Below are 57,671 nucleotides of genomic sequence, written 5' to 3' on the forward strand. Positions count from 1 at the left end.
TCGACGACGACCTCCAGCCGGCTGCTGGCGCTGCTGTCCATGCTTCAGGCCCGCCGCGACTGGCCGGGCGGCGTGCTCGCCGAGCGGCTGGGCGTGTTCGAGGACGCGTCAGCCCGAGGCGAAGCCGGGCGTCGGGGCCGCGCGGGTAACCACGGACTTCTCAACGATCAACAGGTCCTTCACCACCAGGTCGATCACGTCGTTCCAGTGGTCGCTGTCGTAGACGGCGGCGTACAACTCGACGCGCTGCACCTCGTTGTCGAACCGCCGGATCCAGATGTAGCCGTCCGGGTCCTCCTCGTCGGTGAAGGACGCGGTGACGGTCATCCCCTTCGAGGTCTGGAACGGGATCACGACCTGTTCCATGTAGCGGACCCATTCGTCCCGGCGTCCGGGTCGGGTCCGGTAGCGGCGGAGCTCGTAGAACACGGTGGGGTCTCCTCCCTGATTGCCGACCAGCGTCGGCAGGCGTCACCGGGACGTGGCTGCGCCCCGGTGGTTGCCGGACGTTCGGAGCCGGGCGGCGTGGCCCGGTCGAGGCCGGCCGGTCGTGCGCCCGGCGAGGGGTGGTGGTGCGGATGCCAGCAAGGGCTGCGTCAGGAGGCGACGCGCAGGACGAGCTTGCCGCGGGTGCGGTCGGTCTCGCCGCGCGCGTGGGCCCGCGCGACCTGCTCCAGCCCGAAGACCTCCTCGATCTCGACGGTCACCTCTCCGGTATCGATGAGCTCGGCGATACGGGTCAGGGCCGGGCCGTCGGGTTCGACCAGGAAGGCGCTCGCGCGCATACCGCGCGAGCGCGCGGCCTCGGCCAGCTCGGCCGAGACCCCGGCGGGGATCGCCACAAGCAGGCCACCGGGGCGCAGCACGTCGAGGGATCGGGTGCTGGTGCGGTCGTGATCGTCACCGACCAGGTCGATCACCACATCGACGTCGCGGGTGGCGTCCTCGAAGCGGACGGCGGTGTAGTCGACGAGTTCGTCCGCGCCGAGTTTGGTCAGCCAGTCGTGGCGGCCACTGCTCGCGGTGCCGATGACGTGTGTGCCCAAGTGCTTGGCGAACTGGACCGCGAAGTGCCCCACCCCACCCGCCGCCGCGTGGATCAGCACGCGTTGGCCGGCGCGGAGCCCCGCGGTGTCCACCAGCGCCTGCCAAGCGGTAAGGGCGGCCAGGGGAACGGCGGCGGCCTGTTCGTGAGTGAGGCCGGCGGGCTTGCGGGCGAATTGGCGCGCCGGTGCGGTGACGTACTCGGCGTAACCGCCGACCGCCCGAGGGAACCACGGCATCCCGTAGACCTCGTCGCCGGGCGCGAAGGTGGTCACACCGAAGCCGGTCTCCTCCACCACCCCGGACACGTCCCAGCCCAAAATGAACGGCGGCTCGCCCAGTACCCCGGCCATACCCGTGCCGGAACGCGTCTTCCAGTCCACCGGGTTGATCCCGGCGGCGTGCACCCGCACCAGGATCTCGGTCGGCAGGGGCACGGGCCTGGGCACCTGCGCCACCCGCAGCACCTGCGGACCGCCGAATTCGTTCTGGACCACGGCGCGCATCAAGGTTGCGGACATGCGTCAACTCCAAGCGGATGGAACGGTGGGAGGTCGATCGTGCGGCTCCCTGTTGATGTCGGCGACCGTATCCACGCGCATATAGTTACCTGCAAGGTTTACTACTTCCCGATGGGAAGCGAACAGGTGAGGAGTGGTTCATGGCCATGGAGTGTGCAACGGGCCAGCACGGCGACCACGACGTCTACGCTGCGCAGTGCCCCTGCCGCGCGATGCTGGACCTGCTCGCCAACAAGTGGTCGGCGCTGGCCATCGGCGCCCTCGAACAGGGCCCGCAGCGCTTCGGGCAGCTTCAGCGGCGTCTCCAGGGCGTCAGCCCCAAAGTCCTCACCCAGACCCTGCGCCGCCTGGAGGACTCCGCCCTGCTCACCCGCACGATCTACCCGGCCGTACCCCTGCACGTGGAGTACGCCCTCACCGATTTGGGCCACAGCGCCGCCGTCCCCCTCGGCCTGCTGCGCACCTGGGTCGAAGAGAACCTCGACAACACCCCCGCAAGCCCGTGCCGGCCCCGAAACACCTGACCAGACGCCCCACCACGGGCTCGTACGCGCCACACCGGTGTGATTCCCGGGGGAGGTGATGTGGGCTGAGGCCATGCAGGCCGACTGCGAACGTTGCATGGCCGTTCGGGTGAGGGATGTGATGATCCGCCCTGCGCCGCGTCGCGGTCTGCCCGGGACGGGAAGGGACGTCGATGGCCTCCACACTCGCGGCAATTGCGAGGGGCCGCCTCGATCGACGGTCCCGCAGCCAGCGGCCATGCGCCATGCGGCGCACCGGCCGTGCGCGGCCGGGTCCGCGACGGTCGGCATCATTACGGATCTGCACGGCGCGGGGGATTCGGGAAGATGACGTTGGCGCGGGTGGTGTGCGCGGACCGGACGATGCGGCGCCGGTTCCGCGGTCGAGACCTCCGCCCGGGGCACCGCGGGGCTGCGCCGCCCACAACTTGGAGTGCTGCTGCGGCTGTTGGCCGCCCGCACCCCGTGCCTGCCTGTGGGGCGTGAACGTCGGCCAGTGTTCGCAGCAGAGGTTCTGCCGTGGGGCGCCTACGGTCGTCAGGATCGTGAGGGCCCGGTCGGCGGGCAGTTTCCCGGCCGTGGTTGTGCCGGGACTTCGCCATCGGCGGCGCCGCGCCCTGTTCACGGAGGCGGGTCAGGGCGGTGTGGCGGTCGCCGTGGGGTCGGGTTGCCTCGCCGCGAAGGATTGCTCGGCCCAGATGGTTTTGCCCTCCCGGTCGTGGCGGCGAGCTGCGCGACGAGAAACAGGCCACGCCCGCCCTCGTCGCTCCAGCGTGCTCGGCGCAGGCGCGGCTGGGTGTTGCTGGGGTCGGTGACCTCGCAGACGAGCGAGGTCTCGCGGATCAGTCTCAGTCCGATCGGGCCCCCCGCGTACCGCACGGCGTTGGTGACCAGTTCGCTGACGATCAGTTCCGTGGTGAAAGCCAGGCCCTCAAGGCCCCAGGCGGCGAGTTGTCCGACGACACCGCGAGCGCCGGCCACGGCGGCCGGGTCCGCCGGGAACTCCCAACTCGCGGTGTGCTCCTTCGGTACGGCCCGCACGCGGGCCGGGAGCAGCGCGACGTCATCGCGCGGCGGCTCACTGTCGAGGTTGGGTCGGTGACCAACTCGCGCCCCGTGTCCTCCAGAGGACGGTCGGGGTCGCACGAGGCCGACAAACCCTCCACCAGCCGGCGCGGGCCGTCGTCGGGGTCGGTGTCACGGCGTTCGATCAGGCCGTCGGCGTACAGGGTCAGGACGCTGCCGGGCCCGATGTCGACGACGGCCGTCTCGAACGGGAGTCCGTCCACGCCCAAGGGTGGTCCGGGAGCGACGGCGACCGCGTCGGCGTCCAGGTGGGTGAAAAGTTCGGTGGGGTCGAGTTCCAGGTCGGCGAGCATGCGGACGGCCGTGCGCAGCCGGCCCATGGTGGCGTACAGGCCGTGTCCTGCCACGTCGCCGATGACGAGGGCGACGCGGAAGGAGGGCCGGGGGATGACGTCGTACCAGTCGGCGCCGATTCCGGCTGCGCTGCTCGTGGGAAGGACAGGCCCGTGGTCTCGGCTGCGGGCGTGTCGGTCGCGGGCTCCGGGAGCAGGCGCTGCTGGAGCGCGAGTATCGATCGGTGCTCGCGGGTGTAGCGGCGGGCGTTGTCGAATGCCCAGGGCTGCTCGGGAGGCGATCTCGGCCAGGAGGTCGACGTCCGCGTCGAACGGATCCGGCTGGTCCGTGCGCCAGACGATGACGGTGCCCAGGACCAGTCCGTGTGCGAACAGCGGGGCCCACATCGCCGAGTGGAGGGACTCGGGAAGACGCCTCGGCTCCTGGAAGACGGTGGTCACCTTCGCCACGTCGAAAACGGCCGCCCGGCCGTGCCGGATGTCCTGCAGTTCGCATGTGGAGAGCATGGGCGGCATGGTCTGGCCCGGCTGTACGAGATGGGCCGCGGCCAGATTCCGGTGGCCGAGGCCACCGCAGCCCGGCGCAGGTGCGGATCCCCTCCGCCGTGGATCTTCGGCGGCTCGTCCCCTTCGAGCACGCCGTCGGCGAGTTCGACGGCGGCGAGGTCTCCCAGGGCCGGGACGAGGATGTCCGCCAAGTTCTGCTCGGTGCGCACCGCGTCGAGCGAGCCGCCGATACGAACGGGCGGCCTCGTGCAACAGGTCCCGGTCGCGGCGGGCCCGTGGAGCGAGCCTGCCTCGGGCTCCACCCATCGTGCGATCGGTGGGCACGAGGAGTACGAGGTGCTCGCCGGAGGGCTCCAGCCGCAGCACCCGTAGAGTCACGTCGACGGGGGCCGGCCCGGCGCGCGAAGAGTGCTCGCCCCTTGGCCGGGACGCCAGCGACGTCGTTCGTCTCCCGATCGTCGTCGGCGAGCAGGGAGGCGAATGGGCGGCCGCGGGCCTGTTCGGTGGTCCGGTCCAGCAGTTCGGCAGCGGCCCCCGACCAGCGCAGCACATTACCGTGTTCGTCCACTACGACGGCTGCGAAGGCGAACGTCTCTTCCGCGTCGTTGGCGGTGGACCGGGGCATGTGGCTCCTTGGTTTCGTTGCCCGCTACCCCAACGGTACGTCCGGCGGACCGGTCCGCGCGTCTTGGGAAGAGGCTGTCCACCACCGTCGAAGACCCACCCATGGCCACCATGACCGCCGCCGCCCCGTCCGACGTCGCGACCGATCCGCGGCTCGATGTTCAAGGCGCGATTTCGGGCAGGGAACAGCCTGTCGGTGGCGAGGGACTGGAGAACGCTTGCCCGTGTCGGTACGGCGATGTGCTCCGGCGGATGGGGTGCGCCGGCGCGATCGGCAGTCCCGGTCGCGCCGCCGGTTCCGCACCGGCCCGGCCGGGCGCCTCGGTTGGCCGGCTGAGGTGAGGGCTGGGGCGGTGTCGATCGACGAGCCCGTCAACAAGCGAGTTCGATGCCTGCACCGCGCAACAGTCGAGCGAACGTCGCCACGTGCTCCCGGGCGAGGGGGAGGGCCGGGAGTCTCGGAGGGCCGCTGGGGACTCCGACGAGGTCGAGGCCGGTTTTGATCGCGCTTGCGTAGTTGTGCGTCTCGAGGAACTCGCAGATCGGGAAGATCTTCGTCCACTGCTCCCGGGCCCCGGCGACGTCGCCTCGCACTGCGAGGGTCCCGTAGAAGTCCGCGCACAGCCGAGGGATGACGCTCGCCGCTCCCCAGACACCCGCCTGCGCGCCGGCTGCGAGGCCGGAGAACGTGAGGGTGTCGTAGCCGTTGAGCGGCTGTATGGCGTCCGCGTAGTGGTGCACAACCGTCGCGAATTTCACCGCGTCACCGCCGGTGTCCTTGAACGATGTGACACGGGTGTTCCGAGCGAGCTCGGCCAATTGCTCGGCCGACAGGTCCAGTCCGGTGGCGTCGGGCAGGTTGTAAAACATGATGTCGATGTCCACGGCATCGGAGACGGCCCCGTAGTGCGCCACGACCTCCTCCCAGCGAAGGGCGCCGTAGTAGGGGGGCACGATCATGACCGCGGTTGCGCCGGCGTCGGCCGCGTGCCGGGTGAGGTCGATCGTCTCGCCGGTGGTCAACGCTCCGGTGCCCACGACGACGGGCACCCGACCGTCCACGGCCTTCAGGTAGAGGTCGGCGACCTCCTTCCGCTCGGTGTTGCTAAGCGTCGTGAATTCGCCGGTGCTGCCCAACGGCACCAGGCCCTGCACGCCCGCGCCGACGATGTGCTCGACCTGGCGACCGACTCCTTCGGCGTCGACGGTCGAACCGTCTTCGGCGAAGGGGGTCACCACGGCTGCGAGAATTCCGTGGAACGACGTTGTCATTGTTCTCCTTCGGTGGTCGTGCTCGGGATTCGCGGAGACGGGGGACTACTTGCTTCCGCGTCGTAGTGCGCGCCCGCCGAGGTCGTCGGTCGGCTCTCCGTCGCGGAAGGCGACCACTCCGTTGACGACCACGTGCCGCATCCCTTCCGCGTACTGGTGCGGGTCGGAGTAGGTGGCAAGATCCCGGACCTTGTCGGGCTCGAAGATCGCGAGATCCGCGAAGGCGCCCTCGCGGATCACGCCGCGGTCGGCAAGATGCAGCGTCCGCGCGGGAAGACTCGTCATCCGCCGGACCGCATCCTCGAGGTGCAGGACGCCCTCCCGGACATAGGGGCCGAGCACCCGGGCGAAGGACCCGTAAGCCCGCGGATGTGTCGGGCTGTCGCTGTACGGCGGAGCAGCCGTCCATGCCTCGGAGTCGGAGCAGACGGAGACCCACGGGCTCTGCAGCGCGAGACGGACGTTGTCCTCTGTCATCTCGAACAGGGCGATGATCATCCGCGAGTCCGCCACGACGATGTCCACAAGCGTGTCGAGCGGATCCGCGTCACCGTGCCGCGTCGCGACCTGCGCGAGTGTCATGCCGTTCCACTCGGATGTGTCGCCGCCCAGGAGCAGGATTCCGTCCGCGCCGCCCGCGCTCAGGTAGCAGTTGTCCCAGTCGGTTCCCGGGGCTCGGATGGCGTCCTTGACCGCGGTTCGGAAGTCCTCGTGCATGAGTTTGCCGCGCAGGGCGTCGGGACCGCCGTCGTGGAACCGTGGGGGGATGCAGGCGTCCAAGCCGGTGGCGCCCGCCTCGTACGGATAGATGTCGGCGGTGATGGCGAGGCCGCGGGCCCTTGCCTCCTCGATGCGCGCGATCGCGGAGGCCATCGAGGGCCAGTTGTCCCGGCCTGCCGCCTTCAGGTGGTAGACCTCGGCCCGGGCACCCGACCTCTCGGCGATCGTGATGAGCTCGTCCAGGCTCTCGAGCAACGAGTCGGACTCGTTGCGGATGTGCGAGATATAGAGCGCGTCGTGCCTGGCGAGTACCTCGGCGAAGGCGGTCAGCTCCTCGGTCGAGGCGTACATGCCCGGGGCGTAGATGAGGGCGGAACCCAGCCCCAGTGCTCCGTTCGCCAGTTCTTCGTCGAGGAGCCCGCAGGCGGCGGTCAGTTCGCCGGCCGTCAGCGGCCGGTCCTCCTGACCGGCGAAGGCCATGCGAAGGTTGTCCGCCCCCACGAAGCTGGCGAGGTTCGGTCCGACGCCCGAAGTCGCCATGTGGTTCAGGTAGTCGTTGATCCGCGGCCACTCGTGCCGGACGTGCGTCTGCTCGGCGTAGTCCTTCGCGATGGCACGCATCCGGCCCTCCACGGGGCCGAGCGAGTAGCCTTCGCCGAATACCTCGGTGGTGACACCCTGGTACAGGTCGGAGAGACCTCGGGGGTCGCGTTGGAGCGACTCGTAGGCCTGGCTGAGCACGTTGACGAAGCCGGGCGCGACCACCGCGCCCTCGGCATCCAACTCGGCGACGTCGGAATCGGGTACCTCCCCGACGGAAACGATGCGGTCGCCCCGGACGAGTACGTCCGCGCGCCTGAGCGGTGCGCCGGTGCCGTCCGCGAGGAGGCCGCCGCGCACCACGAAATCACTACTCATCCCAACTCCCTGTCTTGAACACGTGCATCGGATCACGCCTACCGCTGTGCCAGGACGACATCGTCGAGCACCCGGAGGATGTTCCCGCCCATCAGCATGGCGAGCTCCGACGCGCTCCACCCGCGGTCGGCCAGGCAGTCGATCAGGGGAGCGAAGCCGGAGACGTCCCCCATCGACACCGGGAAGTCCTCGAACCCGTCGTAGTCGGACCCGAGTCCGATGTGCGCGATGCCCGCACTCTCGCGTGCGTGCTCGACGTGATCCGCGACATCGGCGACCGTGACGACGGGCTTGGCTCCGACCTTGCCGCTGTCGAACCAGTCGCGGTAGTCGCTCGAGAGGAACATCGGCACGAAGGCGACCATGAGAACCCCGCCGTTGGCCGCGAGCGACGCGAGTACGTCGTCGGGGACGTTGCGGGGGTGCGGACACAACGTCGCACACGACGAGTGGCTGAAGACGACGGGGTCGTCGGAGATCGCGATGGCGTCGCGCATGGTCCCGGTCGACACGTGGGCGAGGTCCACCAGCACGCCCAGCCGGTTCATCTCACGGACGACGTCACGACCGAACTCCGACAAGCCGCCGTGGTTGACGACGTCCGTGGCGGAGTCCGCCCAGTCGACGTTCACATTGTGGGTCAGGGTCAGGTAACGCAGTCCCAGCGATGCCAGGACTCGGAGGACACCGAGAGAGCCGCCGATGCTGTTGCCGCCCTCGGCTCCGAGCAGGCAAGCGATCCGCCCCGTCGACCACGCGGCTCTGACGTCGTGCCCCGTTCGCGCCGGCACGAGGTCCTGCGGATAGCGCGCGACGAACCTGTGCACGAAGTCGATTTGCTCCAGGGTGTACTGCACGGCCTCCGCCGGCGCCAGATCACTCGGGGCGTAGACCGACCAGAACTGGCCCCCTACCCCGCCCGCACGCAGCTTGGGGAGATCGGTGTGCAGCCCGTGCCCTTCCCGGTCGAGACCGTCGACCGAGTGGCTTCTCGAGAGTCGGGAGGCCCAGGCGTGGTCGTTGTGCCCGTCAACGACCCGGGAAAGGCCGAATGCTTCGAGTGAAGTCGGGTTCGCGTACGACGGAACAGCCGTCATCGTGGGTACCCCCCCGTCTTCTTGCGAGCGAATCGCTGTGCCGAGAACGGCCCGGTACGGCCGTCGTCCCCCGTGGCGATCGCCTCCGCGAGGTGCACACCCGCGGCTGGGGAGATCGTCATGCCGAGCATCTGGTACCCGGTGGCCACGAACACGTTCGAGTCCGGTGCGAGTCTGCCGATCATGGGCAGGCCGTCGGGAGCCACCGGACGAAGCCCCGACCACGGGGCCGACTGGTCGGTCCACGGTCCGAGGAGGGCCCGAGCGGAGCGCCGCATCGCCTCGACGCGCCGCTTGGGGACGCGGGTCGGGGAGTTGGTGAAGTCCATCGCCCCCGCGACGCGCAGAGTTCCGCCCATCGGAGAGATCGCCAGGTGTGTATCGAGGGTCTGGATCGCCTGCTTCGGCATCCGCCCCGGCCGGACGTCGAAGCTGTAGCCCTTGCCTCCGATCACCGGGAGGTGATGACCGATCGAGCGTGCCAGCGCGGTGGTGTTCACTCCCGCCGCGAGCACCACGTGGTCGCCCTCGTGCACATCGCGGGTCGTACGCACCGCCCGCACCAGCCCGTCCTGCACGTGGAGGTGCTCCACGGGCTCGTGTTCACGGATCTCGACACCGGCGGCGACCACCTTCTCGATCAGCGCCGCCATGTACTTGTGGGGAACGACCTGCCAGTGGTTGCCGATCAACGCTGCCGCCTGGCCCCTTGGCACCACGGGGTCGAGGTCCTGGACCGCGCTGCCGGTCAAGACCTCTGTCGTGGCCCCCTGTCCGAACTTGGCCAGCGGCTCGATCTTCTCGATGAAGTGCTCCACGTCCGCGGGGTTCTTCGAGATGGCCAGGAGACCGGTCTTGTCGAAGTGCTCGTCCAGGCCGAGTCGTTCGATGAGCTTGAAGGAGGGGTACCCGAGTGTGGACAACGCCGCCAGGCCGTCGAAGTACGACCGGTCGTTGCAGTAGCGCGCGAACGTCGCGATCCACGGGCCCAGGCGCAGGAGAGCCGCAGGCGAGAAGTGGAGCGCGGAGTCTCGCCGGACGAGGTCCTTCAGCCCGTGCATGATGATGCCGGCCTCGGGCACCGGCCCGGCCTGAGCGGGGCATATCCAGCCGGCGTTGCCCCAGGACGCGCCGGCGGCCGCGGCGCCGGCGTCGAGCACCGTCACGCGCATACCGACCTCGCTCAGCGCCCAAGCCGTCCACAGGCCGGCGGCACCGGCACCGACCACGACGCAATGCTTGCCATTCGTCACGTCCAACAGCCCTTCCACTCGAACTCGTCTCAAGGAGGGACTGTGCCAAGGGTCCCGGACGCGTTGTTCGTTCATTCGGACCAGAAGCCGGGAGCATCATGGTGACCCGCACAGGCGGGCTGCTCGACCGGGGAGACGGGCGGGGCTCGATGAGCGTTGTGGCACATCGGCCCCGCGGAAGTCGTTGCCGCGGCGGCGGAGGAGTGGTTCGCCGTACCGCCGAAGTAAGCCCCACCACGTCCGTCCGGCGGTGGGTCGCGCGGGGACGTGCCGGGCGGCCGCGTACGGCCGACCCCGGATGATCGGGGCCTGCGGCGCAGGAGTTCGGTCTCAGCGACCGGCCAGGTCGAGTGCAGCATCGACGATCGTCGCTGTGTCGATTCCGTGAATCCTGTAGGCGTCCTGCAGGGCGGACGACTGGCCGAACTCGGTAACGCCCAGGTTCCTTGTACGGTCGCCACGCAGCCCCGCCAGGAAGGCGAGTGTGTGCGGGTGGCCGTCCATGATCGTGACCAGGGGGGCTGGACTGTCCGCGGGAAACAGGACCGAGGCGATAGCGCTCCCACGCCCTTGCGCCGATCGGAAGACGAGGTCCGGGCTGGTCAGGCACACGACGCCGGCAGTCACACCGAGTCCGGAGAGGAACCGGGCTGCGGCCACGACCTCGGGCATGATCGCTCCCACGCCGACCAGGGTGACCTGGTCGTCCGCGAGGGGGTGACCGGTCAGACGGTAACCGCCGGCGACGGCATGGCGTCGGCGACGCTCCAGCAGGAGAGGGTCCTCGGGCAGACGGGAGAGTGCCTGGTCCACCGGTCGGGTCGAGAGTCGGAAGTACGCGGACGTTCCCCCGGGGATACCCACGTGGTTGATCGCGTCCAGGACGCACCACTCGAGGTCCTGGGCGAACGCCGGCTCCCACGCGACGCAGCCCGGCTGCTCCAGCCCGATCGACGGAGTCGTGATCGACTGGTGTGCTCCCCCCTCGGGAGCGAGGGTGACGCCCGACGGCGTGCCGACGATGATCGACTGGCCACCGGCGTAGATGCCGTAGGACCAGGGCTCCAGGGCCCGTGGAATGAACGGGTCGTAGATCGTGGCGATCGGGACCAACCGTTCGCCCCAACGCGACCAGGTCGAGCCGAGCTCGCCGAGCAGGCTCACCAGGTTGACCTCGGCGATCCCCAGCTCGATGTGCCGACCTTCGGTGGCCTCGGACCATTTGAGAACCCGTTCGGGGTCGTCGGCGAACCAGTCCGGCCGGTCCGTCACCGACCAGACCCCCGTCTTGTTGATCCAGCCGCCGAGGTTGGTCGAGGACGCGACGTCCGGGCTGCAGGTGACCACGCGGCGCGCGACTTCCGGTGCCTCGCGGGTCAGGTCGGCGAGGAAACGGCCCAGGACCGCCTGGGTCGAGATCGGGGCGCGGTGCTCCCGGGACAGGGCGACGGGCACGACGTCGGGCCGGGGGTTCGTGACAGCGGTACGCCGCAGGGCATGTCCGCGCTCCCTGCACAGCGTCGCCGCGGAGGACCCGCCCTGGAACCGTTGCCAGGGGTCGGCCGGGTTCGCGCCGACCGACTCGGCGAGCGCCGCCATCTGGATGTCGGTGAGCAGGGCGGAGTGGTTGTTCGGATGCCCCTCCGTGGGCAGCCCGCGCCCCTTCACCGTGTAGGCGAAGATCACCGTCGGTCGGTTCCGATCCACGTGTGCGAAGGTGTCGAGCAGCAGGCCGATGTCGTGACCGCCCAAGTCCCGCAGGGCCATGGCGAGTTCGTCGGAAGGGATCGAGTTCAGCAGCCTGCGGAGCTCTTCGGATCCGTGGTCGCCGACGATCCGGTCGGCAACCTGCTCGACGTCGACACGCAGGATGCGCTGGTACTCCTCGTTCGACATCTCCTCGAGCCGAGCGCGCAGATCGTCGCCTCCAGAGCGGTCGAAGAGAGCGCTGATCGTCCGCCCCCACTTGAGCGTGATCACCTGCCAGCCCGCCGCCTCGAACATGCCCATGAGGCGGTGGATCTGGACATCGGGCACGATGCGGTCGAGCGACTGGCGGTTCAGGTCGACGATCCACATCAACTCGCCCATCTTCGCGACGGACGGGTCTGCGACGGCCTCCCAGATCGCGCCCTCGTCGAGCTCGGCGTCGCCGAGGAGGCTGATGAAGCGGCCCGCCTCGGGCGTGGAGTCGAAGTGCGAGGCCAGGTAACGGTGGGACATGGCGGCCCAGAGGGAGGCGGTCGCCCCGATGCCGACCGAGCCGGTGGAGAAGTCCACGGTGTCCGGATCCTTGAGCCGGCTGGGGTAGGACTGCAGCCCGCCCAGGGCACGAAGCGTCGTGAGGTACCGGGCGTCAAGGTCGCCGATGAGGTAGTTGATCGCGTGGAGCACGGGGGAAGCATGCGGCTTGACCGACACCCGGTCGTGTCGGGTCAGCTCGGCGAACCAGAGCGAGACCATGATGTCGACCATCGAGGCGCTGGATGCTTGATGGCCTCCGACCTTGACACCACTGGTATTGGGGCGACCGTGGTTCGCCGAGTCGACGATGGACGTAGCGATCCAGAGCACCTTGCGAGCGATCTCCCGCAACACCTCCTCAGCCGGTGGCGTCGTTGTCACGGATGGGGAACTCACGGTCATCGGGTGGCCTCGCAAACATTCGGCGTAGTTGCGGAGATCGGTGTGGACGAGAACGATGAAGGCGATTCGCCGACGGCGCCGACCCACTGTCGACCGCGCACGGGCCGGCCGTTCCCGGAGCCGAGGTGGTCGTTGCCGGCTGTACCGACATATCTCCCGTGGCTCACCTGGTTGCCGGGACGTCGCCCGTGATCGACGCCACGAACTGTCCGGCCGCCGCGGTCGTGGCGCACGTACTGCCGGCGGTCACCGCGTGAAGGCTTCCGATCGGGGAGCGACTCGCATCTGTGATGCGAGGTGGGTCGCGGGCCCGTCCGCTCCGTCCTCCCAGAGGAAGGTGGCCGCGACCGGGTCGGTGACGGGCGGCATCGTCATGAGGAACGTCGTTCCGCCGGCGTAGGTCATCGTCGTCGAGAAGTCCCCGTGGAAGTCCGCCCAACGGCCGCTCGTCGTGAAGGACGCGACGAGACCGGAGGCTTCGGCGCGTACGTCGATCGTCGCCTCGTCGCTCATCCGGAACCGCCCGACGTACGGCGTGACATCGACGTCCGCCTCGACCGGGTCCGGCGTGGCCGGCAGGCCGACTCCCACCAACTGCTCCAAGAGTTCGGACACCAGCTTGTCGCCCATGCCCTGGACGTCACCGCTCGCCATGACGCAAATGGCGACGCCGTGGTCGGGCGCCAGGACCAGGCGGGACTGCTGACCGCACGTGCTCCCGATGTGGCCGACGACGCGCGGTTCGAGATGCTCGATCGACCATCCCCAGCCCCAGGCGGGACCGCGGCTCGGATCCGGCTGGACGATGTGGGGCTCGCGCATGCTCCGCGTGGTCTCCGCACTCATCAGTCGCGCGCCCGACGGCGCCAGGCCGTTTTCCAGGTGATGCCGGGCGAACGCCAAGAGGTCGGCCGGCGTTGCCGCGAGCGTCCCCCCGCACGGCCCCGACGTCCTGGGGTCGAGCCAGGTCGAGACCGGCGCGAGATCGTGCGACCCCGGTGCCGCCGGCACGTGACCGACCACCAGGGGTCTCGTCATCGTTTCCTCGGGAAGTGTCGAGGTGCTGCCGAGCCCCAACGGTTCGATCAGGCGCGTCCGCAAGGCGTCGTCCCAGGTGGATCCGGTCACGCACTCGACGAGCCTGCCCAGCACGTTGTACCCGGAGTTGGAGTAGGAGAACAACGCTCCCGGCCGGTGCAGTTGAACGAGGTCGCGGTAGCTGTCGACGATCTTCTCGACCGCGTCGTCGCTCCGGATGTTCGGCTCGGCGGCATCTCCGAAGAACCCGCCGGAGTGCGAGAGCAGTTGTCCGACGGTGACGGTGCGCGCCACCTCTTCGCTTGCCAACCGCAGCGACGGCTTCAGGTAGTGGTTCACCGGCAGGGACAGGTCGACCAGCCCCTCGTCCACGAGTTGGAGAACGAGCGTCGCGGTCCACACCTTGGTGAGGGAGGCGAGCAGGAACACCGAGTCCGTCGTCACCGGAACGCTCGTCCCCAGTTTCGCGATCCCGGTGGCGACGACCTCGACCCTCCCGCCGACCAGCACGCCGGCCGCGGCACCCGGAACGCGGTACTGGTGCGCGAGGTCGTCCAGGCGCTGTTGGAGATCCCGGCGGTCAACCATTGGTGTCAACATGTCGGACAGTGTGCCGGGCCGTTCCCCTCGGCCGGTTGTGCGGACAACCCAAGTTGCAGCTTTTCTTCGGATCGATTCACCAATCAGGGCGCCGATCGGAAGAGGAGGATCCTGCCATGCCGAACACCCCCTACCTGCACGTCGACCTGGAGCGGCTCGACCGGAACATCCTCCGAGCCGCAGAGTGGGCCTCGACGAACGACCTCACGCTCCGCCCTCATGCCAAGACCCACAAGTCGCCCCGGATCGCCCGGCGCCAGATCTCGGCCGGCGCCGTCGGGTTGACGGTGGCGACGATCGGGGAGGCGGAAGTCTTCGCGGAGAGCGGTATGACCGACCTCTTCGTCGCCTACCCGCTGCACGTCGACGACCAGGCGGCCGGCCGGCTCGGCGCCCTGGCCTACAAGGCCCGCGTCGCGATCGGCGTGGACTCGGTCGAAGGCGCGACCCTGGCGGGTCGCATGGTGGGTCGCTACGGCGTGGAGGTGGTCATCGAGGTGGACAGCGGCCACCACCGCAGTGGTTGCCGACCTTCGGAAGCCGGACTGATCGCGACCGCCGCGACGAGTTCGGGGTCGACGGTGAGGGGAGTCTTCACCTTTCCGGGACACAGCTATGCAAGGGACGGCGGGGTGACGGCCGCAGTCGACGAGGCGCGAGCGCTCTCGACCGCGCGCGCGGCCGTGGAGGACACCGGAATCGAGGTCGCGGTGGTCAGCGGGGGATCGACGCCGAGTCTGGACCACACCCGGACCGAGACGATCACCGAGGCGCGCCCCGGGGTCTACGTCTTCGGGGACGCCCAGCAGTGGGAGTTGGGGGTGATGGATTCCCAGGAGATCGCGCTCACCTGTCGTGCGACGGTCGTCAGCCATGCCGGCGGCCGCGCGGTTCTGGACTCCGGTGGCAAAGTGCTCGCCGCCGACAGGGCCGCCTTCAACACCGGAGGAGGACGCCTGCTCGACCACCCGGACGCCCGGATCACTCTCGTCTCCGAGCACCACGCCGTCGTGGACATGGGCGAAGCCCCGTTGCCTCCCTTGGGAAGCCAGGTCGCGGTGGTTCCCAACCACTGCTGTGCCGCCGTCAACCTGGCCGAGTACCTCTGGGTCGACGAGAAAGGAGGCATGCGTCCCTGGGCCGTCGCCGCGCGAGGACGCAACAGCTAGGCCGTGTCTCGGCCCCGGCCCGCTCGTGCCCGGTCCGGCCCGGGACGGACTCGAGGTTCGGCCTCGTTCACGAGGCGAGGCATCCGGATGAATGACGATTCGATCGCGTGAGGCCCCTTGACGGCCTCGTCGGCGATCTCCGTATCCGCAGAGGAGAATGACCCGTGTCCTTGGAGGACTTCCCCCGCCACCCGCTCACCTTCGGCCCCAGCCCGGTGCACCCGCTCCCACGTCTGAGCGCCCACCTCGGCGGCGCCTCGATCTGGATGAAGCGGGAGGACTGCAACTCCGGCCTGGCCTACGGCGGTAACAAGACCCGCAAACTGGAGTACCTCATCCCCGACGTGCTGGCCCAGGGGGCCGATACGCTGGTGTCGATCGGTGGCCACCAGTCCAATCACACCCGGCAGGTCGCCGCGGTCGCCGCCCACCTCGGGCTGGGATGCGTCCTCGTGCAAGAGAACTGGGTGCCCTCCTGGACCGACCCGTTGAGCACCGAAGTCGGCAACATCCTGCTCAGCCGGGTCATGGGTGCAGAGGTGCGACTCGACCCCGCCGGGTTCGACATCGGCTTCCGTGACTCGTGGCGGCAGGCGCTCGACGACGTGGAGAGGCGCGGCGGCAAGCCCTACGGAATCCCCGCCGGCGCATCCGACCACCGGCTCGGCGGTCTCGGCTTCGCCAACTGGGCGTACGAAGTGGCCCGCCAGGAGCGGGAACTCGACACCTTCTTCGACACCATCGTGGTCTGCACCGTCACCGGTTCGACACACGCCGGGATGATCGCGGGCTTCGCGGCACTCCAGAACGCGGGTGGCCGTCCCCGACGGGTCATCGGCATCGACGCGTCGGCCACGCTCGAGAAGACGATCGACCAGGTCGATCGCATCGCCCGCAGGACCGCGGAGCTCATCGGGCTCAAGCGCGACCTGCGCCAGGACGAGATCACCGTGCTCCCCGGCTGGGCCGGCGACGAGTACGGCATCCCCGTCCCCTCGACCCTCGACGCGATCCGCCTCACCGGCAGGACGGAAGGGATCATCATCGACCCCGTCTACGAAGGCAAGTCGATGGCGGGCCTGATCGACCTCATCCGCAACGGCGACATCCCCAAGGACTCGAACGTGCTGTACGCGCACCTCGGCGGCCAACAGGCACTGAACGCGTACGCCAAGGCCTTCTGATGCCCGCACCGAAGGGAAGCACCACAGAGATCCGAGCCCTGTGGAACTGTCGCATCCCCATGCGCGACGGCATCGAACTGGCCGCCGACATCACGGTCCCGGCCGGTGACGGTCCATTTCCGGCAGTGGTGACACGGACCCCCTACAACCGCAAGCCAGGAATCTGGATGCAGCGGCTCGTCGCCGCCGGCTACGCCTACGTCATGATCGACATGCGAGGACGCGGCGACTCCGACGGCGACTTCCAGCCCTTCGTGCACGACGGCGACGACGGCTACGACACCATCGAATGGGTCGCCGAGCAGACCTGGTGCACGGGCCGGGTCGGCATGGTCGGGCTCAGCTACGAAGGTCTCACCCAGTGGTGGACCGCGCGGGCCCGGCCGCCACACCTGCGCTGCATCGCACCGATGGCCATCGGAGTCGCCGACCTCGGCCCGCGACCGAGCTTTGACACAGGTGTCCCGCACCTCTACTGGAGCTGGTGGTTCCACCAGGTGACCGGACGGACCCAACAGCACTACGGCGCCCCCTCGTGGGGGCCGAACATCCGACACCTGCCGCTGCGCACCCTCCACGAACAGGTCGGCACCGGCGGACGGTGGTGGCCCATGTACGTCGACGGGGAAATCGACTACCTCGGCAAGGACTTCGTGTTCGGCGACGACGACTGGGCGAACCTCGACCTGCCCGTCCTGGTCACGGTCGGCTGGTGGGACGACCAGAGCACGATGGCCACATGGGTCCGACTGGCGCAGTCGCCCGCGGGTGCCCGGTCGCAGCTCCTGATCGGAGCCTGGGACCACGGAGGAAACCGTTCGCCGAGCCCGGTACTGGGAGGACTGGACGTCTCCCGGTCGGTCATGGACACCGTCGGACACGTCGAGCGCTTCCTGGCCCGGCACCTCAAGGACGAGGACGAGCATGCCGACGTCCATCCGTGCCGGGTCTTCCGGACCGGGACGATGCGGTGGGAAGACCTGGACGAGTGGCCGTCCACCGCGGTCGAGTCGACACACTGGTACCTGACGAGCGGCGGCGATGCCCGCACGCTGAACGGGAACGGCGAACTCACGCCGACTCCCGGGGAAACGGCCTTCGACACGTACGTGTTCGACCCGGAGGAGCCGGCCCGGGATTTCACCAACCTCGACCTGTTCGCCTGGAGCGACCCACCCCACGACCAGCGCTACCTGCTGCGCCGCCCCGATGTCCTCGTCTACCGAGGCCCGACGCTTAAGGAGCCCGTCGACGCGAGTGGTCGGGCCGAGCTCGAGGTCTTCGTCTCGCTGGACGCCCCCGACGCGGACGTGAGCGTCATGCTTCTCGACGTACATCCCGACGGCCGGATGATGCTCGTCGGGAGCGAACTCGGGTCGTGCGGGCTCCAGCGCGTCTCGATGCGCTCCGGGCCCGGCTCGGCACCCGTCGACCCCGGGGAGATCGTCGGACTGCGTATCCCGCTGGTCTGGCTCCACCACACGTTCCTGCCCGGCCACCGCATCGCGCTCGCGGTCACGGCAGGCGCGTTCCCGGCCTTCGCACGCAACCTCGGCACCGGCGATCCCTGGGCCGACGCGGTGGACTCGCGCGTCGTGAGCGTGACCGTCCACCACGGTCCGAAGCACCCCTCGCGGCTCGTCCTGCCCATCGAGAACACCAAAGGAGCGGAATGAGATTCACCGACGTCTCCCGCGTGCGCTCCCGCTTCGACGTACGCGTCGAGGCACGGGACGGGGTCGAACTGTCGGTCGACGTCTACATGCCAGCCGACCCGGGTGACTACCCGGTCCTCGTCACCCGGACGCCGTATGACAACAACCGTGCGGACCAGAAGCCTCCCGCGAGCACGGCGCCGCAGGTCCCCTCGGACCGCTTCAAGCTGCTCGCCGCACGCGGATACATCGTGGTCGCGGGTGACGTGCGCGGCCGCGGTGACTCGGACGGCGAGTTCGAGCCGTTCCGCCACGAGGCCACCGACGGCGCCGACACCGTGACCTGGGCCCGCGACCTTCCCGAGTGCAACGGCCGCCTGGGCTCCTTCGGCGCCGGCTACGCGGGGTTCGCGGCGCTGGCCGCCGCGTCGGCCGCTCCGGTCGACGCGCTCGCTGTGTGGTCTCCGTTCGCCGCCGCCGAGGGCCTGCCGACACGGGGCGGTGCCGTCCGACTCGACTGGTTGTTCTGGATGCACCTCGTCGGCGGCCGGGTGCGAGGACCCGTCGACGCACCCCCCTGGAGGTCGATCTTCCGCAGCCGGCCGCTGTCCGGCATGCACGAGGCACTGGGCAGGCCGGACGCGCCGTGGCCCGACTGGCTCGCCCACCTCGAACCCCGGGACCCGCACTGGAGCAGCCTGACTTCAGGAGGCGGGGCGGAGACGAACGCGGCGCCGACCCTCCTGGTATCCGGCTGGTGGGACGGCGGACTGAGCGCCACGATGAAGCACTGGGAGAGCGTCTCCTCCTCCGGCGGGCGGCACTCGCTGGTCATCGGGCCGTGGGACTCGGCCCGAACCCGCAGACCCGTGAGCATCGTGGGTGGAGTCGAGTGGGGGCCCGGCTCCGTCGTCGACCCGGACGAACTGCTCGTCGAGTGGTTCGACCACCACCTGCGAGACGACCCGTCGCCCCGGGCTCCCGCCCCGGTACGTGTCTTCGTCACGGGCCGCAACGCCTGGGAGGACCTCGACCGGTGGTCGGCGGCCGACGAGGTCGAGACCCTGTGGCTGACCTCCGCCGGGCGGGCGAACACCCGCATCGGAGACGGGAAGCTGACACCCCACGCACCGACCCGCGAGGCGGTCGATCACTTCGTCCACGATCCCGACAACCCCGTGCCCTGGCAGCCGGGTCATGGGTCCTTCTCACGGACCGGCTCGGCGGCATTCACCCTCGAGACGTCGTTCGCGACCGGCCGCGACGACACGCTCACGTACACGTCCGCGACCGTCGACGTCCCCACACTCGTCCGCGGCACACCGGTGGTCCACCTGTTCGCCGAGACCGATCGCGACGACGCCGACTGGGTGGTCTCCCTCGAGGACGTGTTCCCCGGCGAGACGAGGACCGTTCACCTGGCACACGGGGTCGTGCGCGCGGGATCGGTGCCCGCGTTTCGGTCGGGTGTCCCGGTCGGCTACCGGATCCCGATGACGCAGGTGGCGCACGAGTTCCAGCCGGGGCACGCTCTGCGCCTGGTCGTGACCTCCAGCCTCTTCCCGCTCTACGCCGTCAACCTCGGATCCGCCGACTACCTCGGCGCCACGGAGGCCGAACGCGGCTCCCACTCCGTGTCCCACGGACCCCGATTGCCCAGCAGGATCGAACTTCCCCTGCACCGAGAGGAAACCCATGACCAGGCTTCGTGACCTCGGCATCGAGACAGGAATCCTTTCCCCGGGACCACGCAACGCTATCAGCGATGTCGCCGGCGTCACCGTCGGGCACACCACCGTCATTCGCGACGACGACGTCATCGCCCGCACCGGGGTGACCGTGGTGCGCCCACGGCCGGGACACGTACGGACCCGGCCGTTGTTCGCGGGCTCCGCCACGCTCAATGGCAACGGCGAGATGACGGGTCTGGAGTGGGTTCGCGAAAGTGGTCTGCTCACCACGGACCTGGCCATCACGGGTACCCACAGCGTCGGCGTCGTCAGGGACACCCTGGTCGCGATCGACACCGCTCACGACACCTTCCGCAACGCCTTCTCCCTGCCGGTGGTGGGCGAGACCGCGGACCTGTCGTTCAACAGCGGCAACGCCCAGTTCGTCACCGGCGAGCACGTCCGAGCGGCCTACGCGTCGGCGTCCGCCGACTTCGACGAGGGCAGTGTCGGTGGGGGAACCGGCATGGTGTGCCACGGATTCAAGGGCGGGATCGGCACCGCGTCGCGTCGCCTCGACGAGCGCGCCGGCGGCTGGACCGTCGGCGTACTCGTCCAGGCCAACCACGGGACCCGCCCCGACTTCAGGGTCGACGGCCGACCCGTGGGCCGCCACCGACGCTTGGCACAGGTCCCCCTGCCGGGGCGGATCGAGCCGGGGGGAGAGCCGTCCATGCCGCCCGGTTCCGGATCGATCATCGTGATCGTGGCGACGGACGCCCCGCTGTTGCCCGACCAGTGCCGCCGGCTGGCCACCAGAACCGGCATCGGCGTCGGCCGGGTTGGCGGCGGCATCCAGGACTCGAGCGGCGACATCATGCTCGCCTTCTCCACGGCGACCGAAAACGTGCCCACCGAGGGCTATGCGGGCGGATACCCGCCGCTGACGCGCCATTTCGCGGTCCCGCATCAAGCGCTGGACGACCTGTTCCGCGCCGTGGTCGAGGCCACCGAGGAGTCGATCGTCAACGCCATGCTCGCCGCCCCCACGATGACCGGCGCGCGCGGCTTCACCGCGTATGGGCTCGACCCGGAGGACCTCCGTGCGGCCTTCCATGACGTGCGCTGACCGACGTCCGCCTCTCAGGCATCCATGCATCCAGGTATCGAGGAGGAGGGTCTGATGACCGGTGCGATCTACATCAGCGTGGACATGGAGGGCGTCGCGGGTGTCTCGCGCCTGCACAACGTTGTCCCCGGACACCGCACCTACGCGCGCAGCCAGGAACTGATGACCGCGGAGGCCAACGCCGCCGTCGCCGGGGCGTTCGACGCGGGAGCGACCCGGGTGGTGGTGGCGGACAGCCACGGCCCGATGGACAACATCGTGCCCGCGCAGCTGGACCCACGTGCACGGCTGATCAACGGCAGCCCCCGCACCTGCGGCATGGTGCACGGCCTCGACGGCGACTTCGACGCGGCACTGTTCATCGGCTACCACGCCGCCGCGGGCGCCTCCGGGGTGCTCTCGCACACGTTCACGGGGTTCTGGACGGAGCTTCGGCTGAACGGCCGGGCCGTTTCCGAAGCGGACGTCAACGCCCTGTACGCCGGCCGGTTCGGAGTTCCGGTGAAGCTCATCACGGGAGACGATCGGACCTGCTCGGCCGGGATCGCGGGCGTCGAGGGCGTGCATCGCGTCGAGGTCAAGCGCCACCTTTCGTACACCTCCGCCGAGGCGTTGTCCCCGACCACCGCCGGCGCGCGCATCCGGGAAGGCGCGGCGCGAGCCGTCGCGGATTCGTCGGTCCGGCCCGCGATCGTCCCGCCCGCGCTGGAGGTGGAGATCGACCTGAAGTTGTCGGCGAGTGCCGACCTCGTCGCCATGGTCGCGACGGCCGAACGCACGTCGGAGTACACCGTGCGAATCCGGTGCACCGACGTGGAGGAGATCTACGCCTTCATCGGCGTCGCCGGAGCGCTGGCCGCGCACGTGGTCGCCACGCAGGCGAGCGCCGCGCCGTGACGCGGCGACTCATTCGACCGCGGGGTTCATCAGACGCAGCTGAAGCATCAACGCGAACCTCTCGTCGGGGCTCTCCAGATCGATCTCCCCGACCTCGCCGAGCCGCTTGAGCCGGTAGCGGAACGTGTTGTGGTGCACCCCGGCCAGGGCCGCCGCCGCGTGGATGTCGCCGAAGGCGTTCAGCCAGCACTCGAGTGTCTCGCGCAGGCTTCCGTTGCGCCGCTCGTCGTACTCGAGGATCCGGCTCAACGGGCCGGCCACCGGGGCACGATGCGCCAGGGTCAGGTCCTGAAGCTCCAGCACCAGCGCGTCGTAGTGCACCTCCGACATCGTGGCCGCCGTGCCCGGCGTTCCCCGTGCGCGCAGGACGCGCAGCGCGCGGTCGGCTCGCGCCCGCGACTCGTCCAGGCGGATCGGGTCGCCGGTCGCGATGCCGACGCCGATGACGGCCGGCACCCGCGTCCCCGTGCGTTTGAGGAAGTCGACCGCGAGTCGCTTGGTGCGCTGCTCGCTCTGCTCGACGCTCCCGGTCAGGGGGATCAGCCCGTACGAAACGTTGCCGAGCAGGGCCGTCGCGGAGCGTGCAGCGACCGAGCTGAAGTGCATCGCGAACGCGTCCGCCAAACGCTGACGATCACTCGCATGCCGCGACGGATCGGTCTCGTGCACGCCGTCGTCGATGATGTCCATCGCGACGACATTGACGGTCCTCCCGAGCAACCCGAGGCGTCGGAGCGCGTAGGCGGCCTTGGGCCCTCCCTCGAGAGCGGTGGCCACCAGATCCGCGCGCAGGCGGTGGTCGACGTCCGCTCCCGCTCGTCGACGCAGCAGGTGCAGCGCGACGAGCTTGCCGGCGTCGATCAGGGCCTGTGACCGTTCCGGGGACGGCGGTCCGGCGACGGCCGCCCAGATCGACCCCAGGATCTCGTCGCCGGCGCGCACCGCGATGGCCAGGCGCGGGATCTCGTTCTCGCTGACCCTGGAGGCCTCGACGTACAGCGGCCCCTCGGTGCGGTACAGGGCCTTGAACACGCCCCGACCCTCGTCCTCGCGGAGATAGACCTCGGGGACCTGGCGGTCGAGGATGGTCCGGATGCGCGCCGCGTCGGCTTCGTCCTGTCGCCCCGAGAACGCCAGCACCCGATAGCGACGGTCCTCGATGGTGACGGGCGCGTCGATCAGCGCCGCCACGGCGTTGGCGAGCGAGAACAGGTCACCCGCCGAGACACCGCCCAGGGTGCTCGTCACGTCGTCCCCGACATCGTCCTGCGCCACGACGGTACGGAGCATGTCGGCGAGCTGAAGCCAGTCCGCGCCCTCCGTCAGGGTGAGCAGGGCGACGCCCGAGTCGTGGGCGGCATCCAGGACTTCCGGCGCGCGGTCCAGCGGCGCCCGCACGATCAACGCCGCGGCGTTCCGCGTCCCGAGCAGGCGCAGCAGCTCCGTGACGTCGGAGGCGCCGTACACGCCGATTCCGAGGACCAGAGCCTCGGGCGGAAGCGCCCTGCCGTCTCCGGGGTCGTGCATGACGACGGCGCCGACCTGTTCGTGCGCCTTCACGTCACCGACGACCACCTCGAGGAACGTGCCACCCAGGTCATTGATGATCCTCGACAGGCTCGCACGCTGTGGTTCGGACATCTCGCTCATACCTTCCGTACCTTACGAGAAGCCCGACCGCACGTCTTGGGAAAAGTGAACGAACTTGCGACTCCTGTTCATCTTTGGTTACCAAAAATGACGTTCGCGCGACCCACGGCCACAACCTCCGGCGGACCCGGGCGAAGGTGAAGGGAAGGTTGCGCAAGTTCGTTCGGCCGAACGATTCCGGCGGGAAAACTTGGAAGATCGTCACCAGAACCGTTCCGATCCACGGACTTACTCTCGTCCGAATCCGTGAGCCTGATCACGTTCGAGCAGGCGGCACACAATCGGCCGGGGTCGGATCCCCGGCACGAGGAGGACGGTCATGACGCGTAAGAGGTCCAAGAGACTCGTGGCGGTCGGCGCCACCGGCGTATGTGTGGCAGCGCTGCTGACCGGCTGCAACGGCGCCGAGAAGCCGGGAGCCATCGGCGGGAAAGCAGACCACCTCCGGTGGGGAATCGTCGCGGACAGCCTCGACAGCGTCGACCCGCTCACGCTGACCTCGGGCAACGCCCTGCTCGCCACGGTCTACGACGCCCTGCTCACCGCCGACGCCGAGGGCCAACTGGCCCCGGGTCTCGCGGAGTCGTGGGACACCCCCGACGCCCTCACGTACGTTTTCCACCTGCGCAAGGGCGTCAAGTTCTGGGACGGCACCGAGATGACGTCGGCCGACGTGGTCGCTTCGCTCGACTACGACCGCCTGTCGCCGTCACCGTACGAGTCGCTGTTCATGAACGTGGCGAACGTGACCGCGAAGGACCCGTACACCGTCGTCCTCACGATGAAACAGGCCGAGGCCAGTGTGCTGTCACTGCTCGCCAGCGTGGGAGCGAGCATCTTCCAGAAGAAGTTCCACGACGAGCACAAGACCGACTTCGGCAAGCCGGGCACCCTGACCATGGCGACCGGGCCGTACAGGGTCGACACCCTGAACCCGACCGAAGGCGCGGAGTTCTCCGCCAACCCGGACTGGTGGGGCGGCAAACCCACGATCCGCAAGGTGTCGGTCAAACCCTTCAAGACCGTGACCAGCGCCGCGCTCGCCTACCGGTCCGGCGGACTCGACGCCGTGTACCCGCTCGCGGACCCCCGGGCGTTCGCCGCGAGCTCCAAGGCGAAGCCGGTGAGCGTCCCCGGCTGCAAGCAGACGTTCATGTCGCTGAACACCCAGGTCGACCCCTGGAACGACGTGCACGTCCGGCGCGCCTTCGCCTACGCGCTGAACCGCAAGGACCTCGCGATCGCCGAAGGCGACGACGCGGTTCCCTACGACAGCCTGCTCCCGGCCCAGGTCCTGGCAAAGGTGGCCGACAAGACGGACATCGACGCCATGATCGGCTCGCTCCCGACGTACGGGTTCGACCTGACCAAGGCGAAGGAGGAGATCGCGCGGTCCGGCCACCCGGACGGCGTCAAGGGAACATTCGAGGTTCCCGAGGACGGAGTCCGTCCCAAGATCGCCCAGGCCATCGCAGGCATGGTCGCGAAGGCCGGGATCGAACTCGACGTGAAGGTCCTCTCCGAGGCCCAGTACACCCAGCGCGTCGGTGAAGGAGCAGCCAAGGACAAGGTCCAGCTCACGATCCAGCGCCTGGACTGCTCGGAGGAGCCGAACACCACGGCCGGCTTCCTCCTCGACGGTTCACAGGCCGACGTCGCCTACGCGAACTACGCCGCCTACCGCAACCCGGAGGCCGACAAGCTGGTCAAGGCGGGAATCTCCACGACCGACCGGGCCGGCCGATTCCAGGCGTACTCCGCCCTGGACAGGCTCGCCGCCGAGGATGTTCCCTACATCCCCCTCTACCTCGGCAAGAACGCTCTGGCGCTGTCCGGCAGGTTCGCGTGGCCCGAGCTGAACCCCTTCTCCTCCGCGTACGGTCCGGCCGCGTGGGTGGCGCAACTCAAGCCCGCGTCGTGATCGCACGACGCGGCCGGGAGAGCCGCGGCCACACCGAGCGAAAGCCCCGACGAGACAAGGCAACGATGCGAACACGAGCGACTGCTTCCCTGGTGGTGAGCCGGATCCTGGTCTACGCCGGGATGCTGGTGCTGATCTCGTTCGTCATCTTCTCCTTGCTGTACATCACCCCCGGCGACGCCGTGGGCAACCTGCTCGGCACCCGCAGGCGCACCCCCGAGACCGAGGAACTGCTGCGACGGCAGTACCACCTGAACGAACCGTTCCTCACCCAGTACTGGATCTGGCTGAAGGACGCCGTACGGTTCGACTTCGGGAACTCCTCGGTCTCGACACTCCCGGTCACCGACGAGATCAACGCACGACTGCCCAACTCCCTCATCCTCGCGGGCGTTGCCTACGTGCTGACCATGCTCATCGGAATACCGTTGGGCCTGGCCGCGGCGGCGAAGAAATCGACGGCCGTCGACCGCGGCATCGTGGCGTCGGTGATCGTCGGGTTCAGCACGCCGGTCTTCGTGGGCGCGGTGGCCCTGCTCTATGTCTTCGGCGTGCTTCTGGGCTGGTTCCCGGTCTTCGGCGCCGGCACCGGCTTCGTCGACAAGCTCTGGCACCTGACCCTCCCTGCGATCTCGCTCGCGATCGCCGGCGCCGGGCTCATCGTCAAGCACACGCGGGCCGTGATGATCAAGGTGCTTGACCAGGACTACGTGACCTTCGCCCGAGCACGCGGACTGACGTCTCGCCGGGTGTACCTGCTCTACGCGTTGCGCAACGGCCTGATCCCCGTGATCACCGTCAGCGTGCCCCTGCTCGCCTCCCTGGTCACCGGAGCGGTCCTCGTCGAGGTCACCTTCTCGATCCCCGGGATCGGCGACCTGCTCGTGCGCTCCGCCGCGAGCCAGGACCTCCCGACCCTGCAGGCCATCGCGCTGCTGGTGGCCGCGCTGATCATGGTCGCGAACCTGGCGGCGGACCTGCTCTACATGGCCGCGGATCCCCGGATCCGGCACGGAAGGTCGACCACATGAGTGCCATCGTCCCGCAGCTCGGGGACCTCGGGAAGCCCACGCGCCGCCGCTCGAAGCGCCTGCCCTGGCCCGTACTGGTCTGCCTGGTGATCGTTGCCGGCGTCGTCCTCATGACCGTCTTCGGAGCCGCGTTGGCCCCGCAGGACCCGGCCGCGCAACACCTCACGGAGGTCCTGGCCCCGCCCGGTTCCGGCCACTGGCTCGGCACCGACGAACTGGGTCGAGACGTCTTCTCCAGGCTGATCGTCGGAGCACGCACCGCGTTCGTCGGCCCGCTGGTCGTCACGATCGGCTCCATGCTGATCGGGAACCTGCTGGGCCTGTGGAGCGGATACAAGGGCGGTGCCGTCGACGCGGTCCTCATGCGCTGGGTCGACTTCATGTGGGCGCTGCCCGGACTGCTCATCATCGTGGTCGTCGCCGGTGCCTTCGGCGGGGGCTACTGGATGGCGGTCGCCCTCCTCCTCGTACTCACCATCCCCTTCGACACACGCATCATCCGAGGCGCGACGCTGGAGCAGGCGACCCTGCCCTACGTCGAAGCCGCACGCGCGCTGGGCCTGTCGAATCGACGGATCATGATCCTCCACATCTGGCCGAATCTGTCCGCAACCGCCGTCGCCAACGCGTTCCTCACCTTCGCCGGCGCCATCGTCGCGCTCTCCGGACTCTCGTTCCTCGGCTTCGGGGTCGACCCGGGTTCGCCGGACTGGGGCCGCATGCTCAGCGACGGAACCAACCTGCTCTTCGAGAACCCCGCGGCGGCACTCGCGTCCGGCGCCATGATCGTGGCGACGGCGGTCTCGATGAACATCATCGGCGACTGGTTGTACGAGTCGCTCTCGAGTCGTGGAGGAAGCAAGTGATCGCCCCCGGGACGTCGCACCACCCCACCGCGCACGAGACGACCTCGAACACCGTCCTGAAGGTGCGCAACCTCGGCGTCGACACGGTCGGTCCGGACGGTACCGACCCCATCGTGTCCTCTTTCGACCTCGACCTGGCCCCGGGCGAAACGGTCGGGATCGTCGGCGAGTCCGGGAGCGGAAAATCCCTGACCGCCCGCGCCATCATGGGTCTCCTGCCGGGATCACTCGTCGCCCGCGGCGAGGTCGAGTACGGCGGCCGCAACCTCCTTGAGCTGTCCGAACGCGAGTGGAGCCACGTCAGAGGACGCGAGATCGGGTTCGTACTCCAGGACCCGTTCACGATGCTCAACCCCGTGTTCCGCTGCGGGCGCATCATCGAGGAGTCGTTGATGTGGGACGGCCGCCGACGCCCGCCGCGATCCGAGCGCAGGGCGGAGGTCCTCCGCCGACTCGCCGAGGTCGGACTCACCGACCCCTCCGTGGCGGACCGGTACTCCTTCCAGCTCTCCGGGGGAATGCGCCAGCGCGTCGCGGTGGCCGCGGCGCTCGCCCGCGATCCGAAGATCCTGATCGCCGACGAACCGACGACGGCTCTGGACGTCACGACCCAGAAGGAGATGCTCACCCTGCTGCGCGGCGTCCAGAAGGCGCGGGGAATGAGCCTCGTACTCATCACCCACGACCTGCGTGTCGCCTTCGCGATGTGCGACCGCATCCACGTGATGTACGGCGGCTCGCTCATCGAGGTCGCGCCCGCCACCGACCTGGAATCCAGGCCGCTGCACCCCTACGCCCAGGGCCTCCTGCTGTCCGAGCCCTCGCTCGACCGCCGGGTCGTCGAGCTTCCCTCCATCCCCGGGTCGGTCCCCAAGGCCCGCGAGGTCGTGGACTGTTGTGCCTTCGCCACCCGGTGCGAGTGGGTCGCGGACACGTGCCGCCAGGGACGGCCGCCGCTGCTCGAAGTCGGCAGGCTGCGCCGGTCGGCGTGTGTGCGTCTGCCGGAGATCGGTGCCGCCATGGAGGCGAAGCGCGCCCGGATCGACGTCGCGGAGCCCCCGATGAGCGAGGCGCGATCGGAGCGACCGCTGATCGAAATCCGGGACCTGCGCAAGGAGTTCCGCATCGGGAAGCGCACCGTCACCGCGCTCGACGGGGTGTCGCTGCTGGTGAACCAAGGCGAGAGCGTCGCCATCGTCGGGGAGTCGGGCTCGGGCAAGACCACCCTCGCCCGTACTCTCCTCGGGCTCGAGCGGTGTACCAGCGGAGACATCGGCATCGACGGCGTTCCCGCGCACGACTGGTCCCGACTGAGCGCCGCGGACCGACGTCGCCTTCGTGGGACCGTGCAAATGGTCTTCCAGGATCCCTACGCGAGCCTCAACCCGATGCGAAGCATCGGATCGACCCTGTCCGAGGCGATCAGGTCGCACGATCGCGGCGTCAAGGACACCGCGGGAGGGGTGGCCGACCTGCTGAAGACGGTCGGCCTCCCTCCCGCGTATGCACAACGCAAACCGTCCGCCCTCTCCGGCGGAGAGCGTCAACGTGTCGCGATCGCCCGGGCACTCGCGGTCGACCCGCGGCTCCTGGTCTGCGACGAACCCGTCTCCGCTCTGGACGTCTCGGTACGAGCCCAGATCATCAACCTGTTCGCAACGCTCCGGCGCGAACGGGGAGTCGGCTTCATCTTCATCACGCACGACCTTTCGATGCTGCGGCAGATCACCGAGCGCGTCTGCATCATGCATCGCGGACGTCTCGTCGAATCCGGTCCGGTGGACCGAATCCTCGACCATCCGACCGACCCGTACACCGTCAAACTGTTGCAGTCGATCCCCCGGTCGGGTGCTGCCTGGATCGACGCACCCGTCACGACGGAAGCCCGACGCACACCCGCAGGCGGCAGGCGGCGAACCGGTGGACGCGATCGGGACCTTACAGGAGAAGCGTGCGACGGCGGAGATACTCATGGGGCGGCGTGATCACCCCGGTTCCCGAACTCCTGCGAACAGGACCGGCTCGTCCAGGCGAGGATCGCTTCCTGGACCGGAGAGCGGTTGCCTGCATTCACCTCACAGTGCCTGGCGCAGACGTCGAGCCGGTTTGCATGCGGGCGGGTCGGCGCCGGGGAGGTGACGTCCACCTGCGGAACCTGCCGCTGGACGGGTGACGCAAATCCAAACCCGCGCCGCGCCGGCTCGCCGCCCAAGCGATGGCGCCGTGTTCCCGGCCCTCGCCGAGGCGCCGCACTGCGCGCCCACCACGGCTTCAGCCCCTACCTGCCCGACCACCTGCCGGCGATCGGCCCGAACCCGCGCCACCCGGCGCTGCACCACAAGAGCCGACCCCGCCGGCCTTCACCATCACCGCCGACGACCATCCGACACGCCGGCACCTGCACGGCGAGCCTGCCGACGACCCGACCGGAGCGGCGGGTCCACGGTGACATTGCCCAGTGACCGTAGACACGACCACGCCATCGGAGGAACCACCGGATGATCGCAGACGCCGAGGTGTCGACCGGACCCACCACCCCCGTGGCGGAAACCGGAGACCAGCCGCTCAACCTGCCGCGCGTGCAGGGGCACAGGAGCCTCCGCGACCAGGTGACGCAGGCCCTGCGCGCCGCACTCGTCGCCGGCGAGCTACGCCCCGATGTGGTCTACTCGGCGCGCATCCTGGCCGCCCAGTTCCGCGTCTCGGTCACCCCGGTCCGCGAGGCCGTGCTCGACCTCGTCAAGGAGGGCCTGGTCGAGGTGGTCCGCAACAAGGGCTTCCGGGTAGCCGTGCTCTCCGGCCGCGACCTCGACGAATACACCGAGATCCGCTCGCTGATCGAGATCCCGGTGACGGTACGTCTGGCTCGGACGGCCGACCGCGCCGCACTGGAGGCACTGCGCCCGGTGGCGGCCGCAATCGTGGCCGCCGCGGAGCGACGCGACCTCGTCGGATACCTGGAATCCGACCGGCGGTTCCACCTCGGCCTGCTCACCCTCGCCGGCAACCAGCGTCTGATCGAGGTAGTCGGTGACCTGCGCAAGCGCTCGTACCTGTACGGCCTCATGGCGCTCCCCGAGCGCGCCGTGCTGGTCGTCACGGCACAGGAGCACGCAAAAATCCTCGATTTGCTCATCGCCGGAGACGGTGAAGGCGTACATCGAGCCATGTCCGAACACCTCGGCCACATCCGCTCGCTGTGGACTGACCCGACGCCCGAACCGTGAGCGACTGAGCCTGCCGCACTTCCCGTTACCCGGGCCCCGCCCGAGGTCTCCCGAACGTCTGCCCACATCCGGTCCGACCTCGGGAGACCCGAGGAACGGGCGCCGCCGCGGGCACGGCCAGGCCGCAGAGACCACCGGCCCCGGCCGACACGATCCACCCGTCTCCCCAACCGAGGCCAAGGCAAAGCGCCCGAGGGCCGCCCCCGCGCGCCCTCACAGTGCCCCGATCCCAGCCCACAAGCCACCTGCCTGACTGGCCACATCCCCTCGGCCACACGCCCAAGCAAAGCCCCGGCTCGTCGGAAAACACCCCACTCAATGACAGTGCCCCTTCCCCCGCCCAAGGTGTAGGGGCGGCCGGCGCCGATGCGGGGCGCATTCCTCGTCGGCGATGCCACACACTGCCGACAGGGCCAGGCGCCCGCCCCAGGTTCCGTCGTCGGTGCGCCCGGGGGAGTGGTTGACGTCGACGGGCAGGACCTGGCACGCCGGGCTGTCGGCGACGCTGACTCGGCGCGGCCACGTGCCGGGTTCGTGCTTGAGCAGTCCGGCGAACAGCGCGGCGGGGTGGTGCGCCTTCACCAATTTGGTGGTCCGTGGCTTCGCCATGCCCGCATCAGGGTCCGGGCACCCTGTCCGAAGGGACCCGCTGTGGCAATCCCCTGGCGGTCGAGCCGCGTCGAGCCAGGTCACTTTGTGACGACGAAGGCGGAACGCTTGTGCTGGCAGGAAACGGCCCTTCGGCGTGACGACGGTGCGGGGCCTGCGAACTGCGGGTCAGCACTGCGATATCGGTCAATCGGCGCCTTGAAACAGGACGGGAACATTGAGGAAGACGGAGGAACGCAGCGCTCCTCCCTGCTGTTGAGGTGGACAACACATCGAACACGCCCGAGCCGGTGGGAAGACACTCTTGCGTCACCTCGCCGGCGAACACGCCGACGAGCGAGGGAGAACCCTGGTGGTGAGTGGGAAAGATGCTGTGGCGCGTTCCCTTTGGCCGGTGCGGGGGTTGACGGCGGAGCGGCCCGGGAGCGCGTGGCGGCATTTCGGCTGGCCCTGTACGGGATGCTTCAGGCCGTCGGGCGCTTGGCGCGGGCGGTGAGGCGTTCCCAGTTGCGGTGGCCGATGTCGGCCTTCTGCTCGTCGGTGAACGGCGAGTTCTCCAGGAAGGAGCGGGCTGCGCCGTTGCTGGTGTCGACGTAGGGGAAGCCGGCGGGGCGGAAGCCGTAGGTGAAGGGATAGTCGGTGGAGTACAGCATCCGGTCGGTGCCCATCACCTCGGCGGTCCAGCGCAGGTAGCGGGGGCTGTTGGTGCCGCTGCCGGCGACCCAGAAGTTCTGCGTGAAATAGTCGGCGAGGGGCTGCCGCAGACCGCCGGCCTCGGCGAAGAAGCCGGTGTGGTCGAGGTAGAACAGGACGACCTCGCCCCAGTGTCCGGCGATCACCTGCAGGTCGGGGAAGCGGTCGAAGACCCCCGAGAAGATCATGCGCAAGTACTGGACGCCGAGGTCGTAGTACCAGCCGAGTCCGGCTCCGGCCAGCAGGGGGCCCATGGGTTCCGGGAGATCGGAGTAGTAGGCGTCGAGGACGGGCTGGACCGGCGTCTGCGGGTGGAAGTGCAACGGCACGGCCAGTCGCTCGGCGGTCGCGTACAGCTCGTCGTTGTCCGGATGGTCGGCCGGCTTGTCCCCGGTGCGGCCGTAGAGCATGGCTCCGGGAAAACCCAGTTCGCACACGGCGCGCCGCAACTCGGCCGCGGCAGCGGCCGGTGACTGGGTCGGTATCGCGGCGAACGCCTGGAAGCGGTCGGGCCGGGCGGCGACGATCCCGGCGAGTTGGTCGTTGGCGTCGCGGGCCACCGCGACGGCGTCGGCTTCCGGCAGGTCCTGCACGCCCGGAGACGACAGGGACAGCACCGCGACGTCGATGCCCTGGTCGTCCATGTGCGCCAGTCGCCGCTCGCCGGCCTCGCGCAGGTTCTTCGCCACAGGGCTGTCGCCGAAGCCACGCGAGAAGATCTGCGGTGATCCGGCCCGCCGGTACGCGTCGCGGACGGCCGGTACGACGACGGTCTCTTCCACTCCGATGATCCGCAGACGGTCGGACATGACGGCTCCCTCGCATGAGTTTTCAATGGAACATCACCAACGCTACCATCGATATTATCGACGCTAACACGGTAGGGGTATCAACGTTATTGCCGCTGTACTCCCAACCGCGTTATCGTTGTTCCATGCCTGTCGAACCGACCCGGACGCAGCCTGTCGCGGAGCCCACCACCGACGCGCGCGAGCAGACGCGCCGCCGAGTCGTCGACGCCGCGATCGACCTGCTGGAGCGCGGCGGCCGCGATGCGGTCACCACCCGGGCGGTCGCCGACGCCGCCGGGCTGCAACCACCTGCCCTGTACCGGCTGTTCGGCGACAAGGAGGGGTTGCTGGACGCGGTGGCCGAGTACGGCTTCACCCGGTTCCTGGCCGCCAAGCAGCACATCGGTCCCGACCCGCGGGATCCGGTCGGGGAACTGCGCGATGGCTGGGACGTCGTGGTCGAGTTCGGACTGGCCAATCCCGCGCTGTACACGCTGATGTACGGCGAACCCACGCGGTCCGCCGCCGTCTTCCGGATCGGTTTCGAGCGCCTGAAGGAGCGGATCCGCCGCATCGCTGCCGCGGGCCTCCTGGGCGTGGAAGAGGGCCTGGCAGCGCAGATCGTTCACGCCACGGCCAGCGGCGCCATCGTGACCTGGCTGTCCGTGCCCGAGTCCGAGCGGGACCCCGCACTCCTTGTCACATTGCGCGAAGCGATGATCACCACCGTCACCGCCCGGGAGCCAGCCGTGCGGGAACCGGGGCCGGCCGGCGCCGCCCGCGCCCTGCGCGCGGCGCTGCCCGGCCAGAGCACCCTCAGCGCCGCCGAACAGCAGCTCCTGGCGGAATGGCTGCAACGACTGTCCGTATAACCGTTATCCGTACAACCGTTCGGCCGACTGGCACGGTCACGCCGAGGCGCCCGGCCGCCTCGATGAGCAGACACGGAAAGCCGCCGCCGCAACCCGGCCGCGCCCGTTCTCACCGGCACGGGGAACGCGTCAGCGGGTGCGTTCGTAGTGGCGGCGCGCCTTTTCGCGATTGCCGCACACCGCCATGGAGCACCAGCGGGCGCGGTTGGCGCGGCTGCGGTCGAGCAGGAACAGCCGGCACTCGTCGTTGGCGCACGGGCGCAGCCGGCCGGGCAATTGCTCCTCGGTGGCGGCCCAGGCGAGAACCGCCTCGACGGCCGCCCGGGCGTGCGGCGGCGTCTCGACCGTCCACCGAAGTCCGTCCGAGGTGATTTCAGGGATTCGGCGTACCCCTTTGAGCAGCGGGCCCAACGCGGCGGGCGGGCGTTCCCCGCGCACCACGTCCTGCAGGATGTCCCGCGTCTCGCGCAGCAGCGCCAGTTCCGCGAGGCTGCCTTCGCCGCCGTGCTCCCGCGCCCAGCGTCTGCCTTCGGTCGGGTCGCCGAGCGCGTCCTGTTCCTCCCCGTCGACCAGCGGCCTGCTGTTGAGCAGGTCCAGCAGCGTGTTCATCGAGTGCCACCTCCCTCTGCCCTCTGACCGTCTAACCGGATCGAATCGTTTGACAGGTTAGTTCATCGCGTGCTTGCATGGCGAAGAACTAACCAGATCAAGCATGCAAAGAGGTTAGACATGAGCGCGGTGCACCACCGGACCGCCACCGTCGACGGCCACAAGATCTTCTACCGCGAGGCCGGGCCCGCCGACGCCCCCGCGATTGTCCTGCTGCACGGGTACCCGACCAGTTCGTTCATGTTCCGCGAACTCATCCCGCTGCTGGCCGACGACTACCACGTCTTCGCGCCGGACCACCTCGGCTTCGGCCACTCCGACGCCCCTCGCGTCGAGGACTTCACCTACACCTTCGACGCCCTCGCCGAACTCACCTCCGGGCTGCTCGACCAGCTGGGCCTGGACCGCTACGCCCTCTACGTCCAGGACTACGGCGCCCCCATCGGGTGGCGCCTCGCGCTCGAGCACCCCGAACGGATCTCCGCCCTCGTCACCCAGAACGGCAACGGCTACGAGGACGGTTTCGTCGACTCGTTCTGGACCGACGTCTGGGCCTACGGGGCCAACCCCGGCCCCGACACCGAACCCGCCGTCCGCGCCGCGCTGAGCATCGACGCCATCCGTTGGCAGTACCTGCACGGTGTGCCCGACCCGAGCCTGGTCGACCCGGACACCTGGGAGCACGACTTCGCCCTCGTCTCCCGCGAGGGCAACGACGAGGTCCAGTTGGCGCTGTTCCGCGACTACCGGACCAACCGCCAGCTCTACCCGCTGCTGCACGAACTCCTGCGCACCAACGACGTCCCGGTGTTGGCCGTATGGGGACGCAACGACGAGATCTTCGGCCCGGCCGGCGCGCGGGCCTTCGCCCGCGACGCCAAGGACGCGGAAGTGCACCTGATCGACGGCGGCCACTTCCTCCTGGAGAGCCACCTCGATGTCGTCGCGGGATACCTGCGCGGCTTCCTCGGACGGGTACTGGGATAAGAGATCCCGACAAAAAAGTGCCACGAAGCGATGGGTATCGAGGCAAACGGCGGTCCGCGGGAACACCACGTGCATGTCGTTGCCCAGCTCCCACCGGATACGTGGCGCTTTTGCTGCCCGGCCGCGCGGTCGGTGGGACTCGAACCGCTTTCGGGTCCCTGCCGGCGGCACCGACGTGGATGGAGACGGTCACCGCCCAGGACACGGGGCCTTGGTACAGGACAGACCAGAGTCATCACGGATGCGCCCACGTCCCCGCAGGCCCGGGGGAGTGGGCGTCACGGAAGGGAGCAATCATGCGGGAAACGACCGGAGCGCACGCGTTGGTGCGCACGTTGGTGGACAGCAATGTGCGGGTTTGCTTCGCGAACCCGGGTACGTCCGAGATGCATTTCGTGGCCACGCTGGACGCGGTGCCGCAAATGCGCGGGGTGTTGTGTCTCTTCGAGGGAGTCGCCACGGGAGCGGCTGACGGGTACGGGCGGATGACAGGGCGCCCGGCCGCGACGCTCCTGCATCTCGGGCCCGGGCTGGCGAACGGACTCGCGAACCTGCACAACGCCCGCCGCGCGAACACCCCGATCGTGAACGTCGTCGGGGACCACGCCATCGGCCACAAGCCCCTGGACTCCCTGCTCGAATCGGATATCGACGCGCTCGCCGGCACCGTCTCCGGCTGGGTGCGGCGTTCGACGACCACAAAGGCGCTCGCCACGGACGCGGCAGACGCGGTCGCAGCGGCGCTGACCTCCGCAGGCGCCGAACCGGCCGAGCAGGGCTCCTCACGCACCGGCACCTCCGGGTCCGTCTCGACCCTCATCGTCCCGGCGGACCTGTCCTGGTCGCTCGGAGGCCGGTCGGCTCCACCGGTGAAGACGGCCGCCCCTCCCGCGCCTTCCGAGGCGCACGTGCGGTCGATCGTTCGCGTGCTGCGCTCGGGCGAACCGTGTGTACTCCTGCTGGATGGCCAGGCGTTGAGCGAGCGGGGACTGCGCGCGGCGAGCCGGATCGAGCGTGTGACAGGCGCGCGGCTGCTCTCGCGGAACTGGGCCGCCCGGCAGCGCCGAGGCGCCGGAATACCCTCCATCGAGCCCCTCGCCTATCGGGGCGAGGAGATTACCGTCCAGCTCCGGGACGCGCGGCACCTCGTCCTGTGCGGCGCACGCATCCCGGTGACCTCGTTCGCCTACCCCGGGCGAACCAGCCTGCCGACGCCCCCAGACACCCGCGTGCACGTCCTCGCCGAGGACGCGGGCGCCGACACCCTGCTCGCCCTGGACATGCTGGCCGAGCTGGTCGCGCCAGGCATCGAACCGGTCCTCGCCCCTCTGCCGCCGCCGCTGCTGCCGCACGGTGAACTCACCGTCGACAACTGGGCGGCGGTCGTCGGCGCCCTGCTGCCCCCGGAGGCCATCGTCGTCGACGAGTCCATCACCGCCGGCATGGGCACCCTCCACGCGGCCACGGCCGGTTCCCCGCCCCACGACCTGCTGGGATTGACCGGTCTGTCGATCGGTCAGGGACTGCCGTCGGCCACCGGAGCCGCGATAGCCTGCCCCGACCGTCCCGTGATCTGCCTCCAGGCCGACGGCAGCGCCATGTACACCCTGTCCGCCCTGTGGAGCCACGCCCGGGAACAGCTCGACATCACGACCGTGATCCTCAACAACCGGTCCTACGCGATCTTGCGCGCCGAACTGGAACGCGTCGGCGCCACCGCCGAGGCCTCGGCCCGGCTCTTCGACCTGTCCCGCCCGGACCTGGACTTCGTCTCCCTCGCCCACGGCATGGGCGTGCCCGCCACCCGCGCCGGGACCGCCGAAGAACTGGCCCGGCAATTCGAACGTGCCCTGTCCGAGCCCGGCCCCCACCTCATCGAGGCTATGCTCGCGCCCACCGGCCGTTGACCGGCCGGTGTTCGCCGACACCGGCCGGGTTCGACGTCGCCGTCACCGAGTGACGCACCACCGGGATCGACGACGACCGCATCCGGCCGGCCGGCGAATACGCCGGGCAATATGCGGCGGCCCGCACAAACTGGGCGACAAGTCGAGCATGGCAATCGGGTCCTGGCCGGCATTCGATCGGCTCGACAAGCCGGCTTTCGGGGCCGTGCCGGGTCCGATCGGGCGGCGCCGGGCGTGCGGCTGGGGAGCGCACGGACCGGGAGCGTGCCAGCCGCGATGGCGGGCGGCGCGATCGCCGCCCGAGGTCTGCTGCCCGGCGTGGAACCGATCGGCGTCGAACCAGCTGCCGGGAACGACACCGCCCCGTCGATTGCGGCGGGGAAGGGCGTGCGCTTCCCCACCCCGCGCACTATCGCCGACGGCCGGCAGGTAGAGATGCCCTGAGCTCTTACCTTCGCAGTGAATCGGCGCCTCGTCGACGAGTTCCTGCTTGTCGAGGACGACGGGGTGATCGGCACCATGACGCTTCTCTGCGAACGGCTGAAGACCGTCGATGACCAGACCGGCGCGTCCCCTACGGTTCGGGGCGGATCGCGCGAGCGCGGCAAATATGACCGCCGGTCTAAATCTGCCGCGCGAAATTCGGCCGAAGCGCCAAAGATGCCCGGGGCACCGGCTGGTCTACTGATCGGAATGCAAAACGCACATGCCGCGAGGGCACACCTTCGAGGACGTGGACACGCCGCTCGCCGGCGTGAGGGAGGCCCACTATGCCGTGGAGATCCGCATCAGATTGTCGCAGGTTTCACTCCCGAATCTCTTTCGCGCGAGTCGCCATCGCGTCTCTGGCAGCGATAGCTCTTGCAGCGTTCCTTACCAGCCTGTATACCGCATCATCCACCGTTGCCGGTCATCGGTCGGGGACCGATTCGGTTGCGTCAGGACCTGGCAGCGCAGGCACACGGGGCGCGGGTGGAAAGCTCACCGTCGGGGCCGTCGGCGAGGTCGACACGCTTAATCCCATGACGTACATCCTGTCCAACTCGTACGCCCTCATACCGTACTTGTTCGAGGCGCTGACCTCGCCCTCTCACGATTCCCTCGCCGAACAGGGGCCGGGGCTCGCCGAATCGTGGAATGTCGCGGCCGACGGTCTTACCGTCACGTACCACATGCGGCCCGGTCTCACATGGAGCGACGGGACACCGCTCACCGCAGCGGACGCGGCATATACGCTCGGCCGGGTGCTCGAGGGTGGGCAGGGGAACAGTACATGGGGAAATTATCTCGACAACGTGAAAACCGTGGAAGCCCCGGATGACAGCACGGTCGAGTTGAGCCTCGGCGCGCCGAGCGCGACCCTGCCAAAAATGCCGATCCCCATACTCCCGAAGCACATCTTCGAGCATTATCCCGACGACAGGCTCGACCAGTATCCCCTCGGTCCGAAAAGCTTGGTGACATCCGGGCCCTACCGACTCCTTGAGGGAGGATCGGGCAGCTCGCTGTACCGCTTCGAAGCGTGGCCGGGCAATTGGCGTGGGCTCAGTCCGGTCACGTACGTCGACTGGCGGTTCTTCAAAGCACAGGACACGATCATGCAGGCGATTCGCAAGGGGGAGATCGACTATACGTCGAGTGTGAACGCACTGCAGGTTCGAAAGCTCAAGAGCCGGCAGCACATGTTCGCCAATCAATTCCCACTCCTCGGCAACTTCGTCGAAGTGGGTTTCAATTCGGGCTCTTCCGATCTCAAGACAGGCCATCCGCTCGGTGATCCGAACCCTGCGGTTCTCGATCCGAAGTTCCGTTTTGCGTTGTCCACCGCCTTCGATCCGGCGGAGCTTTCCCGGAAGGCGTTCAAAGGAGGCCTGTCACCTCTGCGGACGATCGTCCCCGACGGCTTCCCGGACTTCCAGTGGAAGCCGCCGGCAGACGGCACGGCCTACGACCCGAAACTCGCCGCCAAGAGGCTCGACGAGGCCGGCTACAAGCTGGACGCCGACGGAAGGCGCACCCTCCCGACCGGTCGCTCGGTACCACGGCTTCGGATCGCGGTCGACGCGTCGGACCAGTCGTCCCTTCTCGCCACTCGACTCGTCCGCGAGTGGATGCAGAATCTCGGATTCGACATCACGATCGACGCGATGACGGCCGACAAGCTGACCGACGAAATCCTGAGCGGGAATTACGACATGTTCTGGTGGGGCTGGGGGTTCAGTGACGACCCCGACGCGATGCTCGTCTACCTGACCTGCGATCAACGCTCGCTTCAGAGTGACAGCTGGTACTGCTCCAAGGAATACGACGATCTGTACACCGAGCAGAAAAACGAGCTGGACCACGACAAACGCGTCGAGATCGTCAAAAAGATGCAGCAGATTCTGTATCACGACGCTCCCTACATCGTGATGGGGCAGCCGATGGCGCAGCAGGCATATCGCAGCGATCGGTGGACGGGATGGACTTCCGCGTTTCAGCCCGGTGGTGATGTCATGGCCGACGTCACCAGTCTCTACGACCTGAGGCCGACCGATGGTGCCGCGCAGGACTTGAGTGCGGACCGAACGGCGCGAACGGCCACAGTCGTTTACCGCAGTCTCGCAACGCTGATTCTGGTCCTGCTACTCGGGCGATTCGCCGTAGCGCGATGGCGCCGAGCGACAGCGGAGGAGCGCGAATGACGTCGCAAACGATCTCCACCACCACCCACGTCGACGGGCTGGTCGGACCGGGCTTTCGTCATCGACGTTCACGGCTCGCCGGCCGCTTCAGCCGCAGGTTCGTACTGACGCAGTTCGCCGGTTCGGCTTGCGCGCTGATGTTCGTCATCGTCGTGAACTTCTTCCTGTTCCGGGTGATCAACCCCCATCCCGAACGGACCCTCGGACGAGGAAAGGCTCGTACCGCGGAGGACCTGGAAGAGATTCGGCACCGACTGGGACTCGACGAATCGATGTGGATGCAGTTCGGAAAATACCTGAAGCAGGTCTTCACGGGAGACTTCGGCGTTTCCTTCCAGTACTCCAAACCGGTCCCCGAGCTCATCGGGGAGCGCATATGGCCGACCCTCCTCCTCGTCCTGCCGGCGACGGTTCTGTCGATCTGGCTGGGCAGCCGGCTGGGCAGCCGTCAGGCGTGGAGGCACGGCGGGCGGTTCGACCGCTCGACATCGGCCTTCGCGACCGTCATGTACTCCATGCCGGAATGGTGGCTCGGTCTGTTGCTGTTCATGGTGTTCGCCGCCAACCCCGTCTTCGGCGTCTTCCCCATCGGCGGGCTCCATTCGCCCGGAGTCGCACCGATGAGCGTCGAGGGCGTCGCGGACACCATCTGGCACCTCGTCCTGCCGACGACGACACTGACGGTCACGTATCTCGCCGAGTACTCGATGATCATGCGGTCGTCGATGCTCGACGTCATGGGTGAGGACTACCTGCTCACCGGGCGTGCCAAGGGGCTCTCCGACCGGCAGGTTCTGCACCGACACGCGCTCCCCAACGCCCGGTTGCCCCTGACCACGCTCGTCGCACTCAACCTGGCGTTCACCGTGGGTGGTGCGATCACCATCGAGACTGTCTTCTCCATCCCGGGGCTCGGACTGCTCACGAGCGAAGCCATGAGGATTCCCGATCTACCGCTTCTGCAGGCGCTGTTCCTCGTTTTCTCCGCCGCGGTCGTGGTCGCCAACCTGGTGGCGAACTTCATCTACGCACTCCAAGATCCGAGGGTGAAAGCATGACCACAGCACCCGCTCTCCCTCGACGGGCCGGCGCGACAGCGCTCCGTTGGAAGCTCCGTCGCGAAGCCTGGGGCCGTACGTGGGCGAAGTTCCGCGCGAACCGGGCGGGCATGGTCGGCCTCGCCGTGCTCCTGCTCTTCGCGGTCGTCGCGGTCTTCGCGCCGCTGCTGGCCGACTCCCACGCGTTGCGCGTGAGCGCCGCGTCGGGTCCGATCCTGGCGCCGCCGAGCCGGGAGTATCCGCTCGGAACCGATGACAACGGACGTTCGGTGCTCACCCTTCTCATATTCGGGGCCCGCGTTCCGCTCCTGGTCGGCCTGATGGCCACGGTCATCTCGATGGTGATCGGCACGATCGTCGGCATGGCCTCGGGGATGTCCGACGGGTGGGCGGGCACCATCCTCTTCCGGTTCACCGAATGGTTCATCGTCATTCCGTTCCTGCCCCTCGCCCTCGTCCTGGCGACCCTGCTGGGCGGCTCCCTGCTCTCGATCATCGTGGTGATCGGCATCACCGGCTGGCCCGCGACGGCGCTGGTGATCCGGGCGCAGACCTTCTCGGTGCGCGAACGGCCGTTCATGGAACGAGCACGGGTGCTCGGCGCGGGGCCCTGGCACCTCATGTCGAAACATGTGTTCCCCAACGTGCTGCCGCTCGTGTTCGCGAACACGACACTCACGGTCGCCGGTTCGGTCCTTGCCGAGACCACGCTGTCCTTCCTCGGCTTCGGCGACCCGACGGCGGTTTCCTGGGGCACGATGCTCAACGCGGCGTTCGGCACCGGCGCCGTGTCGCTGGGGGCATGGTGGGCGCTGCTCCCGCCCGGTATCTGCGTCATCGTGGTGGTGCTCGCGTTCACGATGGCCGGCCAAGCGCTCGAGGACATCGTCAATCCGCGCCTCGAGGAGGGCCGATGACCCCGCTGCTGAGGATCCAGGATCTCCGGGTCACCTACCGATCCAGTCGAGGAGACGTCGCCGCCGTGCGCGGCGTTTCTCTCTCCCTCGACCAGGGCCGCTCGCTCGGCATCGCCGGCGAATCGGGTTCGGGAAAGTCCACGGTCGCGAGCGCGGTGCTGCGGCTCCACCCCCGCAGGGCGGGCGTGGAGGGGCGGGTCGAGGTCTGCGGCAAGGACGTCAACTCCCTCACCTGGGGGGCGCTGCGCCGCATGCGCTGGTCGGACGCCGCGATCGTCTTTCAGGGAGCGATGAACTCGCTCAACCCCGTGCGGACGGTGGGCGAGCAGATCGCCGAACCCGTCCTCGTCCACCGACCCGAGACGACGCGGCGCGCATCCGATCTCCGCGTGGCCGAACTGCTCGACATGGTGGGCCTCGCGGCGGAGCACGCGTACAGCTACCCCCATCAGCTTTCGGGCGGACAGAAGCAGCGCATCATGATCGCCATGGCACTCGCCTGCGACCCCAAGCTGCTGATCGCCGATGAAGCGACCACCGCGCTCGACGTGAAGGTGCAGGCCCAGATCCTGCGCCTGCTTCGAAACCTGGCTGTCGAGCTCGAACTCGGCTTGATGATGATCAGCCACGACCTCGCGGTTCTGTCGAGCGTGTGCGACGAAGTGGTCGTCATGCACGGCGGCCGGATCATAGAGCGGGCTCCGGGCCCGAGGGTGTTCCAGCAGGCGAAGCATCCCTATACGCGGGCGCTCGCGGGCGCGTTCCCCACGATCGGCGACCCGGCGTCAAGGTATCGGCCCCAGGGGCTCGCGGACGATCCGGGCATCGTCGTCGACGACGTGGCCGAGCGTGGATTCGCCGCGCGGTGCGCGTCTGTCGACGGCGAATGCCTCGTCCACAAGCCCGAGTTCGCCAAGTACGCGCGAGGACTGGAAACCGGCTGCCTGCGCGCCGAGGATCTGGGCATCGCCCCTACGGAATCGACGGTGGCCCGATGAACCGCATCGTGCTGAGCGCGACCGATCTCCATGTCACGTTCCCCTCGCTCCACGGTCGCAGCGAGGTCCATGCCGTCGACGGCGTGGACCTCGAGATCCGGCATGGCGAGATCCTGGCGCTGGTCGGTGCGTCGGGCTCCGGCAAAACGACGCTGAGCAGAGCGCTTCTCGGCCTCGAACGTCCCACAAGCGGAGAGGTGACCGCTCTCGGCGAGCGGCTTCCCACCGGTGGCGCCGCGCTTCGCCGCTACCGCCGCCGGGTCCAACTCGTCATGCAGGACCCTGCGGGTGCGCTCAATCCGAAGCACTCCGTCTACGAGTCGGTGGCCGAGGGCATCCGGCTGCACCGGCTCGTCGCCGAGCACAACGCTCGCGGCGATGACGTCACCGAGGTCGATCTCGTCGCACGGGCGCTCTCGAACGCGGGCCTGCGCCCGCCGGAGCAGTTCTTCCCGCGCTACCCCCACGAGCTCTCCGGCGGTCAGCGTCAACGTGTCCTCATCGCCGGTGCGCTCGCCGTCGAACCCGAGACCATCATCGCCGACGAGCCCGTCGCAAGCCTCGACGCGTCGCTCCGCGGCGAGATCCTCGGCCTCTTCCTCCGGCTGCGCGAACAGATGCGCCTCAGCGTCATGGTCGTCACGCACGACCTCGGCCTGGCCTGGAACATCGCCGACCGTGTCGCGGTGATGCGGTCGGGACGACTGGTCGAGGTCGGCCCGACCGAGGAAGTGCTGCTGAATCCGCAACACGCCTACACGCGTGAGCTGCTGGCCGCGCTGCCGAGCGAGCAGCACGGGGCGGCCATGAAGGAAAGTGAAGGATGAAACCGACCATCACCCACGACGAACGTTCTCGGGCCGGTGCGGGCGACGAGGCACCGTACGCCGACGCGTTGCTTCGTCATGCCGCCCGCCGGCCGGTGTCGTTCATGGTGCCCGGTCATGGCGCCGCCGGCGACGGTTTCGCCGCGGGGCAGGCGGAGTTCGCCGGGGAACGGGCGCTGGCCGTCGATGTCACACAGCTGCTCGACGGCATCGACCTCGGAAGAGACTCCCCGCGCGAGCGTGCCCATCGGATGGCCGCCGGGGCATGGGGTGCCCGGCGGACCTGGTTCCTCACGAACGGGTCCTCGCAGGGCAACCGGCTCGCGGCGCTCGCGGTGAGTCAGCTGGGTGACGGGATCGTCATTCAGCGCAGCGCGCACTCGAGCGTCGTGGACGGTGTCATCCTCGCCGGGTTGCGTCCGGCCTACGCCCTGCCCGGCGTGGACGTACGCAACGGCATCGCCCACGGTGTCACGCCGGCGTCCGTCGCGAAGGCGATCGCCGACCATCCCGGGCCGGTGACGGCGGTCTACATCGTGAGCCCGAGCTATTTCGGGGCGGTCGCCGACGTGCCGACCATCGCCCGGTTGGTACACGACGCGGGCGCCGCGCTCATCGTCGACTGCGCCTGGGGAGCCCACTTCGGGTTCCACCCGGACCTGCCTTCCTCCCCCGTGCGGCAGGGGGCCGACATCGTCGTCATGAGTACGCACAAGATGACGTCGTCCCTGCACCAGAGCGCGGTGCTGCACCTCGGCGACACCGATCTCGCCGACGCGCTGGAGCCCGCTCTCGAACGGGCCTATCGCATGACGGCCTCCACGAGTGAGAGTTCACTGCTGATCGGATCGATCGATGTCGCCCGTCGCGACCTTCAACGGGGCGGGCCGCAGGTCGATGACGCGCTGCGTGCCCTGGCAGCGGCGCGTGACCGCGTTCGGGCGGAGCGGGGAATCTCGTTGATCGAGGACACTTTCTCCTCCCACCCGGACATCGTCGACCATGATCCCCTGCGCATGCCGATCGACGTCAGCGGGATCTGCGCGGACGCGCACGCCCTTCGGCTCACGTTGGCGCGCGACTTCGGCATATGGGTGGAGATGGCGACGCGCACGACTCTCGTCCCGCTCGTGGGGATCGGCAAGCGAACCTCGTTCGACCGACTCATCGACGCCGTCCTCGAAACCGGAGGAGACGCGGCGCCGCATGAGATCGGCGACCCGGCGGACCTGCCGTCGCCCGGGCGGATACATGTCTCTCCACGCGACGCGTTCTACGCGCCGTCCGAGGTCGTCCCGCACACCGAGGCGGTGGGCCGGACGAGCGCCGACGCCCTTTCCGCGTATCCTCCGGGAATCCCCAACATTTTGCCCGGCGAGGAAATCACTCGGCCCGCCGTCGACTTCCTCCGTCAGGTCGCCCGTTCACCGGGCGGGTACGTTCGAGGCGCCGTGCTTCCCGACGTGAGCCGCTTTCGCGTGATCGGGTAAGCCGTAGCGGCATCGGCCCTTCGTAAATCGCACCGCGGCACCTCGTCGGTCACGCCCCGCGTCAGGAGGCGCGGACTCCTGAATGCGTGCGCAGCTGCAACCAGACGCCCAAGCACGAATCGGCGTCCTCCAGGTCCACTCCCGTCAGTTCGGAGAAGCGGCGAAGCCGATACCGCAGCGTGTTGGGGTGTACCTGGAGCACCTGCGCTGCCCGGGTCACCTCGAACCGCGCGTCGAACCACGCCGCCACGCTGCCGGCGATCTCCCGATTGCGGGCCGAGGCGGTGAAGATCCGGGCGATCTCCGCGTCACGCAGCCAGGGAGTTCTCGTCAGCTCGGCTGCGACGTGTCGCAGGATCACGTCCACCCGGACGTCGCGCAGGGTTGCGGTGGACCGGTCCGAGCGGGCGACGAGCACCTCCAGCACGTCGTCCGCCTCGGCGCGCAGATCCGTGAGCGGCCGCGTCGCGTCGTGGTCGACGGCCACCGCCGCGAACAGCCGTCGCCGCTCTCGGCCTCCCGGGATGCCGGTGATCGACTCGGCCAGGGAGGACGCGGCGGAGTTCACGTGATCGTCGGCGAGGAGGACGTAGACAACCCCTCCGGACACCGTGATCGAGGCGCTGGGGCGCAGAGCGGTGATCTGGCGTGCGACATTTTGTGCCGCGCGGGCCGTCGCCGAGGATTCGGACCGGTCCGCCGCTGCGCCCCCGAATCCGAACGCGAGCAGCGCGCGAGGCACATCGTCCCGCAGGCGGAGCCGCGTACGCGCACCATCCGCGTTCCCCGTTCCGTCGATGAGCGACCGCAGCGCGTCGCCGCGGAGTTCGTGATGGAACTCGAACGGGCTGCGCGCGCGCAGCATGTGCAATGCCGCCAGCTGAGCGCCCTGCCGCAGCGCGGCTTCGTCACGAGCGCTGATGCCGTGCTCGCCCTCGATCGCCCAAATCGTGCCGAGCGGAAGGTCGCCGGCCCTGACGGCCATCGCCGCACGCGCGAGTTCGTCACCGTCCCGCTCGAATCTGACCACGCCGTCCGACCGCAGGATGCGCCCGTACCGTTCCCGATCTCCCGGATCGTGCGGGGCACTTCGGTCGAGGATGCCTTCGCTGCGTACCGCGTCGATACGCTGGCCCGGAACGCTCGAGTAGGCGACGACGCGCTGCGAGAGATCCTCGATCGACACCGAGCCGCCGATCGTCGCCGCGACCGCGTCCGCGATCACGTACAGCTCCTCGACACCGACAGCGGGTCCCCCGTCGGACGGTGCCCAGTGCGATTCGATCACCGTGTCGAGCAGAGCGGCCAGCTCACGCCAGTTCAGCTCGCTGTCGAAGGACATCAGCGAAATCCCGGCCTCGGCCGCCGTGCGCAGGACCGTCGGTGTCGTCGACGCACCCGCTCGGAGGAAAACCGCACCGAACCCACGCTCGGCCGCTTCCCTCACCGATGCCTCGATCTGCGGCACGTCGCCGCGGCCGGCCAGCAGGAGGATGCCACCCGACAGATCGGGCAGCCCTTCCCCCGGTCCCGCGATGAGGGTGCCGCGCACGAAAAGCGCGCTCGCGGCGGTCGACTCGACGAGAACGGTGACCGGCAGCGGGAGAATCCGCTGCAGGAGTTCCTCGAGGGTGCAGCCGGCTTCTGGCCGATCGGACAAGTTCATTCTCGGATCCTAGTCACTTCGGCCAGAGATTCGCCTCGGATCGAGTCCCTAGCCTGATCGTAAATTCAGAAGGCGGGAACTCATATGACGACGTCGACCCTCGACGCATCACACACAAATCCGAACGACGACGCGCGCGCATTGATCGAATTGTTCCCGGAAGGAACATATGTCGATGCCGAGGACGAGCTGGTCGTGGGAGGCGTTCGGCTGACGGACATCGCACAGCGGTTCGGCACCCCTGCCTACGTGCTCGACGAGACCGCGCTGATCCGCCAGGCGACATTGTTCCGGGAGGCGCTGGCCGCCAGATGGCCGAACTCACGCGTTGTCTTCGCATCGAAAGCGTTCCCGGCGACAGCCGTCTATCGCACGCTCGCGGAAGCGGGGCTCGGAGCGGACGTCGCGGGCGGTGGCGAGCTTGTTCTCGCGCTCGGTGCGGGGGTTGCACCCGACAGCATCGTGATGCACGGCAACGCGAAGTCGGTGGAGGAACTCCAGGCCGCGGTCGACGCGGGAGTGGGGCTCATCGTCATCGACAACTTCGATGACATCGCGAAGCTGGAGGAGATCGTCACCGGCCGCCAGGACGTGCTGATCCGGGTGCTCCCCGAGGTTGCCGCCGAGACGCATGAGGCGCTGGCGACGGGAAAGCACGGGTCGAAGTTCGGTCTGCGGCGGGCGGACGCCGAAGCGGCGATCACTCGCCTCCGTTCCAGTGAGCGCCTCAACCTTCGCGGCCTGCACATGCATATCGGAAGCCAGATATGCGAAGTCGAGCCCTATGTCGCGGCCGTGCGAGCGCTCGCCTCCTACGGCGAGTTCGACATCTACGATCTGGGCGGCGGTCTGGGTGTCCGCTACACATATGACGACGCTCCGCCGAGCGTCGAAGCATGGCTCGACGGCCTCATCGGCGCCGCCAGGCGGTATCTGCCGCCCCACGCGCAGTTGCTCATCGAGCCGGGCCGCAGCGTCGTGGCGCGAAGCGGGCTGACGCTGTACCGGGTCGTCTCGGTGAAGGAGGGACGGCCGACGTTCGTCGCGGTCGACGGGGGTATGGGTGACAACCTCGAAGTATCCCTGTACGGACAGAGGTTCGAGGCGACCGTCGTGAACCGCGTCGGCGGCGGTAAGGCCGTGAACCTCGTCGGCAAACACTGCGAATCCGGCGACCGGATCAGCACGGGCGTGGCGCTGCGCGAACCCCGGGTCGGCGATGTCGTGGCCGTACCCGTGACGGGGGCGTACTGCCACACCATGTCGAACAACTACAACGGTGCCCGTCGGCCCCCGGTGATCTTCGTCGGCGGGGGGCGGTCGCGTGCGGTGGTCCGCCGCGAGACCTACGAGGATCTGAGGCGCCGCGACCTCCTGGACCCCGAGGAAGGCGTGTGACATGTCCGAGGTGACGAACGACCTCATCATCCGCGGCGGTACCGTCGTCGACGGGACCGGAGCGCCGCGCAAGACCGCCGACATCGCCGTTTCGCGCGGTCGCATCGTTCACGTCGGGGACATCGAGCCGGACGGACGGTTCGAGCTCGACGCGACCGGGCTCGTGGTCGCTCCGGGATTCATCAACATCCTGAGCCACGCGTACGAGTCACTGCAGCAGGACGCCCGCGGCTTGTCGGACTTGTATCAGGGCGTCACCACGGAAGTCTTCGGAGAGGGATACTCGCTCGGCCCGGTCATCGACCGCGCCGTCGAAATCGTCGATCCCACGCCCCGGGAAGACGGAGTCCGCACCGCCTTTCCGCGGTTGAACGACTTCCTCGAGAGCCTGGAGGCCAACGGCGTCGGACCGAACGTCGCGAGTTTCGTCGGCGCCCACAATCTCCGTGCGATCCGAGCCGGCGCGGACGAACGGCAACTCACCGACGACGAACTCCGGTCGGTCTGCGCCATCCTCGACGAGGAGCTCGCCGCCGGCGCACTCGGCGTCGGCTCCTCACTCCTGTACGCCCCCGGCGTCTACGCCTCCACCGAGGAACTGGCGGCGTACGCGGGAGTGGCGAGCGCGCACGACGCTCTCTACATCTCACACATCAGGGACGAGGCCGCGCACCTGGAGGAGTCCGTCCGCGAGGTGATCGACATCGCCCGGATGTCCGCCGCCCGGGCACACGTGTGGCACCTCAAGGCCTCCGGCCGTGACAACTGGCACCGGATGGCCGAAGCGATCCGCCTGATCGCGGACGCGCGCGAGGAAGGGATCGAGATCAGCGCCGATCTCTATCCCTACGAGGCGGGCGGTACGAGCCTGGCCGCGTCCATTCCACCGTGGTACTTCGACGGCGGAGAGAAAGCCCTGTTGAGACGCATCACCGACCCGGTCGTCAGGGCGCGGATCATCGCGGACATCCGGGTGCCGAGCGGCACATGGGAGAACATCCACCTCGACGCGGGCGGCGCCGAGGGTATCCTGCTCCAAGGCGGACGCGGCTCGAACGCCGAGGCCGCCGGAAAGACGTTGGCGCAGTTTAGTGCCCTCCGCGGCTACGGCGATCCCCTCGAAGCGCTCCTGGATCTGGTGGCCGAGGACCCGCACACGGAGGCCCTCTACTTCTGCATGTCGGAGGAGAACATCCGCCTCGGTCTGGAACAGTCGTGGGTGAGTGTGTGCTCCGACGCCGAAGCGGCCTCGACGGAGCCGCCGTTCTCGGACTCCCCGACACATCCGCGAGCCTACGGCTCCTTCGCGCGCGTCCTGGGTCCATACGTGCGCGACGGCCTGCTGACGCTGGAGGAGGCCGTGCGTCGCATGACGAGCCTGCCGGCGGACACGCTGAGACTCGTCGGACGGGGGAGGGTCGGGGCCGGCGAGTGGGCCGACCTCGCGATCTTCGATCCGGACGCGGTCCGGGATCACGCGACGTACTCCGAACCCCACCGCTACGCCTCAGGAATGCGCCACGTGCTCGTCAACGGCCGCTTCGCCCTGCGTGACGGGAACCCCACGGGCACACTCGCGGGCCGGGCACTGCGGCGCGGCGTGCGCTGACGCGCTCAGGACGCCCCCGCGGCATTGATCATCACTTCACGGAAGAGGAACACCATGGCGATCACCAGGATCACCCTTGCTCCCGACTTCACCAAGGCCGTTCGCGGGGTGCTGGAGGACACCTCCTGGGCGGCCGGCCTCTCCCTGGCGGTCACGGACCGGCACGGGGTTCTCGCACAGACGTCCGTCGGATTCGCCGACCTCGCCGCCGGCAGCCCCGTGCGTGACGACACGCTCTTCGAGATCGGTTCGATCTCCAAGGGTTTCACGGCGGCACTGATCCTTCAGGCACGTGACAGCGGGCTGCTCGACCTGGACGCACCGGTGACCCGCTACCTGCCCTGGTTCACGGTGAAGTCGAGGTTCGCGCCGATCACCGTCCGGCATCTGCTGAACCACACGGCGGGCATCGTCGGCGGCGCGGAATACACGGGCGAGTCCGCGTTCGAGGTCTGGGCGCTCCGCGACACGGAAGCGACGACCCCACCCGGCACCTGGCACTACTACTCCAACACGGGGTACAAGGCGCTCGGCCTCGTTCTGCAGGCGGTCCACGGCCGGCCCTACGAGCAGGTACTCGCCGAGGACCTGCTCGCTCCGCTCGGCATGACCGGATCGCACGCGGCGATCACGCACGACACACGCCGCCGTCTCGCCGTCGGCTACGGTCCCTTCTACGACGACCGGGCGCCTCGTCGCGCCGACGGACTGGCACCGGCGCACTGGCTCGAGACGGCCACCGCCGACGGCAGCATCGCCTCCACGCCCTCGGAGATGACCGCGTGGATACGCCTCCTGCTGGGCGACGGCAGCGGCCCGGGCGACGCCCGCCTTCTGCGGACCGAAAGCCTGCACGAGATGACCGCCGACTGCGTCGAGGCCGAGGAACCGCCCTACACGTACGGACTCGGCATGTACGTGTACCAGCGTGCGGGCCGCGAGTACGTCGCGCACACCGGAGGAATGGTCGGCTACAACGCCGCTCTCGTCTGCGACCGCGAACGGGGCCTCGGCGCCGTCGTCCTCGCGAACGGCAGCGGAGCGTGGTCGGACGTCGCCCACTTCGCGATCGACTGGGTCGACGCCGCGCTGTCCGGTCGACCGTCGCCCGCGCTCGTCCTGCCCGAGTCCGCGATCGAGGAAGCGCCGCGGGAGCCGAGCGTCATCGAGGAACCGCCCGCGGAATGGCGGCCCGTCGTCGGCCATTACCGCGGCTACAACCCGTGGCTTTCCAACATCCGGGTGCAGTGCAGCAAAGGCCGTCTCTGGGTCTGGCAGGGCGACTTCGCGAGCGACCTCGGCGAGCCGCTGGTTCCGCTGCCCGACGGCGGCTTCCGCATCGGTGAGGACGAGCGTTCCCCGGAGCGGCTGGCTTTCGACGTCGTCCTCGACGGCAAGGCGACCCGGGCGACGCTGTCGGGTTACCCGCTGTACCGGACGTTCACCCCGTGACGTCGGTTCCGCAACGAAGCACCGGGACGACGTCGGAACCAGAGAAAGGCGCACCTCGGATGATTCCGGTCATCGACGGGCACAACGACCTCGCGTGGGCGCGTCGCGAACGCCACGGATACGCCACGGCAGGACTCGACGAGCACGTGCCGGGACTGCACACCGATCTCCCGCGGCTGACGGCCGGCGGCGTCGGCGGACAGTTCTGGTCGGTATGGGTCGATCCGGAACTCGTGGGCGCGGACCAGGTGACGGCGACGCTCGAGCAGATCGACTTCGTCCACCGTCTCGTCGACTCCCACCCCGCTCGGCTACGGTTCGCCCGCACGGCGGCGGATGTACGCGCCGCCTTCGACGAGGGACGAATCGCCTCCCTGATCGGGGTCGAAGGCGGGGCGCAACTGGGCGGCTCGCTCGCCGTGTTGCGTCAGTACGCCCGGCTCGGGGCGCGCTATCTCACCCTCACCTGGTCACGGACCACGCACTGGGCGGACTCGGCGACGGACGAAGCACGGCACGGAGGCCTCACCGACTTCGGCCGGGATGTGGTCAGGGAGATGAACCGGATCGGCGTCCTGGTCGATCTCGCCCACGTCTCCCCGGCGACGATGCGTGACGCGCTGGCCGTGAGCACGCGGCCCATGATCGTGAGCCACTCGGGTGCCCGCCGGATCTGCGACCACCCCCGTAATGTCCCCGACGATGTTCTGGCCGCCGTCGGCGCCGCCGAGGGCGTCGTCATGGTCGCCTTCGTCCCGTCGTTCCTCACCGCCGAATGCCACGCGTGGGAGCGTGCCGGTGAGCAGGGGGAGATGCCCCCGGTGGGTGTCGCCGATGTGGCCGATCACATCGAGCACGTGCGCGAGGTCGCGGGCGTGCATGCGGTGGGCATCGGTGCCGACTACGACGGAACCGACCGGATGCCGGCCGGCCTAGAAGACGTCTCGCGCTACCAGGAGCTCGTGCACGAGCTTCGTCGCCGCGGCTGGAGCGAACCCGACCTCGAGCGCCTCTGCCACGGCAACATCCTGCGCGTGCTGGAGGCGTCCGACGCGGATCACCTCTCCTTCATCCGAAGCACCTCCGACGGCAGCGGGACGTGGACCGCGTGAACGACATACACGGCGCATCGGTGCGGCCGGCCGTCTCCGAGACGGATGCGGAGACCATCGCGCGGGAGTGCTACGGCATCGAGGCGGTGGCGCGCGAGCTGGGCAGCAACCAGGACCGCAACTTCCTCCTGTGGGAACCCGACGGAACGCGCAGCGTGCTGCGGATCGACAACCCGGCCTTCGGGGACGACGCCCGGGATGCCCAGCACGCCGCGCTGGACGCCTATCGCGCCGCGGGTATCCCCGTTCCTTTCGTCCTGGCCGGTTCGAACGGGGAGCCGACACAGCGCAGCGGCGGCGGGTATGCCGTTCGGCGCAGCGAGTTCGCGGCCGGCGAACCGATGCTCGACGCGGGCTACTTCGCCCCCGTGGTGCTGCGGGAGTTCGGCGCTCTCGCGGCCTCGTCCGTGAACGCGCTCGCAACCCTCGCGCATCCGGGCCTCGACCGCGAGCACATGTGGGTCATGGCGGTCGCGCATCGGGAGATCGAAAGGTGTGCGCCCTCGATCCGCGATCGCGCGCTCCGTCATCGCGTGACCGCCGCCGCCGACGAGGCCCGATCCGTCCTCGACGAAGTCGCGGGCGACCTGCCGGTTCAGGCGATCCACGGTGATCTCACCGACGACAACGTCATGGGGATACGCGGGGAGGACGGCCGTCTGCACCCCCGCGTCGTGCTCGATCTCGGTGACCTCGCCTATGGCTGGCGCGTCGCGGAACTCGCGATCACGGCGTCGTCGCTGCTGCATCACGAACCGGAGCGTCCGCTGCGCGTGTTCGACGCGGTTGAGGCGTTCCATTCCCGTGCGCCGCTGTCGCAGGCCGAGGCGCGAGCCCTGTGGCCACTCATCGTCCTGCGCGGCGCCGTCCTCGTCGCCGGCGGATGGCGGCAACTGGAGATCGACGGCTACAACGCGTACGCACGCGACCGAGTCCGCGTCGAGCAGGCGATCTTCGACGCGGCGACGTCCCTGCCGCTTGCCGAGGCCGTCGAGCACATGACCGTGCGTCTTCGCTCCGCCGATCCCGTCGCGGCGCCGGATGGCCTCGGCGCGGATGCCCCGGAGCCGCGCGCGAAACGCACCCGGCCCTTGCCCGTCCGTTCTCTGCTGCCCGAGATCACCGGCGACGTTGTCGTGGTGGACGCCGGTGTGGAGAGCCCGTGGCTGGATGCCGGGCGATGGCTCGACGCCGACGCGGAGGACGGCCTCGTGGCGCGAGCCTTCGCCGCCGGCGCCGCGCTCGCGGTGCTTCCCTTCGGCGTCTACCGCCTCACGCGCACGACGATCGACTCCCCCGACGCCGCGGCGACTTGGCCCATCGGCACGGAACTGCACGTTGCCGCAGGGCCCCGACTCGTAGTGACGACTCCCGTCGAAGCCACCGTGTTCACCGCGGGCGAGCACGGCGTCTGGCTCCGCCTCGGCGACGGATGGTATCTCGACATCGACGGTTTTTCCGTCGATGTCGAAGCGAACGGTGTCCTCGCACCGGGAACGCGCCTGGGCGTGCTCTCCTCCGCGTCGAAATCCCGCTGCCTCTGCGTCACCCTCGTTCGCGCCGACGCGGTCGAAGGCGCGTCGCCGCCCGTCGACGCGGTCAAGCAACCGGACACCGGGCGTTCGGGACTGGTCACGCCGGAGCGGGTCCCGGCATGGTCGGCTCTCGCCCGCGACCCGGCCGGTCTGCTCGGCCTGCCTTCGCGGGCCGAGCGGGACGAGTCGGCCGACGAACAGCGACGCCGCGAGCGCGTTCTCGCCGGCGCTCAGGAGCGCTATTACGAGCGTCCGATGCAGATCGAACGCGGTTGGCGTCACCACCTCGTCGACACCACGGGCCGCGCCTACGTCGATCTCGTCAACAACGTGGCCGGCCTCGGGCACGGGCACCCGGGTGTCGCCGACGCCGTCGACCGGCAGATTCGCGTCCTCAACACGAACTCGCGTTTTCTCTACCGCGAGTTGGCCGACTACAGCGAGCGGCTTCTCGCGTTGCTTCCTCCGGATTCGCCGCTCGACACCGTCGTGCTCGTGAACTCCGGATCCGAGGCCGTCGATCTCGCCCTGCGGCTGGTGCAGGCGGCGACCGGCCGCAAGACCGTCGTCGCGCTTCGGGAGGCGTATCACGGGTGGACGATGGCCGCTGACGCGGTCACCACCAGCGCGTACGACAACCCGTACGCTCTGGATACACGTCCCGAGTGGATTCACGTCGCGGACGTTCCCAACCGCTTCCGCGGTACATACCGGGGCGCGGCGGAGGACCGGTCGGTCGGCGCTCGCTACGCCGCGGACCTTGGAGCCGATCTCGACCGGCTCGCCCGCCGTGGCCGCCCGGCGGCCGGATTCATCTGCGAGTCGCTGCTCGGCAACGCCGGCGGAGTCCTGCTGCCGGAGGGATACCTCGCCGATGTGTACGCGCGGGTCCGCGCGGCGGGCGGCTTGTGCATTGCCGATGAGGTCCAGGTCGGCTTCGGGCGCACGGGGTCGGGCTTCTGGGGCTTCGAGCGGTCCGCGGTCGTGCCGGATCTCATCGCCATCGCGAAGCCGATGGGCAACGGTTTCCCCATCGGAGGAGTCATCACCTCGCGGGCCGTGGCCGACGCCCTCGCCTCCCAGGGGCAGTTCTTCTCCTCGACAGGCGGAAATCCGCTCTCCTGCCGCGTCGGGCTCGCGGTGCTCGACGCCATGGAGGCCGAGGGCACTCAACGCAACGCGCGGGAGATCGGCGATCGCCTCGCGGCCGGTTTCCGGGCGCTCGCGGAACGGCACGGGATCATCGGGCCGATCCACGGCGAAGGCCTCTATCTCGGCGTGGAACTGGTCCGCGACCGGGACACCCTCGAACCGGCGGCACAGGAAGCCGCGGCGATCTGCGAACGCCTGAGGGAACTCGGCGTGATCGTCCTCACCACGTCGGAACGATCGAACGTGCTGAAGGTCAAACCGCCCCTGTGCATCACGGCCGAGAGCGCCGACTACGCGGTCGCCGCTCTCGATCGTGTCCTCACCGAGGGATGGTGACCACCCGTGCGAGTCGCGACATCCTCACGCGGATCGCTCGTCACGCGACCACTTCGGAGAACACGATGACATGGCGCATGCCGTCCGAGACCGCGCCCCATGCGCGCACATGGATGGCCTTCCCCCGTGAGGGCCGCAACCTGGGGGAAGGCGACACGTTCAAGCAGACGGGGTACGGCTCCTGGACCGCCGTCGCGCACACGATCGCCGACTTCGAACCGGTGACCATGGTCGTCGATCCGAGCGAGCGGGCCCGCGCGAGGCGCATGCTGGGCGGACACATCGAACTCGTCGAGGCTCCTCTCGACGAGTTCTGGATGCGGGACTTCGGCCCGACGTTCGTCGTCGACGACGAACGGCCGGGCGTCCTCGGCGCTGTCCAGTGGACCTTCAACGGCTGGGGCGACCCGGAGTGGTCCGAGTGGCGCCTGTCCGCCGACATCGCCCGCCGGGTGAGCGATCTGGTCGGCGCCGAAGCCGTGCGGTCCCTGCTGGTGAACGAGGGCGGCGGCATCCACGTCGACGGCGAGGGCACGGTGCTGGCGACGAAGACGGTCCAGCTCGATCCCCGACGCAACCCGTTCGCGCGCCAAGAGCACGTCGAGGCGGAGCTCATGCGCACGCTCGGTGCGACCCAGGTCGTATGGCTGCCCCGGGGACTGACGCGCGACTACGAGCTGTTCGGAACGAAGGGCCACGTCGACATGGTCGCGACGATCCCCTCCCCCGGGGTGCTGCTGCTGCACACGCAGACCGATCCCGACCACCCCGACTTCGCCGTGACCCGCGACCTGCGCGCTCGGCTCTCGGATGAGACGGACGCCGCCGGACGCCGATTCCGGATCGTCGAACTCCCGGCGCCCGCGGCCATCCGCGACAAGGACGGCTTCGTGGACTACTCCTACGTCAACCACCTCGTGGTCAACGGGGGAATCATCTCGTGCGGATTCGGAGACGACCGAGCCGACCGCGCCGCTCGTGACACCCTCGAATCGGCCTATCCCGGACGGCGTGCCGTCACCGTCGATGCTCGGGCGATCTTCGCCCGCGGCGGGGGTATCCACTGCATCACCCAGCAGCAGCCCGCTCTCACCCCGAAGGAGGTCGCCCGATGACATTCGAGGTCTACGAGGCATCCATCGCACAGCTGCGCCACGCCCTCGAATCCGGTGCCGCGCGGTCCGTGGACCTCGTGAACGCGTACCTCGCGCGCATCGCGGCGTACGACCGGCCGGAGAGCGCGACGGCTCTCAACGCCGTGGTCGTCGTCAATCCCGAAGCCCTCGACGAGGCCCGTGCGTCCGACGAGCGCCGGGCGCGACGTGAGGTCCGGGGGCCCCTGGACGGAATTCCCTACACGGCGAAGGACAGCTTCCTCGTCCGCGGCCTGACCGCGGCGTGCGGCAGCCCGGCCTTCGCCGACCTCGTCGCGCAACGTGACGCGTACACGATCGAACAGCTGCGAGCCGGCGGAGCAATCTGTCTCGGCCTGACGAATATGCCGCCGATGGCCAACGGCGGCATGCAGCGAGGTGTCTACGGCCGCGCGGAAAGCCCCTACAGCGCCGACTGGTTGACGAGCGCATTCGGCTCGGGGTCGTCCAACGGGTCGGGAACCGCCACGGCCGCCTCGTTCGCGGCATTCGGCCTGGCCGAGGAGACGTGGTCGTCGGGCCGGGCTCCCGCTTCGAACAACGCGTTGTGCGCGTACACGCCGTCCCGCGGTGTGATCTCGGTACGCGGCAACTGGCCGCTCGTACCCACGATGGACGTCGTGGTCCCGCACACGCGCACCATGGCCGACATGCTCGAAGTGCTGGACGTGGTGGTCGGCGACGACGAGGACCGTCGCGGCGACTTCTGGCGGGCCCAGCCCTGGATATCGCTTCCCGCCGCCTCCGATGTGCGCCCGAAGGCCTATCCGTCTCTCGCGCCCACGGACGCGGTGGCCGCGAACCGCACGCTTTCCGGGATCCGCCTCGGCATCCCGGCGATGTACGTCAATGCCGACCCCGGGGCCGGTACGAACCCCGAGGGAGGAATCGGAGGTCCCACGGGGCAGCGCGTCCATACCCGCGCGTCGGTCATCGAGCTGTGGAATGCGGCTCGCCGCGATCTCGAAGCGGCCGGAGCGGACGTGGTCGAGGTCGATTTCCCGGTCGTCTCGAACTACGAAGGCGACCGGCCCGGCGCTCCCACGGTCAAGACCCGCGGACTCGTCGATCCCGCGTTCCTCGTCCGGGAGATCGTCGATCTCTCGGCGTGGGCATGGGAAGACTTCCTCCGAGCCAATGGCGATCCCGCGCTGTCGACCCTCGCGGGCGTCGACGGCGCGACGATCTTTCCCCACCCGGTCGGCGCCCTGCCGGACCGCTACACCGGCTTCGATGACGACATCGCCGAATATCCCCGGCGGGTGCGCGAGCA

The 57,671-nt window shown here is 69.0% G+C and carries 45 protein-coding genes and 1 pseudogene (1 of these 46 running past the window's edge); 30 read left to right on the top strand and 16 right to left on the bottom strand.

Annotated features, from left to right (window positions below; genetic code table 11):
• Nucleotides 1–108: 108 nt before the first annotated feature.
• Entirely contained in the window at nucleotides 109–429 is a 321-nt protein-coding gene (locus ACFXKZ_RS48815) for an NIPSNAP family protein (protein WP_380013712.1), read from the bottom strand.
• A 167-nt stretch (nucleotides 430–596) separates the two neighbouring features.
• Nucleotides 597–1,565 carry an NADP-dependent oxidoreductase gene (locus ACFXKZ_RS48820; RefSeq protein ID WP_380013715.1) on the bottom strand — a complete coding sequence of 323 codons (969 nt, stop codon included), beginning with the start codon at nucleotides 1,563–1,565 and terminating at the stop codon, nucleotides 597–599.
• Between the two features lie 140 nt (nucleotides 1,566–1,705).
• On the opposite strand from ACFXKZ_RS48820, the gene ACFXKZ_RS48825 reads away from it, so the two are divergent.
• Entirely contained in the window at nucleotides 1,706–2,089 is a 384-nt protein-coding gene (locus ACFXKZ_RS48825; protein WP_380013718.1) for a winged helix-turn-helix transcriptional regulator, read from the top strand.
• A gap of 621 nt (nucleotides 2,090–2,710) precedes the next feature.
• Here the strand turns inward: ACFXKZ_RS48825 and ACFXKZ_RS48830 are convergent.
• Both ACFXKZ_RS48830 and ACFXKZ_RS48835 read right to left on the bottom strand, forming a co-directional pair.
• A complete protein-coding gene (locus tag ACFXKZ_RS48830; RefSeq protein WP_380013721.1) occupies nucleotides 2,711–3,070 on the bottom strand; it encodes an ATP-binding protein in 360 nt (119 codons plus the stop codon).
• Nucleotides 2,995–3,975 (bottom strand): SpoIIE family protein phosphatase, encoded by a 981-nt coding sequence (locus ACFXKZ_RS48835; RefSeq protein ID WP_380013724.1) that lies wholly within the window; start codon nucleotides 3,973–3,975, stop codon nucleotides 2,995–2,997. The genes ACFXKZ_RS48830 and ACFXKZ_RS48835 overlap by 76 nt, the downstream gene beginning before the upstream one ends.
• A 180-nt stretch (nucleotides 3,976–4,155) precedes the next feature.
• Here ACFXKZ_RS48835 and ACFXKZ_RS48840 point away from each other — a divergent pair, with 180 nt between their 5' ends.
• On the top strand, nucleotides 4,156–4,347 hold the full coding sequence (locus ACFXKZ_RS48840) for a hypothetical protein (protein ID WP_380013727.1): 192 nt from the start codon (nucleotides 4,156–4,158) through the stop codon (nucleotides 4,345–4,347).
• A 133-nt stretch (nucleotides 4,348–4,480) separates the two neighbouring features.
• Here ACFXKZ_RS48840 and ACFXKZ_RS48845 read toward each other — a convergent pair.
• The 7 genes and pseudogenes from ACFXKZ_RS48845 to ACFXKZ_RS48875 form a co-directional block, all read right to left on the bottom strand.
• Nucleotides 4,481–4,600, bottom strand: a pseudogene (locus ACFXKZ_RS48845) (hypothetical protein); the annotation flags it as partial.
• Nucleotides 4,601–4,971: 371 nt separating this feature from the next.
• The gene (locus ACFXKZ_RS48850) at nucleotides 4,972–5,871 is read right to left on the bottom strand and encodes a dihydrodipicolinate synthase family protein (RefSeq protein ID WP_380013730.1); all 900 of its coding nucleotides are present in this window, start codon (nucleotides 5,869–5,871) and stop codon (nucleotides 4,972–4,974) included.
• A 45-nt stretch (nucleotides 5,872–5,916) separates the two neighbouring features.
• On the bottom strand, nucleotides 5,917–7,509 hold the full coding sequence (locus tag ACFXKZ_RS48855; protein WP_380013733.1) for an amidohydrolase family protein: 1,593 nt from the start codon (nucleotides 7,507–7,509) through the stop codon (nucleotides 5,917–5,919).
• Between the two features lie 38 nt (nucleotides 7,510–7,547).
• Nucleotides 7,548–8,606, bottom strand: a complete 1,059-nt coding sequence (locus tag ACFXKZ_RS48860) for a dipeptidase (RefSeq protein WP_380013736.1) — start codon at nucleotides 8,604–8,606, stop codon at nucleotides 7,548–7,550.
• A complete protein-coding gene (locus ACFXKZ_RS48865) occupies nucleotides 8,603–9,835 on the bottom strand; it encodes an NAD(P)/FAD-dependent oxidoreductase (protein WP_380013739.1) in 1,233 nt (410 codons plus the stop codon). The genes ACFXKZ_RS48860 and ACFXKZ_RS48865 overlap by 4 nt, the downstream gene beginning before the upstream one ends.
• 354 nt (nucleotides 9,836–10,189) lie before the next feature.
• Nucleotides 10,190–12,334 carry a pyruvate dehydrogenase gene (locus ACFXKZ_RS48870; protein WP_380013742.1) on the bottom strand — a complete coding sequence of 715 codons (2,145 nt, stop codon included), beginning with the start codon at nucleotides 12,332–12,334 and terminating at the stop codon, nucleotides 10,190–10,192.
• A 417-nt stretch (nucleotides 12,335–12,751) separates the two neighbouring features.
• Nucleotides 12,752–14,143, bottom strand: coding sequence for a serine hydrolase domain-containing protein (locus tag ACFXKZ_RS48875; RefSeq protein WP_380013745.1), 1,392 nt, complete (start codon nucleotides 14,141–14,143; stop codon nucleotides 12,752–12,754).
• A 116-nt stretch (nucleotides 14,144–14,259) separates the two neighbouring features.
• On the opposite strand from ACFXKZ_RS48875, the gene ACFXKZ_RS48880 reads away from it, so the two are divergent.
• The 6 genes from ACFXKZ_RS48880 (at nucleotide 14,260) to ACFXKZ_RS48905 (ending at nucleotide 21,847) form a co-directional block, all read left to right on the top strand.
• Nucleotides 14,260–15,312, top strand: coding sequence for an alanine racemase (locus ACFXKZ_RS48880; protein WP_380013748.1), 1,053 nt, complete (start codon nucleotides 14,260–14,262; stop codon nucleotides 15,310–15,312).
• A gap of 164 nt (nucleotides 15,313–15,476) precedes the next feature.
• Nucleotides 15,477–16,496 (top strand): 1-aminocyclopropane-1-carboxylate deaminase, encoded by a 1,020-nt coding sequence (locus tag ACFXKZ_RS48885; RefSeq protein ID WP_380013751.1) that lies wholly within the window; start codon nucleotides 15,477–15,479, stop codon nucleotides 16,494–16,496.
• The gene (locus ACFXKZ_RS48890) at nucleotides 16,496–18,172 is read left to right on the top strand and encodes a CocE/NonD family hydrolase (RefSeq protein WP_380013754.1); all 1,677 of its coding nucleotides are present in this window, start codon (nucleotides 16,496–16,498) and stop codon (nucleotides 18,170–18,172) included. Before ACFXKZ_RS48885 ends, ACFXKZ_RS48890 begins: the two co-directional genes overlap by 1 nt.
• The gene (locus ACFXKZ_RS48895; protein ID WP_380013757.1) at nucleotides 18,169–19,863 is read left to right on the top strand and encodes a CocE/NonD family hydrolase; all 1,695 of its coding nucleotides are present in this window, start codon (nucleotides 18,169–18,171) and stop codon (nucleotides 19,861–19,863) included. The genes ACFXKZ_RS48890 and ACFXKZ_RS48895 overlap by 4 nt, the downstream gene beginning before the upstream one ends.
• Nucleotides 19,847–20,950, top strand: coding sequence for a P1 family peptidase (locus tag ACFXKZ_RS48900; protein WP_380013760.1), 1,104 nt, complete (start codon nucleotides 19,847–19,849; stop codon nucleotides 20,948–20,950). The genes ACFXKZ_RS48895 and ACFXKZ_RS48900 overlap by 17 nt, the downstream gene beginning before the upstream one ends.
• Before the next feature lie 54 nt (nucleotides 20,951–21,004).
• Complete coding sequence (locus tag ACFXKZ_RS48905) at nucleotides 21,005–21,847, top strand: M55 family metallopeptidase (protein ID WP_380013763.1); 843 nt, start codon at nucleotides 21,005–21,007, stop codon at nucleotides 21,845–21,847.
• Nucleotides 21,848–21,856: 9 nt separating this feature from the next.
• On the opposite strand, the gene ACFXKZ_RS48910 is transcribed toward ACFXKZ_RS48905, so the two are convergent.
• Entirely contained in the window at nucleotides 21,857–23,497 is a 1,641-nt protein-coding gene (locus ACFXKZ_RS48910; RefSeq protein ID WP_380013766.1) for a PucR family transcriptional regulator, read from the bottom strand.
• A gap of 319 nt (nucleotides 23,498–23,816) precedes the next feature.
• Here ACFXKZ_RS48910 and ACFXKZ_RS48915 point away from each other — a divergent pair, with 319 nt between their 5' ends.
• From ACFXKZ_RS48915 to ACFXKZ_RS48935, 5 genes are all read left to right on the top strand, one after another.
• A complete protein-coding gene (locus ACFXKZ_RS48915) occupies nucleotides 23,817–25,418 on the top strand; it encodes an ABC transporter substrate-binding protein (protein WP_380013769.1) in 1,602 nt (533 codons plus the stop codon).
• A 65-nt stretch (nucleotides 25,419–25,483) separates the two neighbouring features.
• Nucleotides 25,484–26,449, top strand: coding sequence for an ABC transporter permease (locus ACFXKZ_RS48920; RefSeq protein WP_126642353.1), 966 nt, complete (start codon nucleotides 25,484–25,486; stop codon nucleotides 26,447–26,449).
• Nucleotides 26,446–27,315 carry an ABC transporter permease gene (locus ACFXKZ_RS48925; RefSeq protein WP_380013773.1) on the top strand — a complete coding sequence of 290 codons (870 nt, stop codon included), beginning with the start codon at nucleotides 26,446–26,448 and terminating at the stop codon, nucleotides 27,313–27,315. The genes ACFXKZ_RS48920 and ACFXKZ_RS48925 overlap by 4 nt, the downstream gene beginning before the upstream one ends.
• The gene (locus ACFXKZ_RS48930; RefSeq protein WP_380013776.1) at nucleotides 27,312–29,300 is read left to right on the top strand and encodes a dipeptide ABC transporter ATP-binding protein; all 1,989 of its coding nucleotides are present in this window, start codon (nucleotides 27,312–27,314) and stop codon (nucleotides 29,298–29,300) included. Before ACFXKZ_RS48925 ends, ACFXKZ_RS48930 begins: the two co-directional genes overlap by 4 nt.
• Nucleotides 29,301–29,813: 513 nt before the next feature.
• Complete coding sequence (locus tag ACFXKZ_RS48935; RefSeq protein ID WP_380013779.1) at nucleotides 29,814–30,542, top strand: GntR family transcriptional regulator; 729 nt, start codon at nucleotides 29,814–29,816, stop codon at nucleotides 30,540–30,542.
• 315 nt (nucleotides 30,543–30,857) lie between these two features.
• Here the strand turns inward: ACFXKZ_RS48935 and ACFXKZ_RS48940 are convergent, their stop codons facing one another.
• Nucleotides 30,858–31,151 (bottom strand): hypothetical protein, encoded by a 294-nt coding sequence (locus ACFXKZ_RS48940; protein ID WP_380013782.1) that lies wholly within the window; start codon nucleotides 31,149–31,151, stop codon nucleotides 30,858–30,860.
• Nucleotides 31,152–31,615: 464 nt separating this feature from the next.
• Nucleotides 31,616–32,653 carry an amidohydrolase family protein gene (locus ACFXKZ_RS48945; RefSeq protein ID WP_380013785.1) on the bottom strand — a complete coding sequence of 346 codons (1,038 nt, stop codon included), beginning with the start codon at nucleotides 32,651–32,653 and terminating at the stop codon, nucleotides 31,616–31,618.
• 125 nt (nucleotides 32,654–32,778) lie between these two features.
• Between ACFXKZ_RS48945 and ACFXKZ_RS48950 the strand changes: the two genes are divergently transcribed.
• Nucleotides 32,779–33,507, top strand: coding sequence for a TetR/AcrR family transcriptional regulator (locus ACFXKZ_RS48950; RefSeq protein WP_380013788.1), 729 nt, complete (start codon nucleotides 32,779–32,781; stop codon nucleotides 33,505–33,507).
• 129 nt (nucleotides 33,508–33,636) lie between these two features.
• On the opposite strand, the gene ACFXKZ_RS48955 is transcribed toward ACFXKZ_RS48950, so the two are convergent.
• Complete coding sequence (locus tag ACFXKZ_RS48955) at nucleotides 33,637–34,116, bottom strand: CGNR zinc finger domain-containing protein (RefSeq protein WP_380013791.1); 480 nt, start codon at nucleotides 34,114–34,116, stop codon at nucleotides 33,637–33,639.
• 120 nt (nucleotides 34,117–34,236) lie between these two features.
• Here ACFXKZ_RS48955 and ACFXKZ_RS48960 point away from each other — a divergent pair, with 120 nt between their 5' ends.
• The 9 genes from ACFXKZ_RS48960 to ACFXKZ_RS49000 all read left to right on the top strand — a co-directional run bounded on the left by ACFXKZ_RS48960 (nucleotide 34,237) and on the right by ACFXKZ_RS49000 (nucleotide 44,984).
• Nucleotides 34,237–35,103, top strand: a complete 867-nt coding sequence (locus tag ACFXKZ_RS48960; RefSeq protein ID WP_380013794.1) for an alpha/beta fold hydrolase — start codon at nucleotides 34,237–34,239, stop codon at nucleotides 35,101–35,103.
• Between the two features lie 296 nt (nucleotides 35,104–35,399).
• Nucleotides 35,400–37,010 carry an acetolactate synthase large subunit gene (locus tag ACFXKZ_RS48965; protein ID WP_380013797.1) on the top strand — a complete coding sequence of 537 codons (1,611 nt, stop codon included), beginning with the start codon at nucleotides 35,400–35,402 and terminating at the stop codon, nucleotides 37,008–37,010.
• Between the two features lie 264 nt (nucleotides 37,011–37,274).
• On the top strand, nucleotides 37,275–37,454 hold the full coding sequence (locus ACFXKZ_RS48970; protein ID WP_380013800.1) for a hypothetical protein: 180 nt from the start codon (nucleotides 37,275–37,277) through the stop codon (nucleotides 37,452–37,454).
• Between the two features lie 578 nt (nucleotides 37,455–38,032).
• Nucleotides 38,033–39,694 carry an ABC transporter substrate-binding protein gene (locus ACFXKZ_RS48975; RefSeq protein WP_380013803.1) on the top strand — a complete coding sequence of 554 codons (1,662 nt, stop codon included), beginning with the start codon at nucleotides 38,033–38,035 and terminating at the stop codon, nucleotides 39,692–39,694.
• Nucleotides 39,661–40,752 (top strand): ABC transporter permease, encoded by a 1,092-nt coding sequence (locus ACFXKZ_RS48980; RefSeq protein ID WP_380013806.1) that lies wholly within the window; start codon nucleotides 39,661–39,663, stop codon nucleotides 40,750–40,752. The genes ACFXKZ_RS48975 and ACFXKZ_RS48980 overlap by 34 nt, the downstream gene beginning before the upstream one ends.
• Nucleotides 40,749–41,669 (top strand): ABC transporter permease, encoded by a 921-nt coding sequence (locus ACFXKZ_RS48985; protein WP_380013809.1) that lies wholly within the window; start codon nucleotides 40,749–40,751, stop codon nucleotides 41,667–41,669. Before ACFXKZ_RS48980 ends, ACFXKZ_RS48985 begins: the two co-directional genes overlap by 4 nt.
• Nucleotides 41,666–42,667 carry an ABC transporter ATP-binding protein gene (locus tag ACFXKZ_RS48990; RefSeq protein WP_380013812.1) on the top strand — a complete coding sequence of 334 codons (1,002 nt, stop codon included), beginning with the start codon at nucleotides 41,666–41,668 and terminating at the stop codon, nucleotides 42,665–42,667. Before ACFXKZ_RS48985 ends, ACFXKZ_RS48990 begins: the two co-directional genes overlap by 4 nt.
• Nucleotides 42,664–43,494: an ABC transporter ATP-binding protein gene (locus ACFXKZ_RS48995; protein ID WP_380013815.1), complete on the top strand. Its 831-nt coding sequence runs from the start codon at nucleotides 42,664–42,666 to the stop codon at nucleotides 43,492–43,494. The genes ACFXKZ_RS48990 and ACFXKZ_RS48995 overlap by 4 nt, the downstream gene beginning before the upstream one ends.
• Nucleotides 43,491–44,984: an aminotransferase class I/II-fold pyridoxal phosphate-dependent enzyme gene (locus tag ACFXKZ_RS49000; RefSeq protein WP_380013818.1), complete on the top strand. Its 1,494-nt coding sequence runs from the start codon at nucleotides 43,491–43,493 to the stop codon at nucleotides 44,982–44,984. The genes ACFXKZ_RS48995 and ACFXKZ_RS49000 overlap by 4 nt, the downstream gene beginning before the upstream one ends.
• 61 nt (nucleotides 44,985–45,045) lie before the next feature.
• Here the strand turns inward: ACFXKZ_RS49000 and ACFXKZ_RS49005 are convergent, their stop codons facing one another.
• A complete protein-coding gene (locus ACFXKZ_RS49005) occupies nucleotides 45,046–46,650 on the bottom strand; it encodes a PucR family transcriptional regulator (RefSeq protein ID WP_380013821.1) in 1,605 nt (534 codons plus the stop codon).
• An 84-nt stretch (nucleotides 46,651–46,734) separates the two neighbouring features.
• On the opposite strand from ACFXKZ_RS49005, the gene lysA reads away from it, so the two are divergent.
• From lysA to ACFXKZ_RS49040, 7 genes are all read left to right on the top strand, one after another.
• On the top strand, nucleotides 46,735–48,048 hold the full coding sequence (lysA, locus tag ACFXKZ_RS49010) for a diaminopimelate decarboxylase (protein ID WP_380013824.1): 1,314 nt from the start codon (nucleotides 46,735–46,737) through the stop codon (nucleotides 48,046–48,048).
• 1 nt (nucleotide 48,049) lies between these two features.
• Complete coding sequence (locus ACFXKZ_RS49015; protein WP_380013827.1) at nucleotides 48,050–49,657, top strand: amidohydrolase family protein; 1,608 nt, start codon at nucleotides 48,050–48,052, stop codon at nucleotides 49,655–49,657.
• Between the two features lie 54 nt (nucleotides 49,658–49,711).
• A complete protein-coding gene (locus ACFXKZ_RS49020; protein WP_380013830.1) occupies nucleotides 49,712–51,109 on the top strand; it encodes a serine hydrolase domain-containing protein in 1,398 nt (465 codons plus the stop codon).
• A gap of 59 nt (nucleotides 51,110–51,168) precedes the next feature.
• On the top strand, nucleotides 51,169–52,221 hold the full coding sequence (locus ACFXKZ_RS49025) for a dipeptidase (protein WP_380013833.1): 1,053 nt from the start codon (nucleotides 51,169–51,171) through the stop codon (nucleotides 52,219–52,221).
• Nucleotides 52,218–55,244 carry an aminotransferase gene (locus ACFXKZ_RS49030; RefSeq protein ID WP_380013836.1) on the top strand — a complete coding sequence of 1,009 codons (3,027 nt, stop codon included), beginning with the start codon at nucleotides 52,218–52,220 and terminating at the stop codon, nucleotides 55,242–55,244. Before ACFXKZ_RS49025 ends, ACFXKZ_RS49030 begins: the two co-directional genes overlap by 4 nt.
• A 77-nt stretch (nucleotides 55,245–55,321) precedes the next feature.
• The gene (locus tag ACFXKZ_RS49035) at nucleotides 55,322–56,359 is read left to right on the top strand and encodes an agmatine/peptidylarginine deiminase (RefSeq protein ID WP_380013839.1); all 1,038 of its coding nucleotides are present in this window, start codon (nucleotides 55,322–55,324) and stop codon (nucleotides 56,357–56,359) included.
• Nucleotides 56,356–57,671: the 5' portion of an amidase gene (locus ACFXKZ_RS49040; RefSeq protein ID WP_380013842.1), read on the top strand. It continues 415 nt past the right edge of the window; the window shows 1,316 of its 1,731 coding nt (coding positions 1–1,316); its start codon is at nucleotides 56,356–56,358; its stop codon lies beyond the right edge, outside the window. The genes ACFXKZ_RS49035 and ACFXKZ_RS49040 overlap by 4 nt, the downstream gene beginning before the upstream one ends.

The organism is Embleya sp. NPDC059237 (genome assembly GCF_042754105.1).
Lineage (GTDB): Bacteria > Actinomycetota > Actinomycetes > Streptomycetales > Streptomycetaceae > Embleya.

Excerpts from the sequence above, each read along its gene's own strand:
- ACFXKZ_RS48870 (WP_380013742.1), bottom strand. The coding sequence starts at position 12,334 with ATGGTCGACATCATGGTCTCGCTCTGGTTCGCCGAGCTGACCCGACAC.
- ACFXKZ_RS48840 (WP_380013727.1), top strand. The coding sequence starts at position 4,156 with ATGTCCGCCAAGTTCTGCTCGGTGCGCACCGCGTCGAGCGAGCCGCCG.
- ACFXKZ_RS48880 (WP_380013748.1), top strand. The coding sequence starts at position 14,260 with ATGCCGAACACCCCCTACCTGCACGTCGACCTGGAGCGGCTCGACCGG.
- ACFXKZ_RS48875 (WP_380013745.1), bottom strand. The coding sequence starts at position 14,143 with ATGTTGACACCAATGGTTGACCGCCGGGATCTCCAACAGCGCCTGGAC.
- ACFXKZ_RS49025 (WP_380013833.1), top strand. The coding sequence starts at position 51,169 with ATGATTCCGGTCATCGACGGGCACAACGACCTCGCGTGGGCGCGTCGC.
- ACFXKZ_RS48895 (WP_380013757.1), top strand. The coding sequence starts at position 18,169 with ATGAGATTCACCGACGTCTCCCGCGTGCGCTCCCGCTTCGACGTACGC.
- ACFXKZ_RS48965 (WP_380013797.1), top strand. The coding sequence starts at position 35,400 with ATGCGGGAAACGACCGGAGCGCACGCGTTGGTGCGCACGTTGGTGGAC.
- ACFXKZ_RS48945 (WP_380013785.1), bottom strand. The coding sequence starts at position 32,653 with ATGTCCGACCGTCTGCGGATCATCGGAGTGGAAGAGACCGTCGTCGTA.
- ACFXKZ_RS48955 (WP_380013791.1), bottom strand. The coding sequence starts at position 34,116 with ATGAACACGCTGCTGGACCTGCTCAACAGCAGGCCGCTGGTCGACGGG.
- ACFXKZ_RS48900 (WP_380013760.1), top strand. The coding sequence starts at position 19,847 with ATGACCAGGCTTCGTGACCTCGGCATCGAGACAGGAATCCTTTCCCCG.
- ACFXKZ_RS48960 (WP_380013794.1), top strand. The coding sequence starts at position 34,237 with ATGAGCGCGGTGCACCACCGGACCGCCACCGTCGACGGCCACAAGATC.
- lysA (WP_380013824.1), top strand. The coding sequence starts at position 46,735 with ATGACGACGTCGACCCTCGACGCATCACACACAAATCCGAACGACGAC.
- ACFXKZ_RS49015 (WP_380013827.1), top strand. The coding sequence starts at position 48,050 with ATGTCCGAGGTGACGAACGACCTCATCATCCGCGGCGGTACCGTCGTC.
- ACFXKZ_RS48925 (WP_380013773.1), top strand. The coding sequence starts at position 26,446 with ATGAGTGCCATCGTCCCGCAGCTCGGGGACCTCGGGAAGCCCACGCGC.
- ACFXKZ_RS49035 (WP_380013839.1), top strand. The coding sequence starts at position 55,322 with ATGCCGTCCGAGACCGCGCCCCATGCGCGCACATGGATGGCCTTCCCC.
- ACFXKZ_RS49000 (WP_380013818.1), top strand. The coding sequence starts at position 43,491 with ATGAAACCGACCATCACCCACGACGAACGTTCTCGGGCCGGTGCGGGC.
- ACFXKZ_RS48890 (WP_380013754.1), top strand. The coding sequence starts at position 16,496 with ATGCCCGCACCGAAGGGAAGCACCACAGAGATCCGAGCCCTGTGGAAC.
- ACFXKZ_RS48855 (WP_380013733.1), bottom strand. The coding sequence starts at position 7,509 with ATGAGTAGTGATTTCGTGGTGCGCGGCGGCCTCCTCGCGGACGGCACC.
- ACFXKZ_RS48905 (WP_380013763.1), top strand. The coding sequence starts at position 21,005 with ATGACCGGTGCGATCTACATCAGCGTGGACATGGAGGGCGTCGCGGGT.
- ACFXKZ_RS48985 (WP_380013809.1), top strand. The coding sequence starts at position 40,749 with ATGACCACAGCACCCGCTCTCCCTCGACGGGCCGGCGCGACAGCGCTC.
- ACFXKZ_RS48835 (WP_380013724.1), bottom strand. The coding sequence starts at position 3,975 with ATGCTCTCCACATGCGAACTGCAGGACATCCGGCACGGCCGGGCGGCC.
- ACFXKZ_RS48940 (WP_380013782.1), bottom strand. The coding sequence starts at position 31,151 with ATGGCGAAGCCACGGACCACCAAATTGGTGAAGGCGCACCACCCCGCC.
- ACFXKZ_RS48920 (WP_126642353.1), top strand. The coding sequence starts at position 25,484 with ATGCGAACACGAGCGACTGCTTCCCTGGTGGTGAGCCGGATCCTGGTC.
- ACFXKZ_RS48990 (WP_380013812.1), top strand. The coding sequence starts at position 41,666 with ATGACCCCGCTGCTGAGGATCCAGGATCTCCGGGTCACCTACCGATCC.
- ACFXKZ_RS48825 (WP_380013718.1), top strand. The coding sequence starts at position 1,706 with ATGGCCATGGAGTGTGCAACGGGCCAGCACGGCGACCACGACGTCTAC.
- ACFXKZ_RS48850 (WP_380013730.1), bottom strand. The coding sequence starts at position 5,871 with ATGACAACGTCGTTCCACGGAATTCTCGCAGCCGTGGTGACCCCCTTC.
- ACFXKZ_RS48935 (WP_380013779.1), top strand. The coding sequence starts at position 29,814 with ATGATCGCAGACGCCGAGGTGTCGACCGGACCCACCACCCCCGTGGCG.
- ACFXKZ_RS48820 (WP_380013715.1), bottom strand. The coding sequence starts at position 1,565 with ATGTCCGCAACCTTGATGCGCGCCGTGGTCCAGAACGAATTCGGCGGT.
- ACFXKZ_RS48995 (WP_380013815.1), top strand. The coding sequence starts at position 42,664 with ATGAACCGCATCGTGCTGAGCGCGACCGATCTCCATGTCACGTTCCCC.
- ACFXKZ_RS48975 (WP_380013803.1), top strand. The coding sequence starts at position 38,033 with ATGACGTACATCCTGTCCAACTCGTACGCCCTCATACCGTACTTGTTC.
- ACFXKZ_RS49020 (WP_380013830.1), top strand. The coding sequence starts at position 49,712 with ATGGCGATCACCAGGATCACCCTTGCTCCCGACTTCACCAAGGCCGTT.
- ACFXKZ_RS48950 (WP_380013788.1), top strand. The coding sequence starts at position 32,779 with ATGCCTGTCGAACCGACCCGGACGCAGCCTGTCGCGGAGCCCACCACC.
- ACFXKZ_RS48860 (WP_380013736.1), bottom strand. The coding sequence starts at position 8,606 with ATGACGGCTGTTCCGTCGTACGCGAACCCGACTTCACTCGAAGCATTC.
- ACFXKZ_RS48980 (WP_380013806.1), top strand. The coding sequence starts at position 39,661 with ATGGCGCCGAGCGACAGCGGAGGAGCGCGAATGACGTCGCAAACGATC.
- ACFXKZ_RS48915 (WP_380013769.1), top strand. The coding sequence starts at position 23,817 with ATGACGCGTAAGAGGTCCAAGAGACTCGTGGCGGTCGGCGCCACCGGC.
- ACFXKZ_RS48910 (WP_380013766.1), bottom strand. The coding sequence starts at position 23,497 with ATGAGCGAGATGTCCGAACCACAGCGTGCGAGCCTGTCGAGGATCATC.
- ACFXKZ_RS49005 (WP_380013821.1), bottom strand. The coding sequence starts at position 46,650 with ATGAACTTGTCCGATCGGCCAGAAGCCGGCTGCACCCTCGAGGAACTC.